Below are 57671 nucleotides of genomic sequence, written 5' to 3' on the forward strand. Positions count from 1 at the left end.
CACAAAATATTATAGAACCAAAATAAAATCACTTCACAAAGTTATTTACCATAACAGTGAGGCTTAATTTAAATTAATTCACGAAAGAGAAAAAATTGGTTGATTTTAAATGAATAAATAACGGTGGTTATCTACCTGTTTTGAATTTTCAGATAAAAAACAAGCCACTTTTTCTTTTATTAAATTTTCACAATTGACCATAACTTTAAAACAATTTAATAAATAAGAAAATGATTAAAAAAGGAGCAAGTTTTGATTTTACTTTTAAAAAAAACAGGTGTAACCTACAAACGACAAAATTTTTATCAATACTTTTTTAGGAGGAGTTCATCATGAGTGAACAAGGAAACGATTTGAATCTAAATGCCCTATTTATTGGGGACAAAGCTGAAAATGGCCAAATTTATAAAGCTTTGTTAAACGAATTAGTAGACGAGCATTTAGGCTGGCGTCAAAATTACATGCCACAAGACATGCCAATTATTACGCCAGAAGAAAAAAGCAGTGAAAGTTTTAAAAACACTGTCAACAAAATGGAAGATGTTTTATCAGAAATTTCTTCTCGCATGCGCAGTCATTCTGTGCCATGGCATACAGCAGGACGTTACTGGGGTCATATGAACTCAGAAACATTAATGCCTTCTTTACTAGCTTACAATTTTGCTATGCTTTGGAATGGTAATAATGTCGCTTATGAATCATCACCAGCAACAAGCCAAATGGAAGAAGAAGTAGGACATGAATTTGCCCACTTAATGAGCTACAAAAATGGTTGGGGTCATATCGTGGCTGACGGTTCACTAGCAAACTTAGAAGGTTTATGGTATGCCCGTAATATCAAATCATTACCACTTGCTATGAAAGAAGTAACACCAGAATTAGTTAGCGGTAAATCTGAATGGGAACTTTTAAATATGTCTACAAAAGAAATTATGGACTTATTAGAAAGTGTACCTGATAAAATTGACGATATTAAAGCTGCTTCTGCTCGTAGTGGTAAAAACTTAGCTAAATTAGGCAAATGGTTAGTGCCGCAAACAAAACACTATTCATGGTTAAAAGCTGCAGATATTATCGGGATTGGTTTAGATCAAGTTATTCCTGTACCTGTAGATCACAACTATCGCTTAGATGTAAATGAATTAGAAAAAATCGTGCGTCAATTAGCTGCAGAACAAACACCAATTTTAGGTGTCGTTGGTGTTGTTGGTTCAACTGAAGAAGGTGCTATTGACCCAATCGATAAAATGGCCGCTTTACGTGACGTTTTAGCAAAAGACGGCATTTACTTCTATTTACACGTTGATGCTGCTTATGGTGGTTACGGTCGTGCCATTTTCTTAGATGAAAACAATGACTTCATTCCTTTTGAAAACTTAAAAGATGTTCATTTTGAAAAAGGTGTTTTCACTGAAAATAAAAATTATATTTTAGAAGAAGTTTACAACGCTTATCGTGCGATTGAAGAAGCTGAATCTGTTACAATCGACCCACATAAAATGGGCTATGTTCCTTATTCAGCTGGTGGGATTGTTATTCAAGATATTCGTATGCGTGACGTTATCTCATACTTTGCAACTTATGTATTTGAAAAAGGTGCGGATATTCCAGCGCTACTTGGGGCTTATATTTTAGAAGGTTCTAAAGCTGGTGCTACAGCTGCTAGTGTTTGGGCTGCTCACCATGTCTTGCCATTAAACGTTGCTGGTTACGGTAAATTAATGGGTGCCTCAATTGAAGGCTCACATCGTTTCTTTAATTTCTTAAACAACTTATCCTTTAAAGTTGGCGACAAAGAAATTGAAGTACATCCACTAACTTATCCAGATTTCAACATGGTGGATTATGTCTTTAAAGAAAAAGGCAACGATGACTTAGAAGCGATGAACAAATTAAACCATGATGTTTACGACTATTCTTCATATGTCAAAGGTAGCATTTACGGCAATGAATTCTTAACTTCTCATACTGACTTTGCAATCCCAGATTATGGTGATAGCCCATTACAATTTGTGAACCAACTTGGTTTTTCAGATGCAGAATGGCGTCGGGTTGAAAAAATTACCGTTTTACGTGCTAGCGTTATGACACCATACATGAACAAAGCAGAAAACTTTGAAGAATATGCTGAAAAAATTAAAGTTGCGCTTCAAGAAAAATTGGAAAAAATCTATGCAGAAAAATTAGTACATTCAGCACACTAATCAGTTAGAAGACGGCAGGATCAGTTGCCGTCTGGCAACTGATCGACTGCGGTCCAATTTTAAGGAGCGTGTCAAAAGTGAGTAAGTCAGATATTAATAAAATTAGCTTGGGTACTTTTATCGGACTGACAATGGCATTGTGTGCCACAGTTCGTAGTATCCCAACTTTAGCAGCAGTTGGATGGACGTTAATTTTCTATTCCATTTTTGCGGTTGTCTTTTTTGCCGGCCCAATTTCAATGATTTCCGGTGAACTTTCTACCATGTTACCTGAAGAAGGTGGCCCCCAATTATGGGTAAAAACTGCTTTAGGTAGTAAATGGGGATTTGTTGTCGCTTGGCTATTGTGGGTGCAAATGTTCCCAGGAATGGTAATGGTTGCTTCGACATTAGGGCCTCTTTTAGGTAATACATTTGGTAATGTGGCGTTAGGCAATAATCACTGGTTTGTTTTAGCTTGTATTTTAATTATTTATTGGATTATTACCATTTTGAATTTAAAATTTGATATGGCCAAAGTTGGTGGGAACATCGGTGTTTGGCTAGGGGTTTATATTCCAGTTGTGGTCATGTTTGTTTTAGGTCTTTTTGCATTTTTCAAAGTCGGTTTAGTTTCAAACGGCTATTTGGGTGCTTTTTCTTGGTCTAAAATGTTACCAGATTTACAACACATTGAAACGTTAAAATATTTAGCAGGGATTAGCTTTATTTTCGTTGGGATTGAAATGAGTTCTGTTTATATGCCACGATTAAAAGATTCAACTAAGAACTATACAAAAGGTGTTTTCATTGCTTTAATTGGTTTGGTTTTATTAAATGTGATTAATGCGATGTTAGTTGCAAATGTAGTTCCTGCTGGAAAAATGGAATTAGCCAACATTACGCAACCAATCATTATTTACTGTGAAATTTTAGGTTTACCAAAAATTATTGGGAATATTTTCAGTTTCATGGTCTTTATTGGGGTATTATTACAACTTTCAGCTTGGGTAACAGGCCCTTCAAAAACAATTATTCAAGTTGCCAGAGAAGGTTTCTTACCACCAAAATTTGGTTTCCAAAAAGAAAACAAATACGGCGTTTCTAAAAATGTTGTCTTAACCCAATCTATTGTCATTTCATTGTTTGCCTTATTATATGGGGTAATGGATGACGTTAGCGCAGTTTTCTTAACTTTAACAAATGCGACAACCATTGTTTATTGTATCGTTTATGTCTTAATTGCGATTTCTGTTTTAGAATTGCGCAAACACCGTCCTGAAATGGCACGCCCATACCGGATTGGTAAAAAAGGTAACGCCTTTGTGTGGGTTGTTAGTTTGATGTTGCTATTTTCAATTGTAGTCGTTACGTATGCGACATTAAGAACTTCAACTTTAGCAAACGCATTACTTGTTGCGGCAATTGCAATTGTGATGTTTGTTATTCCTTTGGTCATTAATCACTTTAAGAAAAATGACTGGAAAGTTGCTGTTAGTGACAATTCTGCAGACCACTTGCATCATAGTCATTAACAACTTTTTAAGCGTCCTGTCGTAAGACCTTGCGGCAGGGCGTTTTTACTATGAAAAAACTTTTATCTTAATTTTAAAGACAAAGTGTAAAGAAGGTATTGTTGTGAAAAAAATTTCTACTAAAGAAAGTGCTGCGATTTTAGCGGCTATGTTAGCTATTTTAGGTATCTTAATTATTGGCTTTCAATTAAGTCCGCATATTCCTATTTTATTTGTTTTTATGTTGTTACTTTTATATGGACGTGTGAGGAAATTTTCGTGGGATGATATTCATGGAGGCATTATTAATGGGATAACACCTGGAATTATTCCTATTATTATCTTTTTACTCATTGGGGTATTGGTCGCTTCTTGGATTTTAGCCGGAACGATTCCTACTATCATGGTCTATGGCTTTAAAATTATTTCGGTTCGCTTTTTCTTACCGACAGTATTTGTTGTTTGTTCGATTGTAGGTTTAACAGTTGGTAGCTCATTTACCACTATTTCAACGATTGGGATTGCTTTTTTAGGAATTGGTCATATTTTAGGATTTCACGATGCTTACACAGCTGGCGCAGTTGTTTCAGGGGCATTTTTAGGCAATAATATTTCACCTTTATCAGATACGACGAATTTAGCCGCTGGTATTGGGGAAATTGATTTGTTTCAACACATCGCCAATATGCGTTTTACGGATTTACCCGCCTTTGCAATTAGTTTTTTACTTTATATTTTCTTAGGTCACACGAATAAAACCGCAAATTTAACCAGTGTCAATGAGATGATTACGAGTATGCAAAATAATTTCTGGATTTCACCGTGGACTTTAATTCCGTTGGTGGTGCTATTTGTGATGGCAATAAAAAAAATCCCCGCAATTGCGACCCTTTTAACTGGTGCAACAGTAGCAGTGGTTATTAGTTTTATTCACGATCAAAGTTTAACAGTTCAAAAAGTAGCCGATATTTTGATGAATGGATTTAAAGCGGAAACCGACAGTGAAAAGTTAAATACGCTTTTATCTCGGGGAGGTATCATGAGTATGCTCGGTTCGGCGAGCTTGATTATTTTAGCGTTAGCTTTAGGTGGTTTGTTGTTAAAATATAAGATTGTGGAAAATATTGTGGAAGCACTGAAAAATAAGATGGATCGTCCTTCTCGTTTAATTGGTCTGACTGCACTAAGCAGTATCGGCGTAAATATTATCGTGGGCGAACAATATTTATCGGTGATTTTACCCGGCGAAACCTTTAAAAAATCTTTTGAAACCGCGAAGTTAGACAATCGCTATTTAACTAGAACGCTAGCGGATGCCGGAGCGAGCGTTAATGCCTTAATTCCTTGGGGCGTTAGTGGTACCTTTATTGCAGGAACTTTGAAAGTAAGTGCACTAGCATATGTACCGTTTGCCTTTTTTCCGTTATTAGCACCTATAATTACAATTGTGGTCGGATTTATTTTGAATCAACGACACACACAGGCAGCGCATCCGGTAAGTTAATAAAGATAAAGAAAAGTTGTGACAAGACTCTTGTCACAACTTTTTTTGAAAATAAATGGTATGGCAGAAGCAGCTTCTTATTTAATAAGCTGAAATTTCGCAAAAATTTGAAAAGTCATTTTTTTGAAATTCCTTCTTAGTTTTTGAAGTAGGTTACTTCTGTCACAGACATTTTTGACTCTTAAATTTAATGACTGCGTATAATTTTTTTGCGAATTTCTTCAATCAAGATAAGTGGCAATGGGATACAAATTAAAAATAACCAGTCTTTAAGTTGAATGCCAGTCGTGCCAAATAATTTTTGTAAGAAGGGAAGATACATCAAACATGTGATTAAGATAATTTCAAAAATGATTCCCCCTAAAATGCGTTTATTTGAAAATAAGCCAATTTCAAATAAGGATTGCTTTTCAGTCCGACAGTTAAAAACAGCACCGATTTGACAGAAAACAATTGCCGCTAGTGTCATAGTGGTAGCCATGAGATAAACTTTCCCGTTTGCTGCCAATGCGACAGCTGGCCAACCGTTTAGGTGATTGACAAAAAAGTAAGCGCCAATGGAAATAAATGAAGCCATTAGGCCATAAAAACCAAAAGCTTTGATGATAATCTGTTTGGTTAACAAATGTTCAGATTGTTTGCGGGGTGGCTTTTTCATAGTGCCAGCTTCCGTTTGTTCAGTGGCTAGTCCTAAGGCAGGAAGCATGTCAGTACCAAGATCAATGGTCAAAATTTGCATAACCGTTAAAGGTAAAGGAATAGTACCTTTTGATAGTAAAAATAGTAGTGATGGAATTGCTTCAGGCATATTACTATTTAAAATATAAAGTAAAAATTTACGAATATTATTGTAAACAGTCCGTCCTTCTTCAATCGCATTGACAATTGAGGTGAAATTATCGTCAGTTAAAATCATATCTGCCGCTTCTTTTGCAACATCAGTGCCTGTAATACCCATCGCAACGCCAATATCCGCTTTTTTTAAAGCAGGGGCGTCATTTACACCGTCACCAGTGGAGGCAACTACTTCCCCTAAACTTTGCAAGGTGGAAACGACACGATATTTTTGCTCTGGCGCTACACGGGCAAAAATAACTTCATGACGTAAATTTTCTTTTAAGGTTGCTTCATCCATAGCAGCTAAATCATCCCCAGTAATAACCCGCACATCATCACTTTTAACAATACCGATTTTGCGAGCAATACTTTCAGCAGTTAGACCGTAATCGCCAGTGACCATAATAATACGGATCGACGCATCGTGACATTTTTGAATTGCCTCGATCACATTTTCCCGTGGTGGATCTTGGCTGGCGGTAATGCCGACAAAAATCAAATTTTGTTCGCAGTTCTCAATTGTTAATTCTTCATTGGGCTTTAGTGGACGATAGGCAAAAGCTAACGTGCGGAGCCCTTCTTTTGCGAAGTGATCGTTTTGAGTTAAAATTTGCTTTTTGAGAGTATCGTCTAAAGGCGCGACTTGGCCATTTTTTAAATAACTCTGACAACAGCTTAAAACTTCGGTAATGCCACCTTTGGTAAAAACGTATTGCTGATTATCATGGGTATGAATAGTGGACATGCGTTTACGTTTTGAGTCAAAAGGAAGTTCGCTTTTTCGAGGATAATTTTTTTGTTCATCGCTTAAATCATAATCGGCTTTACTAGCTAAAATTAAAATACTACCTTCATCAGGGCTACCGACGAGTTGATAGTGATCATTTTTTTCTTCAATGGCAGAATCATTACATAAACTGCCGATGCGCAATAGTTGTAGTAAATCTTTTTCTTGGGATAGATCAATTCGTGTGTCTCCCTTTTTAACAATACCATTTGGTTCATAACCTGTCCCAGAAACGGTGTAGCTTGACTCAGGTAGCCATACTTTTTCAATTGTCATTTCATTTTTGGTTAAAGTACCCGTCTTATCTGAACAAATTACTGTTGTTTCACCTAGTGTTTCTACACTGTTCAAATGTTTAACTAACGCATTCTTTTTTGCCATTTTTTGAACCGCCATCGCCAAAGATAGTGTAACTGTCGGCAGTAAACCTTCTGGAATAAAAGCTACCACCATGCCAAGGGCAAAAATAAATGCTTTCGGCCAAGGATAACCGACAAAAAAGACCGCAGCGATAAAAAATAAAATACCAATTCCAATGGCTATGATGGAAAGCTGACGAGTTAAAATATCTAATTCTTTTTGTAAGGGACTTTTCACGTCGGTTACAGAAGTCGTCAATGAAGCGATTTGTCCAAATTCTGTGTCCATCCCAGTCGCTAAAACGACAAATACCCCACTGCCGTTGACTACAGAAGTTCCTTCGTAAACTAAATTGGCTTCGGCATATTTACCAGCACTTTTTAATGCCTCATCTGTTTGAATCTCGATTTCTTTATTGACGGTAGTGGATTCACCTGTTAAAGACGATTGATTAACTTCTAAACTGTCAGCAGTTAACAGGCGACCGTCAGCGGGGATGTTATCACCACTATTTAAAGTAACAATATCACCAGGGACTAAATCAGCCGCTAAAATTTTATTTGCTTGCCCGTTACGGATGACTTTCACGTAACTAGGTAACATTTTTTGCAGTGCGCTTGTAGCTTGTTGGGCGCGATATTGTTGCCAGAAACTAAAAATACCATTAATAACATTTACGAGCCAAATTGCAATTCCTAATTCTGGTGTACCAGTTAAAAGGGCAATAAAGCCGGCAATCCATAGTAAAATAGCCATCATACTGGTGAAGTTGGTCAAAAATGTTTTAAGCATAGACTGCTTTTGGGTAGTTGCGATTACATTTTTACCGTATTTTTCCAATCTTTTTTGGACTTCTTGATCGGTAAGCCCATTTTTTGAACTATTTATCTTTGCGAGACTATCTTCACTGCTTAATTTAGCGTATTCTTGCAGCGTGTTTGTTTGTGTCATCTCACATCACCACCTTTGCCTATATTTTCCAAGACTCTTAAAAAAATTGCAAAAAATAACCCTTTTTTTCGAGAATACTTTCTAATTAGTCGAAAAACCGCTAAAATGAAAGTATCACAAAAAAGAAAGTAGGAATAACTGTGAGACCAAATCTTGGTTATTATGTCCAAAATATTAATGATATCGTACAAGATACTGAAAAAATTGGGGAAGAGATGAATCCTCATTATGAAATTATTCGGAAGGCAATTGATGAAGACAAATTAGCAGAATTAACACCTGAAAAAATTGCTGAAGTAGTTGATGTCTTTACTGCCGGTACTAAAAAATACAAAGCGATGTTAGCGCAAATTGAAAAATTACGTCCTCCTGCTAAAGTAATGGGAATTCATAAAAAATTTCAACGTTCTTATGAAAAATACGTCGCTGGTTGCGATGAGATGATTGCCAGTCTACAAACAGAACATGGAATTGATACGAAAGCCTTTGATGCTTCTGAAACAAAACAAGATGAAGCAACAGATGAAATTTCATTTTCAATTCAACGGATGACCAATTTATTACTTGGTAAGAAGTAAATTTGAAAGATAAAAGTGTTTAAAGAAGGTGTGACAAGACTTTTGTCACACCTTCTATTTTCGAATAAACGGTGCAATAGAAGCTGGTCGCTTCTGTTGCAACCTCTTTTTTTGTTGGTTTGACTAAAGAAATAATCATTTAAAAGTGAATTTTTTATCTTTTCTTTAGAAATAATCAATTTTATAAAACTACTTGGAAAACGTAATCGAGGTAGTGACAGTGAAATTAGCAAAACGAGAGTTATCTAATTTAACTATAACGTTATTTTTATGACAAAAAATAAGTTGTCGTTTATATTAAATACATAACCAACAACAACCTTTTTATTTTTCATTTTACTCCATTTGAGAGTAATTACTCCTTTTTCCATTGGGCCTAACCAACCCAATGGTTTTTTGTGCGCATAAACTAAAAAAAGATAGCTGTCGATTTGTATTTTTAGACAAACTGATAGGAAATTTTTTTTCGTAATAAAAACAAAAAAAAGAAATGAATAATCAAAATATTAATCAAAAATAAATTATTTGTTTTTTTATTTGGATCCAGATGCTTTTTTATGATACTTTCTTACTTTTGCTGTATCTAAATAGATTGTTAAATTTTTAAAACCATGCTATTCTTTTCTTATTAAAAACGAAATGAGGGATCTTGCATTGAAATTTTAACCAATTTGTTGAAGCTGCATTCAGACGAAAAACTTGGAACGACCAAGGGATTCGTGTGCAGATTTTCAGGATTGGTTAAATGACAGTGTAAGGTCTTTTTGTTTACCTTATTTATTGTCATATCTCTGGTAGAGAACCCTTCCTGAAAATAGGAAGGGTTCTTTTTGGGGCTATAAGTAGATTTAGGCTAAAAATAAGCTAGTGCGTAATTTAAATTAATCGCGCCAGCAGAATTTTTAAGCAAAAATCAGTTTTACGCCCTTTTATGAGGTGAGAATATGCCAGTGATAAAAATACATGATCTAACTTTTGGTTTTGATAATCAAGGGACATTACTGTTTGATCATAGTAATTTAATAATTGATACCAGTTGGAAATTAGGCTTAATTGGCCGTAATGGGCGAGGGAAAACAACTTTATTGAATTTATTGCAAAATAAATTTTCTTATGAAGGACAGATTACGCATCAAATGACTTTTACGTACTTTCCGCAAAAATTAGTCGATAAAAATCAAATCACATTTTATGCGTTAAATGAAGTAGCTGCTTTTGAACAATGGCAGTTAGAACGAGAATTAAATTTACTTGGGGTGGATCCACTTGTTTTGTGGCGGCCATTTGCTAGTCTCTCAGGTGGAGAGCAGACCAAAGTCTTATTGGCTTTGCTATTTGTCGATGAAGCGAATTTTCCTTTAATTGATGAACCGACTAATCATTTAGATGTCTTAGGTCGAAAGCAAGTAGCGCAATATTTGAAAAAGAAAAAGCAAGGTTTTATTGTGGTCAGTCATGACCGTCATTTTATCGATGAAGTGGTCGATCACATTTTGTCTCTTGAAAAAAGTCAGTTAGTGTTGTACCAAGGTAATTTTTCTATTTACGAAGAACAAAAACAATTACGCGATCAATATGAATTAGAGCAAAATACGAAAATAAAAAAAGAAATTGGCCGCTTACAACAAACTGCCGCAGAAAAAGCTGAGTGGGCTCGTTCTCGAGAAGGTGATAAAACTAAAAAGTCAAAAGGTTTCATCGATACCGAGTTACGACGGGTAAATAAAGGAGCAGTAGGAGCAGATGCTGCGCGAACGATGAAACGGGCAAAAGCGATTGTAAATCGCCTAGAAGAGCAAATGTCCCAAAAGGCAGAATTATTAAAAGATATTGAAACGGTTAATACTTTGAAATTAAATTTTGCGCCAAGCCACCACAAATTATTACTTCAAGTAGAAGACTTAACATTACAATATCCTGATAGTTCTGCATTATTCAAACCAATTACATTTGAATTGCATCAAGGAGACCGCTTAGCAATTATGGGAGCAAATGGTGCTGGTAAATCTTCTTTAATTCATTATTTACAAAATACCTTTGAAGGAAGCGTCAAAGGAAAAGTCAATCGTCCTCAAAAACTTACAATTAGCTATGTGCGTCAAAATTATGAGGATAATCGGGGAAGTTTAGTGGAATTTGCAGAAAGTCACCATTTGAATTATGAAGACTTGTTAAATAATTTACGCAAATTGGGTGTTGAGCGAGAAGTTTTTTTTAATAAAATTGAAGATATGAGCATGGGACAAAGAAAACGCGTTGAACTTGCCAAGTCACTTGCAACGCCTGCGGAATTATTTATTTGGGATGAGCCGTTAAACTATTTGGATGTCTTTAACCAGGAGCAGCTAGAAGAAGTCATTCAGTCTGTGCAACCAACAATGTTAATTGTGGAGCACGATGAAACTTTTTTGAAAAATGTCGCTACCAAATTTTTAGAACTTAAAAAATAGACGAATTGTAATTAGAAAATAAAAGGTGAGGTCGCAATAGAAGTGGTGGGCTTTATGAAATAAGAAATATTTTTAATAAAATTACTGTTCAAGTTTTTTGTGAAATTTCTTCTTATAAGTAGCAGTCACTTTTCTAGCACCGTTTATATGCTAAAAAGAGAGGTGTGACAATATTCTTGTCACACCTCTCTTTTCGGATAAACAGTGTGACAGAAGCTGGTCGCTTTTGTCACAACCTCTAATATTTTAATTTTCTACGTTGCGAACGTAGTCATCAAAATATTTAATTAAATCACGTTTCATTTTTTGATATTCTTCTTCGCTATATTCCTTTTCTTCAATTTTTCCATTGAAATAAGGTAGTTTTAATTCTTCTTTTAAACGGTCCAATGCTTCTTGTTGATTCATAATATATTCTCCTATAACAGATTAAAAGATTGCGTTAACGCTTCGTATTGACTTTGCATAGTACTAAGTCGCGCTTTTAAACTAGTAATGTCGTCATCGTCATGGAATAAAACTTGTTTAAGTTCAAAATAAAAATCGTCAAAAGCATTCACGAATGCTTCAACTTCTTTGGTTTGTAACTCCGTATTTTGATCGCAGCGAATATAAGCTTTTTCGGCAATTGCGTAACCTTCTGAGGTAGTTAAAATTGCTAAGTTTTCGTTATAGCGGCGCGTACTCACTAAATCACAAACGGACTGGCATTTATTTAATAAGTTTGAAAAATCTTTTAGTAATAATTCAATTGGTGTTTTGGTAAACATGGGGGTTCCTCCAATTCTTTTCTTTAGTCTTCAAATAAGACGCAGACACATTCTGGTGCATACACATCTTTTTGGACAGTGGTTAGGGTACCGTCAGTTTGATTGCGGGTATAAAGAGTTAAATTATCGCTGTTTTGATTAGCACAAACGACATATTTGCCACTTGGGTCAAGGGCAAAATCCCGTGGGAAATCACCTTCAGTGCTGATTGTTTGGACTTTTTCAATCGTCAATCCATCTGTTGAAAGGGCAAAAACAACAATTGAGTTATGTCCGCGATTAGATGCATAAATAAAGCGACCATCTGGACTAATGCGCACTGCTGCGCCACCATTTGCTCCAGTAAAATCTTTTGGTAACAAGGAATCTTGCATGATTTCAGTAAAGCTACCATCTTCAGGATTGTAACTTAAAACAGTCAGCGTACTATTTAATTCACCTAATAAGTAGGCGATATTTTTCGTAGGATGAAAAACTAAATGACGGGGACCAGCACCATCTTCGGTTTGATAAATGGCTACTTCGTCTAACTCTCCTGTTTCACTAACGTTATAAGTGTACACTCGGTCAGTTCCTAAATCACAAACGACAAGGCGTTTATCAGGAGTTAAATCGGTATAGTGAACATGGGGTTTATCTTGATTTTCATTACTGCCGGTAGGTTCATCGTGCTTAATTACCACACCAGGTTTAAGACTACCATCTGATTTTAAACCGTAGACACTAATTTCACCTAAATGATAATTAGCTCCATAAACTAATTGGCGCTCTTCATCAACTGCCACGTAGCACAGTGGAGCTCCTTCTTTTGTTACGGCATTTAAAAAGTTAAAGTCTTTATCATAAGCACCACAACCACCATTGCCGTCAACAGCTGTCACAGTATAAAGATTTTTAGCGTTACTTTGGGCTAAATAAGTTGGACTGTTTTCTTTAGTGGCCAAACTTAAATCTAGCAATTGTTCTTTTTCTGTATCGAGGGTAATACGGTAAATTCCTTCGCTTTCACGTCTTGTATAAGTTCCTAATAATAAGTGATGTAACATAAGTCATCCTCCTACCAATTATTGCCAAATTTTTCTTAAGAAAAATTTTTGCTTTAAATACTTCACTCTCTTTTCTATTCTACCACAAAGAATCCGCTTTAGAAGTTAGAGAAAAGATCAGGTATGTTATAATAAAAACTGTTAAAACTACAATAAAAAAATGAGTATAAAAGTAAAAAAGTCTCTTTTGATAAACAAAATTGAAACCAGTCTTTTTTTGTGTGAGTTGGATTTATGGACCAATCACGATATTTTAAAATGAATTTCAAACGAAATGTTATAAACATATAGGAGGTAACGATTAAATGATAACAGGAAAAATTACAGCAATCGGGAAAGAGGCAATTGATGCCGACGAAAAATTATTAATTTTCTTTGATGAAAGTGCCACAAAAGGTTTAAAGCCTTACGCAATTATCCAAGATGTACCAAAAGCTGATAAGATCACTTTAAAAAAAGGAGACGAAATTCGTTTTGGTGAAGCTAAATATACGGTGACTCATGTTGGCAATACCGCATTAAAAGGGCTTCATGAAATTCAACATGCTTCTTTTATATTTGATGAGGTGCCAGTAACTGACAGTATTGTCAATGGTGTCTATCTTACACCTTTTGAAGTGCCACAATTAGAAGTAGGGATGACGATTACGTATCCATAAAAGTGCAGTTGAACTTATTTTATATTTCTAAAGGCCTAAAGTGCCAAACGGAGGTTTTAAAATGGAGAAAGATAAAAAAAGGTTATCTTGGTTTTGGAAATGGTTTTTAAATAATCAGTTTGTGACCGCCTTATTGATTATTTTATTGATTTTATTGATTTTAAATGCTTTTACTAAAGTTTCATATTTATTTGAGCCTATCGCACAGTTTGTTGGTGTCGTCGGCTTACCGATTGTTTTAGCAGGCGTTTTTTATTATCTAATGAATCCAGCTGTTGATTATTTGGAGAAAAAAGGGTTAAAACGAATTTACAGCATTTTCTTATTGTTTTTACTTGTAATTGGTTTAATTACTTGGGGCGTGGTGGTTATTGTCCCGAAAATTCGGGAACAAACCGCAAGTTTTATCGATAATTTTCCCAATTATTTAGATGTTATTGACCAAAAAGCCAATGAAATTTTAAATGATCCGATTTTTGGTACATTTAAAGATCAATTTGATAGCTATGGCGATAAGATTACTACTTGGCTGACCGATTTTATTCGTAATATTTCCAGCTCAACTATCTCTAGTTTAGGAAAAATTGTCGGGGCGGTCGCCTCTACTTTAGTGGCTATTTTTACAATGCCTTTCATTTTATTTTATCTTTTAAAGGATGGCCGGAATTTAGCTCCATATTTTGTTAAATTTTTACCCAATAAAATGCGTAAACCAACACTAAAAGTTTTAAAAGAAATGAACGAGCAAGTTTCCTCTTATATTAGAGGGCAACTGACAGTTGCTTTTGCTGTGGCTATCATGTTTATTATCGGCTTTTCGATTATCGGGTTGGATTATTCTGTGACATTAGGTGTCGCAGCTGGCTTTTTGAATTTGATTCCTTATTTAGGGTCATTTTTAGCCATGGTTCCCGCTATCTTTTTAGCGATTGTGGCAGGGCCAGTAATGTTAGTGAAAGTACTAGTTGTGTTTGTCATTGAACAAACTATTGAAGGTCGTTTAATTTCACCATTAGTTTTAGGTAATGAACTTTCTGTTCACCCGGTGACTATTTTATTAGTATTATTGACTTCTGGTAAGTTATTTGGTGTGGTCGGGGTCATTTTGGGAATTCCTGTCTACGCAGCGGCAAAAGTCCTCATTACGCATCTTTTTGAATGGTATAAAGATGTTTCCCAATACTATCATGAAGAAACAGAAGATGAATAAAAAAGAACCGTGGCCATTTTGGTCACGGTTCTTTTTACAGAAAAATAGTGTGTTAGAAGCGAGGCTTGTCACACTTTCGTTTTTAAGCTGCTAATTGTTTAATATCACGCATACCGCCAATTACATGAATTGCCTTGTAACCGTGATTTTCTAAGAAATTCGCGATAATTTCTGAGCGACGTCCGGAGTAGCTGATTACGTAATAGGTCGCATTTTTATCTAATTTGTTTAATTCGTTAGGTAAGCTTGTTGCGGGTAAAGAAATGGCATGTGGTAAATGGCTCATTTCAAAATCCTGCGAGTCGCGAATATCTAAGATGTTCAGCGCTTCGTTTTGACGTAGCAAGTTAAAATCTTGTACGGAAATTGAAGTCATCTTTCATCCTTCTTTCTTTTTGTAAGATGTTAGTATCTTATTTTATTTCACCAAAAAATTCAACGTTTTTCTTTTTATCTGATAAAATAATGAAAAGAAAATGAATGTAAACGATTTTCATTCTGATATTAAAGGGTTATATATGAATAAAAAAATGCATAAAAGAAAAAAACAAGCGTTACTACGCTTGTTTTTAAACTCTTTGATGAGTTGTGTTGGCAATTAAACCGATCAGAAAAAGCATAAGGACAAGGTTTCTCTTCGTTTTAGGCGTAAACTGTGATTTTTTACTTAAATTTTATCAAAGTTTTGATAGAGATACTGTAGGTCTGCCATCTCACGACAAATTTTAGTACCGATATTAGTTGCTTTGACTTTGGTTCGATTGGGTACTTCTGCCACTAAACGCTTGACTGAAATAATATCAGTACCATTTATTACCGCATCCGTGACAGATGTAAATGGTTGGTGGGCGGCTAATTGCATCCCATAGCTATTTGACAATAAAGTATAGCCAGCGATGCCGGTAGTTTTTTGATAACTTTTGGCGTATCCGCCATCAATGACAATTAGTTTACTATTGGCTTTAATTGGATCTTCGCCCTTTTTTTCTTTGACTGGGGTGTGACCGTTAATAATATGACCGTAATCAGGCAAGTCAAATTCTGCTAATAACTCTTGACAAATGGTTTCGTCATTACGCAAAGTGTAATAGGCATTTTTCTTTTCGCGATGTGTTTTTTTGTCGGCGATATAGTAGCGTTCAAATGTCGTCATAGCTTCTTTACCAAATAAAGAAGAACGCTCGCCAGTCCATAAATACCACAACATATCTGTTGCTAAATCAAAATGACAATGAGGATTTTGATAACTTTTTCGTACTTGTTCTTCATAAAAATCTAATAGGCTCTTGCCGGCGTAGTTCTGACCATTAATACGGAGTGATTTTAAATCACCATTTTCATGTAGTGGAATACAGCCGTGAAATAATAAATTGCCGTTGTAACACAAATACATCGCACCCGCTTCTATTAAAAAGTCCATGTGGCGTTTTAATTTTTCAGATGCTTGGATTGAAGTCAAAAGCCGTGTAACTAAGTTTTCTTCTTCTAGTGTTAAAGCTAGCGGATTAAGTGGATCAATTGTTGGCGCTTGAAAATCAATGAGCGGGTATTTTTGCCCCTGCAATGTAATTGTTTGGTTAGTGTAGTCAATAAAGGTTAGCATATTACGCTGATCTAATAGAAATTCTGGTCGCCGTTCAATTAATTGCCCTTCTAGTTTAAATTGTAAAATTGCTGTTGCTTGTTGCATCTGATTTAATAAAATTTGCTCGCTTTTTGAAAACTCGTGAATGTTTTCAGCTTTAACATTAAACGCAGTTTTGGGCTGATAATATTTTTGGGCATAGTTTGCTAATGGTCGTAAATTGATGCCATAGCGTTCCTCTAAAATATCTAAATTGCCATAGCGAGAAGAAATACGGAGCAAATTCATCACCGCCACAGGAGAACCCGCCACAGCTGCTAGCCAAACAATATCATGATTGCCCCACTGAATATCGACAGAAGGTAAAGTGCACAGTCGTTCCATAATAAAATCAGGTTTTGGGCCACGATCGTAAATATCGCCTACGACATGCAGATGGTCTACCACTAGTCGCTGAATAGTTTTAGCTAGGGCAGTAATCAGTGCAGGAGCTTGATTTAAAGTAATAATACGCTGAATAATCGTCGCAAAATAATCAACTTTATCTTTTTTAGTATCAACCTCAGTTAATAATTCTTCAATGATATAAGCAAATTGAGGCGGGAGGGCTTTTCTCACTTTAGAACGGGTGTATTTACGCCCAGCGTAATTGGTAACTTGTAAAAGATAAGGAATATTTTCTTCATAATAAGCAATTAACTCTGTGTTTGTTAAGGTGGCTTTTTGTAAAGCCAGTTTTTCTTCGGGATAGTAAATGAGTGTACATAAATCGCGAATGGGAACATTCGGGTCAGCTTGAAAACACTCTTTGACTTTTTCTTTTACACTACCTGAACCATTGCGCAAGACATGATCAAAGGCATCAAATTCACCATGAAGATCACTAACAAAATGTTCTGTTCCTTTTGGTAGTTGTACAATTGCTTCTAAATTGATGAGCTCTGTTAAAACTTGTTCTTTTTGGGGAAATTTTTCTTTTAGTAGTTGATAGTACTTTTCTTCCAAATTAACACCTCCGTCATTATAATAATATAGCAAATCATTTTATTTATGTATAGGTGTAAAAGTCTTTTTACATTGGTGATGTAACATAAAATCTAGTTATTGGTATAGTTGATTTAAAAAGAGGTGAGATAAATAATGTTGGCTAAAAATAGAAAAGAACTCTGAAAGAACAAGGGAGGGATTCATTACAACTGTTTTTCCAGTATAATAAAAGAAAAATTATAAAAAGGAGACGGTAAATGAATCTATTAACGAAAAATACTTGGCAACAACATTTAGGTTATGCTGCAAAAATTGGAATTGGTAGCGCACTGGCGATTTTATTGGCAGAACTATTGGGTTTAAATTTTGCCGCTTCTGCGGGAATTATTACACTGTTGACAATCTCTACCACGAAAGTCCAAACATGGCGCTTATGTTTGCAACGCTTAGGGACTTTTTTAATCACTGTTTTTTTAGCATTTTTAATTCAACCGATCCAACATTTAGAATGGATTAGTTATGGTATTATTTTAGTTTTGCTGACATTTGGTTTAAGTGCGCGGAACTTATTACCGACACTGTCTGTTAATGCTGTTGTTTTGACCCATTTAATGGCCAAAAGCACACTGACCATCAATGCTATCACCAATGAACTTTGGCTATTAGTAATTGGGTTGTTAATTGCCATTGTCGTTAATCACTTCCAGCATTATGAAAGTCAAAAAAAGTATTTAAACTATTGTCGCCAGACGAGTGAAAAAAAATTCAAACTCGTTTTTGAAAAATTGGCTGCTTACTTAGCAGATAGCCAGTTACAAAACCATGTCTGGGATGATATTATCAGCTTAGAAAAAGAGCTGCATAACTACACCCAAGCGGCCTTTGCTTATCAGCAAAATCGCTTGCCAATAAGCGATGATTTTTATTTGGATTATTTTGAAATGCGGACGCAACAATGTAATGTATTGCATAATCTCCATTATGAAATAAAAAAATTGCGTTTAATTAAAAGTGATTCGGCAGTGATTGTCGCATTTTTGAATGAAATTGCGCTACATTTTGGCGAAATGAGCCAGCCGATTCATCAGTTACAGATGGTGGATCAGTTGGTGCAAAAAATTGAAGAGACCCCTTTACCTCAAACGAAAGAAGAGTTTTTACGTAAAGCGCGTCTGTATCATATTTTAATGGATTTAGAAGAATTTCTAATCTTCAAAAAACGCTTTTTACAAAAGCATCATCCGGAAAAAGTTGCTGCTTATGAAGCTGCTCAACTAGCCACAGAAGAATAATTAATGTAGACTTGGTAGCCAAATTTTTTTGTGTTTGCCAAGTCTATTTTATTTTTGACAGATCAGAGTGTTCATCGCATTTTGAATCGTTAAAAAACGACTAAAAAGTTTTTTTATTGACTGAAATATCAGAAAATTCAAATGTTTATATTGACGAACGCGTCGGAATCCTTTATGATAGCTACCAATAACACAAATGCGATGATAAGATAAGTACAGATGATGCGTTTTAAAGAGAGCTTCGGCTGGTGAAAAGAAGTAGACAAGGCATCTGGAAAATGGTCTTTGAGCAAGAAACTGTGAGTTTTTAAACGAGCAGTTAACGGGAGTGCCCGTTATAGCACGGTAGTATGAACACGTACTACGATGAGATCAGATGAAATATCTGATGAATAAAGGTGGTAACACGGAAGCTTGTGCTCTCGTCCTTATTTTGCTTAAGCAAAATAAGGACGAGAGTTTTTTTATTGCTGAAGAGTTTTTACACATAAGGGAAATTAAAAAAGGAGGAAAAAAGATGAAATTGAAAAAGATTGTAACAGGGGTTATTACTTTAGGAACACTTATCACTCTAGGGGCTTGTGGTAACGGAAATCAAAAAACAGGACAAACCGCTTCTAGTGATGGAATAAAAGAAGTGGTAGTGGGAGTAGCGCCAGGTCCTTATGGCGATATGGTGACTGAGGTTATTTCACCTTTGATTGAAAAAGATGGATTTAAATTAACTACTAAACTATTTAATGATTATGTACAGCCTAACAAAGCTCTTGCGGCGAAACAAATTGATGCGAATTTATTTCAACATACGGCTTACCTTGAAAAATTTTCAGCCGATAACAAATTAGATTTGTCCGCTATTGGTACAGTACCTACGTTAGGAATGGGGATTTATTCTAAAAAAATAACCAGTTTAGCAGATGTAAAAGCTGGGTCGACTGTAGCTATTGCAAATGATGCTTCTAACTTAGCGCGAACATTACAATTATTAGCGGCTAATAATTTGGTTACGATTAAAGACGATATTGATGAAACAAAGGCGACAGTAGATGATATCGCGGAAAATCCTAAAAATTTGGAATTTAAAACTTTAGATGCAGCTCAATTGGCGCGTGCACTTGATACAGTGGATTTAGCGTTAGTACCGGGAAATTTTGCATGGGCGGCAAAACTAGATCCGGCTGATGCATTGGCATTAGAAAAATTAAAAGAAGAATATAAAAATGTTTTTGTTGTGCGCACTGCTGATAAAGATAATAAGTTGGCAAAAGCAATAAAGACAGCTTTAACCAGTCAAGCATTTAAAGATGCCATTGCTAAATCAGATTTTAAAGACTTTGACAAACCAGCTGATTGGCAATAAAGGTCTTAAGAAAGGACAATTTTTAGTATGGATAAAATCATTTTAGAGCATGTCACAGTTAACTTTAGTCAGAAAAAAAAGCATTTTGCTGCGGTAGATGACGTTAGTCTTACTATTAAACAAGGCGAGATTTTTGGTGTAGTGGGACTTAGTGGGGCTGGTAAAAGTACTTTAATTCGTACTTTGAATTTACTACAACGACCAAGTGCTGGGAGCATAAAAATTGATGGTGTGGAAATTACACAACTACCAGCCGATAAAGTACGTAAATTGCGACAAAAAATTGGCATGATCTTTCAACATTTTAATTTAATCAATAATAAAACAGTCGGAGAAAATATTGCGTTTGCACTAAAAGCGGGAAATTACAAGCAAGCACTTCCTGAGCGTGTGAAGGAATTATTAGATTTAGTCGACTTAGGCGACAAAATTGACAGTTATCCTAATCAATTATCTGGTGGACAAAAGCAACGGATTGGCATTGCGCGGGCATTAGCAAATAACCCAGAAATTTTACTCTGTGATGAAGCTACTAGTGCTTTGGATGTTGAGACAACCGAAGAAATATTACGAATTTTAGCAGATATTAATCAAAAATTGGGAATTACGATTGTTTTTATTACCCACGAATTAGAAGTTGCCAAAAAATTGTTTCATCGGATGGCTGTAATGGAAAATGGTAAGGTGGTAGAAGCGGATTCTACCTATAATATCTTTGCTAATCCCAAGGCGGCTATCACAAAAAAATTAGTTGGACGTTATTTAAATCTACAATTACCAAATGAACTTTTACCAGATTTATCTAAAGGACGACTGGTTGAATTGCGTTATCAAGGTAAGAGTACATTAACGCCATTAATTACTGACGTTTCAAAAGAATTTGATGTGGCAATCTCAATTATTCATGGGAAAATTGAATATATTCAAAATGATGTAATTGGTATTTTATTAGTATATTTAACCGGTGATAAAAATGCTGTAGAACAATCTTTTTTACGATTATCTCAAAAAGTATTTGCTGCAAAAGAAATTAAGGAGGCAATTTAATGGCAGAAACAATCGAAATTTTACAAAATCATTTGCCTAAAGCATTGGCAGACACTTTTTATATGGTGGCTGTTGCAACTATCATTGGTGTTATTGTAGGAGGATTAATTGGGTTACTGCTATTTTTGGCGAGTAATAGTTTATTTCATCAAAATATTATCCTACATAAAACAGTTGGTTTTTTAGTCAATGCTATTCGTTCATTACCATTTTTGATTTTACTTGTCACTTTAATTCCTTTTTTAGCTGCAATTTTAGGAGATCCTTATACACCAACTGGAGCTGCTATTTCACTGTCGATTGCTGCTATCCCTTTTTTTGCCCGCGTTGCCGAAGGAGCTTTTACTGAAGTAGATGCAGGTACCTTGGAGGCAAGTGTTGCACAAGGCGCTACGACTAAGCAAATTGTAGTAGGAGTTATTATTCCTGAAAGTCTACCTGGGTTAATTCGCGGTGTTGTTTTAACTATTATTAGTTTATTAGGATATTCTGCAATGGTAGGTACAATTGGGGCAGGAGGTATTGGAGACTTAGCAATTCAATACGGTTATTATCGCTATGAAACATTTGTTTTAATTATTATTATTTTGCTACTAGTGGTCGTCGTTCAACTCATTCAATGGGGTGGGGATCGCTTAGCACAATATTTTACCCGTTAAGTTTTAAACTTCAAATAAGGAAGTGAAAGAAGTGGATAAGAACGTACCAGCAGTATATTTACAAAATAAAATAACTGGAGAAATTGGTAATGCAGCGGGAATTTTTTATCCTACTAACACAGCTGAAGTTGTTGAATGTGTTAAAACAGTAAATGAAAAAAAACAAAAATTAATTACGATTGGCGGTTTTACTGGTTTAACCGGTGCCACTTTTGCCAGCCAAGGTGAAGTCTTGGTTTGTTTAAAGCAAATGCGACAAATTATTGAACTGGATCAAAAAACATTAACATTAACCGTTCAAGCGGGAGTAACGTTAGCAGAAATTCAGACTTATCTAGAACAAACACCATACTTCTATGCACCAGATCCTGGTTCAAAAGAGGCAACTATTGGTGGAACGGCGGCTACAAATGCTGGTGGAATGCGGGCGATAAAATATGGAGTTACTCGTGATAACATCAGGGGAATGGAAGTCGTATTAGCGGATGGAACACTTATTTTAGTCGGTGGTTTAAATAATAAAGCCAGTTCTGGTTATGACTTAAAGGACTTGTTTATTGGCTCAGAAGGAACGCTTGGGATTATTACCAAGTTGCAACTGAAATTACGGCCAAGACCTGTTACAACACAAAGCGTATTAATTGGATTTAACGACTTAAATGAGTTGGCACCAGCTGTTTATCAAATTTTAGCTTCTAGTGTGACGCCGACTGCTTTAGAATTTTTTGAAAAAAGTGGCTTAGCCTTTGCTAGTAACTTGTTGGAAATTCCTTTACCCAATGTAGCTGGGGATGCTTTTTTGTTATTAACGGTTGATGGAAGTGCTAAGGAGTGCCAAGAACAAATTGAAAATTTAAAAAAAATACTAAAAGACGCAACAATTAGGGCATTTAACGTTTTAAACGAAAAAGAAGCAAAAGAAATTTGGCAACTACGAGGAGCGATTGTTTCTGGCGTCGAAGCAATCAGTATCCAAGAGCCACTAGATATTGTGGTGCCAATTAATCAAATTACCACGACTATTTTATATATGAAAAAACTAGCGCAACAATTAGAATTAGCAGGTGTATTCTTCGGTCATGCTGGTGATGGTAATATTCATGCGTGTATTATGAGACAAAACTTAAGTGACTCCCTTTGGCAAAAACGTTTGGAAAGCTTTTTAAATCAGTTATACCGTGAAATTGCAGCAAGAGGTGGCTTGCCTTCTGCCGAACATGGAATTGGTTTATTAAAGAAAAAATATTTCATGGAAAATCTTTCACCAGCTAAATTGAAACTCATGCAACAAATTAAGGCAACTTTTGATCCGTTAGGAGTGTTAAATCCTGGCAAAATATTTGATTAACTTTGATTGTGTCTCCACTTGTGAGACACTTTTTTGTGGTTAATTTCCAGCTAACTAACAAAAAATGTCATTTTAAGAGATAATTTTATTTTTTTTTACCGAAAAAGTGATAAAATGCATGTTGATAGTTTGTTTTACGATAATTGGTTTAATTAAGACGTTTGTTATTTGAAAGCAAAAAGGGATATCATTTGCGACCAGACTAATTTCTAAGTACAATAGGCTTGTCGGAAGGGGAGTAAAGAAAATGGCTGAATTTGCACTATCGGCGGCGGGGCTTGAAACCGTGGCGTTACGCGTGAAAAATCGGAACCTAATGATTGAATTTTACCGAGATATTATTGGTTTTAATTTGAAAAGAGAAGAAAATGAGTTGGCAATCTTTGGCACAGCTAAAGATAAGAATGATTTGTTATGGTTGGAAGAAAGTCCTTATGCACAAGACCACACTGGTGAAATAAAAAAACTTAAACGTTTGTGTTTGGTGATTCCTTCTGAAAAAGAGATGGCAGATTTAGCACAACGGCTCTTACAAGCCAACTATCCTATTGAAGATGCTTTAACTGCAAACGAAGCATCTGGGATTTTAGTGGAGGATCCAGAAGGTAATCAGTTAGAAATTTATTTTGGCTCTAAAAATACCCATCAAAATCCGGTGGCGTTAAATCTAGTTGCATTGGCGCAAAAGGCGACTGGGGAATTTCCTCGCTTATCAGGTGGCGTTCACTTTGACAAAATTCATTTAAATACTAGTCGACTAAACGAACAACAAGACTTTTTGGAAAATGTCATTGGCTTGAAGGTTCAAGATGAAACCAGTGGTATTTTAGCGCTTAATGGTGGTAATTTCCACGTGGGATTATCAACAGGGCAAGGCGGTACATTAGATCTTGCCACAGATGATGTGTTGGGTTTAGACTTCTTGCAATTTCGCGTTCCACAAGCAGATATCTTCGCTTTAGCGGACCATTTAGAAAAGCTGAGGGTTGAATTCTTTATTGATCACAAAAAGCAAATTATTACCGTTTATGATCCTACTGGTATTGAATGGTGGTTTGTGAGCGAGGAAAAGAAACGACATTAAGCAATTTTTAAATCTGGACAGATGTCCAGATTTTTTTGTTCTTATGGTTATCCCTGCTATTTTTTAGGATTTTATGGAAGGTTTAAATGTTATAGAAAATAATGATACAATCAAACAAAAAGATAAAGGGTGAAAAAATGTATTCTAAAACGAAGGCTTTGATTAAAAAACAGCTAAATGAAGGCGTTTTTCCCGGAGTTGCCTTTGCCTTTATTGAAAAAGAAAAAACAGAAGAAATCGTTTTGGGAAAAAAGATGCTGGTTCCTCAGCCAGAAGAATTGCAAAAGAATAGTCTTTTTGACGTTGCATCTTTGACGAAAGTTGTGTGTACTACGAGTGTTATTTTACGGTTAGTCGAACAAGGACGTCTTGATTTAGATGCACCTTTAAAAAAATACTTATCCGCTTTTGAAAATCAGCAGATTACATTGCGGCATTTGTTAACCCATACTTCAGATATTCAGACCTGGATTGAAAATCGCAATCAACTGCGTAAAGAGGAATTGAAAAAAGCTTATTTAAAGCTACAACCGGGAAAAAATTTAGGTGAAGTAGTGCAATATACCGATGCTGGGACGATTTTATTAGGCTTTATGTTAGAAGAAATCTACCAAAAAACGGCGGTAGAAATTTTTTATACTGAAGTTTTAGCTCCTTTAGGGATGAAAAATAGTCTATTTTTGCCCGCAGAAAAAATAAAAAGCAAAATTGTACCAACCGAAGTCTTAGCTGATGGGACAGTCTTACAAGGGATAACTCATGATCCTAAAGCGCGGATTTTAAAAGAAGAAGCTGGCAATGCTGGTTTATTTACCAATTTAGCCGATTTGGAAATTTTTGCTCAGATGTATTTGGCTGATGGTAAAGACTATCTAAAAAAAGAAACGATTGCGCTACTTTTAACCGATCAAACACCCCAACACGACGGAAAGAGATCTTTAGGCTGGGATTTAAAGTATACACAAGATGAACAGAAACGACCTTTGTTATTTCATACTGGCTATACAGGGACTTTTCTTTTGCTAGATCCCAATGAAAACAGTGGGTTTATCTTTTTAAGTAATCGTGTTCATCCGCATGACAATCGCAGTCTTTATTTAGCCAAAAGAGATGAAATACTGGCTTTATATTTAAAAGAAAAGGCTCACAAATTTAGAAAAGTGGTATAATATTGCAAGACAAGTTGTTAGAAAGTTAAGTTTAATTTTTAACACGAGATGAATTCATAACTAGGAGGAAATTAAGCGTGGAACCATTATTTATGAAACCTGTTTTTCAAGAGAAAATCTGGGGTGGCAATCGCCTTCACACTGTTTTTGGCTTTGATTTACCCAGTGATAAAATTGGGGAAGATTGGGCAATCAGTGCCCATCCCCATGGTGTAAGTGTTGTAACCAATGGCGAATTTGCCGGACAAAAATTAGATGAGTTATGGCAAAACCATAAAGAATTATTTGGCAATCCGACCGAACCGGTTTTTCCTTTATTAATTAAAATTTTGGATGCTGAAGATGAACTATCTGTCCAAGTGCATCCTGATGATGCGTATGGTATGAAACATGAAGGGGAACTAGGTAAAACGGAGTGTTGGTATATTATTGATGCCAATCCTGGTGCTGAAATTATTTACGGACATCATGCTAAAACACGAGAAGAATTAGCCGAAATGATTCACGATGAACGTTGGGATGATTTATTGACGCGGGTACCAGTTCAAAAAGGTGATTTTTACTATGTTCCAAGTGGTACAATTCACGCGATTGGTAAAGGTATCATGATTTTAGAAACCCAACAAAGCTCTGATACTACTTATCGTGTATATGATTACGATCGCAAAGATGATCAAGGTAAGACGCGTGAATTACACATTCAACAATCTATTGATGTCACAACAGTTCCTGCCCGTAAACCAGAATTAAACGTAACAGAAGTGAAAAAAGGCGAGTCCAGTATCATCACTTATTTAAAAACGGACTTCTTTAATGTGTACGAATGGCAAGTAAATGGAAAACTTGAGCTACAAGCTCATGCGCCTTATACATTAATGACGGTTATTGATGGCTTTGGTGAATTAAAAGTAAATGGTAAATCTTATGAAATGCCAATGGGCACCAGTTGCATTATGCCAAATGGTATTTCCAATTGGACCATTGAAGGCAAATGTAGCATTATCGCTTCAGAACCTGGTAAAAAAGAATAATCTTAAACAGAGAAAAAATTCAGGTTAACGGATTTTTTCTCTGTTTTTTAGCAGATAAAGGAGGAGAGGCTTTTGTTTTATGCACCATTACTTCTAACTGTAATTGCAAATCTGTTGTATCATTTTGCTTCAAAAAGTGTAAACGAAAAGAGTAATTTATTTTTTTCACTCTTAGTTGTGTATGGAATTGCTTGGGTCATTTGTCTATTTTCATTTTTATTTCGAAGTGACAAAACGCCACTTAGTCAAGAAGTGCATTACTTAAATGGTGGCACTGTTTTATTAGGGATTGCAATCGTCTTTGTCGAAGTTGGCTATCTGTGGTTATATCGGGTAGGCTGGCCGATGAGTATGGCGGCTATTTTGGTGACAAGTTTATTGACGCTACTTCTAATTCCAATCGGTATTTTTATCTTTAAAGAACCGTTCTCCCTAAAAGAAGCAGCCGGTGTTTTATTTTGTTTACTAGGTGTCTATTTATTACGCTAGTAAAGGTAAAAGCAGCTTGCAAAAAGAGGTGTCACTGCTCCTTTTGCAAGCTGCTTTTGATGAATTAATTCACTTTGTTAAATCTAAAACCGTTTCTCTTTGAATAAGTTTGTGGGGTACGATTACTTTAATACCATCGGTGAGTTGTTGGTTAATTTGTTCCATTAATTTTTGTGTAGCCATTTTCCCTAAGCGTGAAACGTCGACATCTAGACTTGTGATGTAAGGATGAACCAAAGTAGAAAAAATGGAATTATTAAAGCTAATCAAAGAGATATCATCAGGAATTTTTTTGCCATACATTTGGACCAACTGCATAATCCGCATCGCAAATAAATCATCAATTACGACAAGCGCGGTGGCCTTTGTTTCTTCCAAAATATTTTCAAATAAAATATAATCTTCCGGCGCTTCAAATTTTACTGCCGCATGCGTGGTCAAATTCGCAATCATTAGCGCTTTTTGATAGCCAAAGTAGCGCTCAAAATAGAGGTTTTCGCGAGTTGTATTGGTGACAAATAAAATATTTTTATGACCGCGGGTAATTAAGTATTCAGTAGCTTGTTTACCTAATAATTGGTTGTCGTTATCGACAAAAATAATTTCACTTTCTTTTTGATAAGGCTGACCGATTAGTGTAAAAGGAATTTTGTTATCCGCCAAATAAGCAATGACCGGATCGTGATTATCCGAATACGTTAAAATAAAACCGTCCACTTGCTTTTGCAAATGCATGCGTTTGACATTTTCCAGTAAGGTTTCAAAATTATTAGCAGAAGCGACAGCCACAGACATGTGGTATGTGCTGGCTTCTTCATTAACAGCTTCAATCGTTTCTAAATAAAAAGGGTTGCCCAAGCGTTCTTTTGAATCTAAAGGAGGTAAGATGATGCCAATCGCACTAGCGATTTGTTTGCCCAGATTCCGCGCAGTAACGTTTGGTACATAGCCTAAATCTTTCATAACTTTTCGCACTTTTTTCTTGGTTTCTTCTGAAATACTTGGGTGATCGTTGATGACGCGTGAAACCGTTGAAGTTGCGACACCGGCTTTTTTAGCGACATCTTTTACAGTGATACTCATAGCTTTGCCTCCAAATTTAATTGAAATGGATTCTTTTGCTATCATAGCAATTTTAGCGCCAGAAAACTAGCCAAATTAATGGATTAATAACGGTTAATTTTTTATTTTGTTTTACCAACTACTGCTTGGCTTGTAAAGTAAGTTTTTTAGCTAGAAAATTAGAAAAGCTAAAGGGATGCAGTTTTTCTTACGTCATATTTTATATACATATACCAGAAAACGCCCGCAGACTGCGGGCGCAAGAACTAGTCTTTCATAGCGACTGTGATTTCGTCTGCTAACTCATAGTTTTCATCATATAATGTTACATTGATGGTATCGCCGGCAACAAGTTTTAAAGTAACTGTTTCTTTTTCAACGGTTACAGCTAACAAGCGGCCACGATAGTTGATATGAAATGCATAACTATCCCATTTGCTTGGTAAAAACGGCGCAAACGAAAGTGTCTCATGGGCCGTTTTCATTTGGGCAAAACCTTGGACAATGGCTAACCAGCTACCTGTCATAGAAGTGATATGCAAGCCGTCTTCGGTATCATTGTTGTAATTATCCAAATCAAGGCGAGCGGTCCGTTCATACATTTCTAAAGCTTTTTCCTCCATCCCTAGTTCCGCTGCTAAAATAGCATGAATACTAGCAGAAAGTGAAGATTCATGGACAGTCATTGGTTCGTAGAAATTGAAGTTCTTTTGTTTTTCTTCCAAAGTAAACTCATCAGAAAAATAATAAATTCCTTGCAAGACATCAGCTTGTTTAATAAAGCAAGAGCGTAAAATTTTATCCCATGACCAATGTTGGTTCAATGGTAAATCGGCTGGATTTAAGTCTGTAACAGGCATAAGATCTTTGTCTAAGAAAGTATCGTGTTGCACAAAAATCCCCAATTCTTCATCAACTGGTAAATACATATTACGGTAGATATCTTCCCACTGCTCTTGTTCACTTTGAGGAATTGAAACAGTTGCTACATCTTCAAAACGACGATAATTTTCTAAGGTATATTTTAATACCCAGGCAGCTAGCATATTGGTATACCAGTTATTATTAATATTATTTTCGTATTCATTAGGTCCTGTTACCCCATGAATCATATATTTTTGCTGCCGTTTTGAAAAGTGAACGCGATCTGCCCAAAAACGCGCAATTTCAGTTAAAACTTCCAAACCTTCTTTTTGTAAATAAGTTTCGTCTCCAGTGTAATTTGTGTAGTTATAAATTGCATAGGCAATAGAACCATTACGGTGGATTTCTTCAAAGGTAATTTCCCATTCATTATGACATTCAATTCCTGTAAAGGTCACCATTGGGTATAAAGCTCCTGCTAATCCTTGTTTTTGAGCGTTAATGTGAGCTTCTGGTAATTGATTGTGACGATATTTTAAAAGGTTTTTGGTAACTTTTGGTTCTGCTAACGCAAGGTAAAGTGGAACAGCGTAAGCCTCAGTATCCCAATAAGTAGCCCCGCCATATTTTTCACCGGTAAAGCCTTTTGGTCCAATATTTAGACGTTCATCGTCACCGTAATAAGTGGAGAATAATTGGAACAAATTAAACCGAATCCCTTGTTGCGCGGCTGGGTCACCATTAATCGCCACATCGGCTAATTCCCATCGTTTTTTCCACGCTGCAACTTGCTCATCTTTTAAAACGTCAAAACTTTCACTATAAGTAGACATTAATTCACTAGCTTTTTTGACTTGTGTTTCTTCTGGTACATCACGGCTAGTTAAAACGATAATTCTTTTTTCAAAATCGATTGTTTCACCGGCTTTTGCTTCATAACTAAAAGATTCTGAAATTGCTAATGGTGCCGGTGTAGTTTCAAGCGCTTGCTGATTATGCTGCATTAGTGCTGTCACGCTAAAACGTTCGATGCCAAAATTGTTTGGGATGGTTTGAACGGTTAAGTAAGTGCCATTATCTTGTGTGCCACTATCTTTTTCTTCCCAAAATAATTCATCGTAATTGCTATCTTCATTGCGAACATTACTATCTAAAGAAGAATCAATGGTAATTTCAGCTGCCCCTGTAATTACTTCTGCAGTCACTTTTAAAACTGCTAGTTCTTTTTTGACAATTGATAAGAAGCGTTCAAAATTAAAACGGACAGTCGCATCTGTTAATTTAATTGTAAAGCGACGTGTTAAAATTCCGGTTTGCATATCTAGTTCTAAGTGAAAATCTTCATGGGGAATTGTAGCTAAATCAATCGTTGTCCCATTGACGGTAATATTTAATTTTAGAAAGTTGATTGCGTTAATAACTTTGCCAAAGTAATCAGGGTAACCATTTTTCCACCAACCAACGCGGGTTTTATCCGGATACCAAACCCCAGCTAAATATGTTCCTAAATGATGATCACCAGAATATTGTTCTTCAAAATTTCCCCGCATCCCCATATAACCATTACCTGTGCTTGTTAATGATTCTTGTAAGCGACGATTTTGCTTGTCTAAGGTTTTGGTCGTAATTTTCCAAGGGTCAATGTCAAATAGGCGCTGAATCTGATTCATTTTATAATCCTCCTTGTGTTGTCTTCGTTAACTAAATAATAAACGCAATCGATTGCGTTAGTCAAGCGTTAACTTGCAAAAAGATTGCGACGGTCTTATTTTAGCTTGAAATAAGGACACACTCACGCTTACGCAGCCTTATTTTTATTTGGTTTGTAATTCATCCTCGAAATATGGTGAAAAATAAAAATATAATTTTACCTTTACAGTAAAATCGAACTCCGCTATAATAATTTGCAACGAAACCGATTGCGTTATTTTCGGAATTGGTAAATTGGAATTATTTAATAGAACAATGGGAAATTATTAAAGGAGTGAAGGTTTGTGAAAGAAAATCTGAAAAAATTAATTAGTTTTGAGTTTTGGCAAAAATTTGGGAAAGCCTTAATGGTGGTCATTGCAGTTATGCCAGCTGCCGGTTTAATGATTAGTATTGGAAAAACAATTCCAATGATGAATCCTGATCTAGCAGCTTTAGTGACAACAGGTGGTGTAATTGAAAACATTGGTTGGGCTATTATTGGCAACCTTCATCTTTTATTCGCTTTAGCAATTGGGGGAAGTTGGGCTAAAGAAAGAGCCGGTGGTGCCTTTGCGGCTGGATTGTCATTTATTTTAATCAATCGCATTACTGGTGCTATTTTTGGCGTAACTAGTGAAATGTTAGCGGATCCAGAGGCGCTTACTGAAACATTGTTTGGCACTAAAATTATGGTAAATGGTTTTTTCACTAGTGTTTTAGAAGCCCCAGCTTTAAATATGGGCGTTTTTGTGGGGATTATCGCCGGGTTTGTAGGTGCGACAGCTTATAACAAATATTATAACTTCCGTAAATTACCGGATGCTTTAGCATTTTTCAACGGAAAACGTTTTGTTCCTTTTGTAGTTATTTTTCGTTCAATCTTAGTTTCTTTAGTTTTAGCCATCGTCTGGCCGGTAATTCAATCGGGAATCAATAACTTTGGTTTGTGGATCGCCCAATCGCAAGAAACAGCCCCAGTTTTGGCACCGTTTTTATATGGGACATTGGAACGTTTACTTCTACCATTTGGTTTACATCACATGTTGACCATTCCAATTAACTATACGGAATTAGGTGGAGCGTATACGATTATGTCTGGCGCACAAGCAGGACAACAAGTATTTGGTCAAGATCCATTGTGGTTAGCTTGGGCGACTGATTTAGTAAACTTAAAAGGCCAAGGCGATATGTCACAATATGAGTATGTCTTAAATCACTTTACTCCGGCTCGTTTTAAAGTAGGGCAAATGATCGGAGCTTCTGGTATTTTAATGGGTCTAGCTTTTGCAATGTACCGTAATGTGGATAAAGACAAACGCAATGCTTATAAATCGATGTATCTTTCAGCAGCATTGGCTGTCTTTTTAACTGGGGTAACAGAACCACTAGAATTTATGTTTATGTTTGCAGCTGTGCCGTTATATGTTGTCTATGCAGTAGTTCAAGGTGCGGCTTTTGCAATGGCAGACATTGTACATTTGCGCGTTCACTCATTTGGTAATATTGAACTATTAACAAGAACACCAATGGCCATTAAAGCAGGTCTGGGCGGTGATTTATTTAACTTTATTTGGGTCACGTTAGTCTTTGGTGTCGTGATGTTTTTTGTAGCTAATTTCTTAATTAAAAAATTCAATTTTGCCACACCAGGACGTAATGGAAATTATGAAAACGATAATAAGGATGCCGATACAACAACCGTTACAGCAGATGGAAAATTAGATCCAAACTCTCAAATCGTAAAGGTAATTAATCTTTTAGGCGGGAAAGAAAATATCATGGATGTCGATGCATGCATGACGCGTTTACGTGTTTCTGTCAAAGATCCTGCCAAAGTTGGCGGCGAAATGGATTGGAAAAATGCTGGCGCAATGGGATTATTGGTAAAAGATAAAGGGGTTCAAGCAGTCTATGGACCAAAAGCGGATATTTTAAAATCTGATATTCAAGATGCTATTGATTCTGGCATGGAAATTCCCCAAACAGAAGTAATTGCTGAAATCGGTGAAGAAAAAGCACCTAAAGAATTTAAAGGAATCAATGAAACAATTTTAAATGTAGCAGACGGCAATGTTAAGCCGATTTCGGCAGTGAACGATCCAGTTTTCTCTCAAAAAATGATGGGAGATGGTTTTGGGGTAGAACCTCAAAATGGGACTGTTTATGCCCCTGTTTCTGGCACGGTCACAAGTGTCTTTCCAACTAAACATGCATTGGGCTTACTGACAGACAATGGACTAGAAGTTTTAGTGCATATGGGCATTGATACGGTTGATTTAAAAGGTGCGCCATTTACAGTGAAGGTTAAAGATGGCGATAAAGTTTCAGCAGGAGATGTGATTGCCCAAATGGATTTAAATGGAATCAAAGCCGCTAATAAACAGACAACAATTATTGTTGCCTTTACCAATGCAGAAGAAATTCAAACTGTGACGTTAACCAAGACAGGTGAACTTGCTGGTAAAATAGAAGTAGCCAAAGTGGCACTGTAAATATAAAAGGGCTGTGCTAAAGACATTGTGTCTTAAGGGTACAGTCCTTTTTCTTCGTGAGTAAAGTGTGCTATTCTTAAACGATGTAAAGAGATAGGAGTAAGAAGATGAAATTTTTAACCTTAAATTGCCATAGTTGGTTGGAAGAAAATCAAACAGAAAAATTAGACCAACTAGTAAAAAATATTGCGGCAAATGATTATGATGTGATTTGTTTACAAGAAGTTAATCAGCTTGTAAAAAGTGAAGTGGCGGTTTTAGATGATTGGTTTATTCCCAGTAGTACTGATGTGGTAATTCACGAAGATAATTTTGCGCTGCGTTTGCAAGAACAATTGCAATGTGTAGAAAAGGATTATTACTGGAGCTGGTGTTACAACCACATTGGTTATGATCGTTTCCATGAAGGTGTAGCAATTTTAGCCAAAACTCCTTTTATTGCAAAAGACCACCTAGTTTCAAAAACTACTGATGTAGCAGATTATCACACCAGAAGAATCTTAACGGCATTAACAGAAGTAGACGGTCAGCTTCTTCAAGTCGTAAGCGGCCATTTTTCTTGGTGGACAAAAGGATTTTCTGCTGAGTGGGAAAAAACACAAGCTTTTTTAGCGACTAATTCGTATCCGCTTGTTTTAATGGGAGATTTCAATAACCCAGCCCATACGCCAGGCTATGATTTAATCTTAGCTAGTGATTGGCAATTGCAAGATAGTTTTTATGCAGCCAAAAAAAGCGTTGGTAACTATACGACGCTAGCTAAAATTGCTGGTTGGGAAGAAAGTAATGGTGAACGGATTGATTACATTTTTATGACTCCTGAATTTAAAGTAGTCACCTATGAAGTTATTTTTGATGGGGGCAAAACCCCGGTTGTAAGTGATCATTTTGGTGTGAGTGTTACAGCGCAGTGGCAATAAGAGCATAAAGAAACAGCCATCTAAGAAAAAGTGAAGTGGCCCCAAAAGTTAAATTTTTTAGTCTAACTTTTGTAGGTCACTTCATCTTTTTTCAAGATGGCCTTTTTTTAACTAAAATGGGTGAGTAATTCAGTTAGCGCTGAATCGGTAAAATCTTCAATTACAAGTGAAACACCGGGTAATGAAGCTAAAGTAGCTTTTTTGGCAGAAGTCGCCACGGCAACTATTTTAGCTGGATTAGCGTTATATGCACTCGCAAGACCGGCGGGGACATCTTCAAAAATGACACATTCTTTGGCAGGAAGACTTAAGCGGGCCGCACCTTTTAAATAAGGATCGGGGTCTGGTTTACTAATCATCGTTCCATCGTCATAGACAACCTGATTTAAATCAAACCATTGTTCTAATCCAAGTGTTTCAAAATAAAAATCTAAATTAGTTTTCCCTGAAGCTGTAGCGATAGTAAAAGGAATTTGTTGTTTTTGTAATTGAGTTAGAAATTCGGGTACGCCTTTTAATAAACCGTAGTGGGGATCTTCTAAACAAATTTGGCGATAAATTGCTTCTTTTTCTTCGGCGTAATCCTCAATTTCTTTTTGCGTTAAGGAACGTTTAAAAACGTGTTCCAAAGTATGTTTGGCATTTTTACCATGAAAATATTTGGCAAAATCAGCATCGGAAACTGGCGAGCCGGTGCTTTTGGTAATAAACGTTTGCCAAGCATCTTCGTGTTTTTTTGTATCGTTAATCAGCGTACCATTGAAATCAAATAAAATTCCTTTCATATTAAACGTCAACCTCCTCAGATTTAAAAATAGTGAAAAAATTAGTGGAAAAATATTTTGATGAAAATATTAGTTTTCTAAACTTTTAGCATAAGCTGGATTAGCAGTACGAACTTTATTTGGAAATAATTTTGCAACACGATAAAAAGCCGCTAGTACGTCTTGAGGGATAAACACAGGAGCGATAAAATTTTTACCAGCAGGACCATAACCACTGGGCGTATTTTGTAGTCGGCTAATTTCACCCAGTAGCAATGTTATGTATTGATCCATCTCCCACATTCCTAAAAGTTTACGGTCAAAGTGCAACTGATTATCTTTTTCCATGACTTTCACTTTATAGCTGGCATAATTTATGATTGTCGTATTAGGGGCAAATTTACTGCATGTCGCAGCCATCCGTCGCTGCATTGTCGCATCTTGGCACAAAATAAGACTGTCTTTTTTTAATTCGTGCGTTTCAAGTAATTGTAAAAGATTTGTGATATTGTTGCCGCTATTGGTCGACTTTTCTTCTAAGTAGTCAGCTGTTTTGCCGGTTTTTAATTGCAAAATAGCATTAAACATTTGTGCTTCACTAGCATTTTTTGTAGGAATCTGGGGATAAAACTGATTTATTTTTAAACGCAGTGCATCAGTAGTATGGCCTTGACCACCTACGATTAAGTAATTTGTCGCCACTTGGTTATTCATCGCTGTTATCATGACATCTATTCCTGATAAAATGCTCCCACCAAATAAAACGAAAGCATCCGCCTTTTTTAGCTGGTATTTTTGATAAAGAGCATTTTGTGATAAATCGGTAAGATCTCGTACGCCGCAAAAAGCGCTTAAAAGGTTTAAATCATCAGCGAGTGTTTCCTTCATTTTCTATCTTCCTTTTGTTTTTTGGTTAGTAACTATCCAAACTTCTTTTATTTCTTGTTAAGTTCATTATACGCAAAAAAGATGGCAATGAGGTGACGTTTTCATATTTATCAAGCTAAAAAATTACGCACAATAAAAAGCACTACGACAAAATATGGTATCTATCGCAGTGCAATTTTTTAGGCAGTGAGTGCGGTTAATTCTTTTTTATTTAAAATAAGATAGCCACCACGGCTTTTTTGTAAAATACCTTGTTCCTTAAAGTTTGTCATCGTTCGTAAAAGATGACGATAACTCACATTTAAAATAGCTGCGCAGTTATTTAGTTGAAAAGAAAAAAGCCCTTCTTTTTCATGTTCTAAAATAAACCGAGCCAGCCGTGTTTCCACCGGCTCACTTAATGAATTAGCTAAATTAATACCTGTATTTAAGCGATAGCTAAGGAGTTGACAGGTGTGTTTTAAAAAACGTAAGTCATTTTGTAAAAGGGTGCGGTATTGTTTTAAATTTACACAAACACAAGTACAAGGTGTCATGGCTTTAACGCTACTGCTAGGTGTTGTTTGCCATAAAGATGAGGCTTCGCCGATAATCGTTGCCTCATAGCAATAATTGATACAAATATTCTGGGTGTCATAAGTATAAGAATATACCATGGCAGTACCTTCGACTAAAAAATAGAGGTACTTAGAAGGTGTACCGGCTTGAATGAGATCTTCATCTTTTTCAAAAGTACATAGTGTCGCGATCGAAAATAAATCGGTATCTAAATAGTCTTGGAGGTTATGACTGGTAATAGCTTCTTTTAACTGGCTTTTATCAAATAATTGTTTCATAAAAGCTTCCTTTCTCATCTGCAAGTTTGTTATTGATTATAACGGCAATCGCGCAAAAAAGCATCCCTTTTTACTACTTTATTAAGATAATGTTCGGATTTTACCTAAACTTTACAAAAAAATTACCTTCAAAGTGACACAGGTCATTTTTGTTTGGGAAAATTCTTGCTATTATGTGGGAGCAATATAAATCAATTTCCAATAGGGGGAGAAAACATGCGTTTCAAAATGTTGGCAACAGGTCTTTTAACGCTAGGAATTTTAGTTGGTCTTGCAGGATGTGGCAGTGAACAAAAAGCACAAGGGGACTCAAAAGAAAAATTGGTAGTTCAATTTGTTCCTACTAATAATGACGGTTCCATGGAAGCTAAAACAAAACCATTTGCAGAGTATTTATCTGAAAAACTAGATAAGGATGTAACGGTAACATTAGCAACAGACTATTCTACTATTGTTGAAGCGATGGCTTCTGGCCAAGTCGATGTGGGGATTATGCCACCGGCGGCTTATGTGCAAGCCAAAGATATGGATGCCGCAGAAGCATTGTTAACCTCTCAATTGGGTGCGTATGACCGAAAAACTGGTCTACCAACCGACGAATTAACTAATACTTTTAAAGGTGAAATTTTAGTTAAAGCTGATAGTGATTTGAAAAACTTGTCCGATTTAAAAGGGAAAAAGATTGCCACACTATCACCAAACTCAGCTAGTGGCTATATTTATCCAGTGGCAGAACTAAAAGATGCCGGCATTGATCCTACAAAAGATGCCACACTGACAACTGTTAATGATATTCCAAGTGAAATGACTGCTGTTTTAAATGGCCAAATGGATGCGGCCTTTGTTTTTGAGGGCGCGCGAAATGTCTTTGCTTCAAAATTTAGTGACCAAGATATTATGAAAGAATTACGCGTTTTATCTTTAACCAAAGGGGATATTCCCAATGACGCAATTGCGGTGCAACCTAAAATGGATGCTAAGCTGAAAGAAGAAATTAAAGATGTCTTTTTAGCAATGCCAAAAGATGAAGCCGGTCAAGAAGCGATGGCGTTATGGGGGCATAAAGGTTATCAAGAGGCTGCAGATAGCGCTTATGACACAATTCGCGAATATACTAAAAAAGCTTCCGAGTAACAAATGTGCCAGTTCGTATGAGCTGGCTTTTTATAACTTAATCTTTACTAAAATATAGGAGCAAAATACATGATTGAATTTAAAAATGTCGCCAAAGTATATCCTAATGGTGTCAAAGGACTGCAAAATATTAATTTAACGATTCAAGATGGTGAATTTGTTGCAATCATCGGGTTGAGTGGAGCGGGGAAAAGCACATTGTTACGCTCTATTAATCGCTTGGTTACTACAACTGAGGGCGAAATTATGATTAATGGTGACTCCATTACTAAAGCCAATAAGAAAAAACTACGCCAAATTCGCCGCAATATCGGGTTGATTTCCCAAAGTTTTAATCTGGTTAAACGCAGTACCGTTCAAAAAAATGTTTTGTCTGGTCGACTAGGCTATTACTCTACTTGGAAAAGTATTTTTGGCCTGTTTACTAAAGAAGACTATGAAAAAACCACAACTGCCTTAGCACAGGTTGGGTTATCAGATAAATTGCATACGCGCAGTGACGAATTAAGTGGGGGCCAACAGCAACGGGTTTTAATCGCTAGAGCATTAGTTCAACAAGCAGGAATTATTTTAGCCGATGAACCAGTAGCCTCTTTAGACCCTGTAACGGCTGAGAAAGTAATGGGGGATTTAAAAGAAATCAACCAAAGCTTAAACAAAACAATTATCGTCAACATCCATTCTGTCCCACTGGCAAAAGCTTATGCAACACGAATTATTGCGCTAAAAAGTGGAGAAATTGTGTTTGATGGTGCAGCAGAAACCTTAACGGCGCAACGCCTGAAGGAAATATACGGTGAGGCCTATGAAAAGGATGTGGCACCTGATGCAAATTAAAGATACGGTGCATTTTAATTGGTATAAACACTTATTTATTGTCGTTATTTTACTAGCTTGTTTACAAGGGAGTATTCTTTTAACTGGCGCGGATTTCCAAGCAGTTTTTCAAAATTCTGATCAGATGGGGATCTTTTTAGCACGTTTTCTAAAACCGGATTTTGGCTATTTGCCAAATCTTTTAACCCCGCTTTTAAAGACATTACAAATGTCTGTGTTTGGGACTTTTTTAGGTGTTTTATTTGCGGTACCAGTTAGCTTTTTAGCGACTCAAGTTGTAACCAAACAACGCGTATTATCGTATATTATTCGTTTTTTCTTAGGTGTCATTCGGACAATTCCTAATTTATTATTGGCAGCTTTATTTGTTGCAGTCTTTGGGATTGGCGAGGCAACAGGGGTTTTAACTATCGCTGTATTTACATTTGGCATGGTATCCCAATTAGTTTTTCAAGCCATTGAGACGATTGACTTTGGCCCGATTGAAGCCAATGAAGCAGTAGGAGCTAATAAAATGCAAGTTGCTATTTGGTCTGTTGCACCACAAGTGATTAATCAAATTATTAGTTATACTTTTTATGCTTTTGAAGTAAACGTGCGAGCTTCAACGGTTTTAGGTTATGTCGGAGCAGGGGGGATTGGTGTGATTTTAAATTCCTCTTTGGCACTCATGCGCTACGACCGGGTGGCAATTATTATTTTGACGATATTTGTAGTAGTGGCGATTGTGGATGGTTTGAGTGAAGCAGTTAGGAGGAGATTGGGATGATAATAAGCCAAATTAGTAAAAAAACATATTTTTTCCTGCTGTTACTTGTGGTACTGGTCATTTATTCTGCAGTGGGGATTGATTATAGTAGTTTAGAAACTTTTTCTCTAGCGATGGGAAAAGAAGTTTTACAAGGGTTGGCTCATCCGGATTGGCACTACCTTTATGACGGCAGCGGCGAAGATTTAATTAGCCTCTTACTTTTAACGCTAGGGATTGCTTTTTTGGGTACTTTTATTGCAACTATTTTAGCGTTACCGCTAACTTTAATTAGCGCCAGTAACTTGTGGCAAAATCATCCTTGGATTGCTAAAATTGGCAAATTTATTTGTAACGTTTTACGAGCATTTCCGGAATTAGTATATGCGATTATTTTTGTCAAAGTTGTTGGACCAGGACCATTTGCCGGCGTGATGGCAATTGGAGTTCATCAAATTGGGATGTTAGGAAAATTATTCACAGAAGAAGCAGAAGGCATGAACGAAGCGTTAGTAGAAGACGCAACAGCAATTGGTGCTAATTTTTGGCAGATTATCTTTTCCGTGCGGGTACCTTATTTATTACCAATTTATAGTTCATTATCTTTAAATCATTTTGAAATAGCGGTTCGTAGTGCGGCAACTTTAGGTTTAGTTGGTGCTGGCGGGATTGGTGCACCACTGATATTTGCCATTCAAACTAGAAGTTGGGATCGTGTAAGTATTATTTTATTAGGAGTCGTTGTAACAGTCTTTTCTTTAGACTTATTTACCGGCTGGATTCGTAGGAAGTTACGCTAATGAAGATTTTACAATTATCTGATTTACATTATCGCAGCCAGTATCTACCCGCAGAAAATGGCTACCAAGAAATGCTGATGAAAATGGAAAAGCCTCTTCATTATCTCGATCTTGCAATAAAAAAGGCCAAAGCGCAAACAGCGATTGATTTAGTGCTGATTACCGGTGATTTGACTGAAGATGGTGAAGTAGCGGATTATGCGTTTTTAAAAGATTACTTTGACAAAGCATTTCCAGATACACCGGTTTTAGTCACACTAGGTAATCACGATATTAAAGAGAATTTTTACCAAGGCTGGTTAAAAAACGTTCCAACAAGCAATTACTATAATTTTGTTCACACTTTTGAAGATTTTTATTTATTATCTTTTGATAGTTCGGTGTATGGTCAAGCAGATGGGCAGATCGATCGGGGGCAATTAAATTGGTTGGAAGATATGCTTTCAACGCATCAAGACAAACCTGTTTTGGTTATGACACATCATCATTTGCTTGAAAAGCAATACGCCACACCGCAACTCCCGCAAGCTCAACAAGTTTGGCAAATTTTAAAACGTTACGATATTTTAGCGGTTATAAATGGCCACACTCATAGTCATTACCAGACTACAGTAGCGGGAATTGCCTATTATACTGCTGATGGACTTTCTTTTTTAGGTCAAGATGAAGGCGCTGGAATGGTGCGTTTCATTCAACATGCAGGTTTCAGTCTTTATGAATTAAAAGATGGGCAACTAGCAGAAATTAACGCAGAAGTAGTCACAAGTGGTCGCTTTTTACAAAAAGTAGACATGCGGTTGTGTTAATCTAGGCAAAAAGCGCCTCATAAAGTAAGTCAATCGACTAGCTTTATGAGGCGCTTTTTGATTTTGTAGCGAGTTGAGCCCGTTTGTTTAGCTTTTCTTTGACTAGCTCCATGAACTAGCTTTCTACGGCAATAAGGTAAAATCTTGCGAAATTTGAGAAACAATTTAACAAGATTTTACCTTATTGCTTGAAAGCTGGACGAGTTCATTTAGCTTTTCTGTGATCTAGCTTCACAAACGAACTCNTACCTTATTGCTTGAAAGCTGGACGAGTTCATTTAGCTTTTCTGTGATCTAGCTTCACAAACGAACTCTCTATGGTAATAAGCTGAAATTTAAAGAAATTTGGAAAACAATTTATTAAAATTCCATCTTATTACTTGAGAGTTGACCACGTTTATTCTGCTTTTCTTGTTTTAAGCAATTTCGGCTAATGTGGGGATGTTTACTGTACCGTATTTTTTTTCAAGGGCTGTTTTTAACAAGCGATAGGCTAATTTTTCATTACGAGCTAAAATTGGGCCGTGAAAATAAGAACCATAAACGTTACGGTAAATGACACCTTCTGTTTGATCTTCTCCGTTATTGCCTTTTCCTTCGACGATTTTACCCAAAGGACGTTCGCCTTCACCTAAGAAAGTACGACCGTTGTGATTTTCAAAGCCGTAATAAGTTTCGTCAAATTCTTCATTGTGAATGACAATATCGCCAATAAAGCGATTGTTTTCCTGGCTTAAAGTATAATGATCTAATGCGCCAATACCTTTAATTTTTTCGCCATTAGCGCCCATATAATAATGGCCTAACAGTTGATAACCGCCACAAATAGCTAACATAATACCGTCGTTTTCAATATAGTCGGTTAAGTCTGCTTTTTTTTGTTGAATATCTTCTGAAACAATCAATTGTTCAAAATCTTGACCGCCACCAAAAAAGACTAAATCATATTTTTTAGCGTCAAATTTTTCATGGATACTAACGATCTCAGTATCCAATTGAATTCCCATTTTTTTGGCCAAGTATTGTAAAACCAATAAGTTACCGTTATCCCCATAAGTGTTTAATAGGTTGCCGTATAGATGGGCTAATGTTAGTTCGTAATCAGCCACGATCCATTCCTCCTTTAATGTAACCTTGTTCCGCTAATTTTTTTCGTAATTGTAACACAGCAGTATAAGTTGCCAAAATATAAACATTTTCAGTTGGCAATTTCTTAATATCTGCAATAACTTCGTCTAAATCTTTTGTTTCCGTTAATTTATCTTCTGCAATGCCAGCAACTTTTAAACGCAATGCCATGTCTTTATGACGCTCACCACCGGCAATGACTGCTGGAATATTCATTTGCGCAAAGGCTTCGTGATTTCCATCCCAAATCCAGCTGACGTCAATTCCGTCTGCATAGTTGGCATTTAATAAAGCCACTAGTGAAAAAGGATAAGGAGAAAGGCCAATCATGTCGATGACTTGATTTAAACCTACCGGATTTTTAACTAAGACTAAGGTACATTTCTTGCCGTCAATGTCGATAATTTCTTGTCGACCAAAAACTTTTTCGTCATAACCAAGACCGGCTTTAATTTTTTCTGCCGGCACATCGTAATACTCTGCCACAGCCGTTGCAGCTAAGGCATTGTAGACGTTATACATGCCACCTACTTCAATGCCATATTCGTGTCCATCTATTACAAAATCCGCAGAAGTATTGTCCATGGCTACCATGTTGGTCAGTTTGTAATCTAATTCAGGACGATGAAAGCCACAGTTAGGACAATAGTATTTGCCAAGATTGGCGTAAGTAATCATTTTGTAGTGCAAAATATGATGACATTGCGGACATAAAACGCCGTCGGTATTATAGTGGGCCATTTGTTCTTTATCAGGTAAGTGATCAAAACCATAATATTTTCGTGGATTGACCGTATCCAAGGAATTGAAAATCGGTGAATCACCATTACATAAAATTGGTGCGTGAGGTGATTTTGCGGCACCTTCGACAATTAAACGATAAGTTGTATAAATCTCACCATAACGGTCCATTTGGTCACGAAAAATATTGGTAAAGACAAATAATTCAGGTTTGATATATTCGGTCACTTTGCTTAGGCTGGCTTCGTCAATTTCTAAGACTGCAAAGTTTTTTTGATTTTTCTTAGGCTTTGCTGATAGAAAAGTTGAAACAATCCCTTGAACCATATTAGCTCCGGTTGGATTGGTCAACACTTCGTCAAATTGTTGTTGTAATATATTGACAGTTAAAGCAGTTGTAAGTGTTTTACCGTTGGTGCCCGTTACAACCACAACTTCATAAAGGTCAGAATAGTGATCCAAAACATTGGGATCAATTTTTAAGGCGAGTTGGCCAGGATAACTGGAACCACCTTTAAAAAATGTTTTCAAAATCCATTGGGCACTTTTGCCGGCAAAAATTGCCAAGTGACTACGTAAGCTCATAAATTCTGCTACTCCTTTTGGTTAAACTAACGTTACATTGTTTCCTAAATCCAACTTATCATACCATAGTCTGAAGACATTACGGTAACACCTTTGCTTTTTCTTAAATTTTACTTGGGGTGAGTAAAAGTGGTTAAAAAAGAAGCTACCACTAAAGAGTGCGTAGCTTCTTATAAAAAGTCGTCTATCTGTAAAAAGTGGTGTTGCACGTGTTATTACGCATATTGAAATTAGCCAATAATAATTTGTTCTGTTGGATATTCATATCCTTGGTCACGAGTTTCTTTTGGAATGAATAGTAATAATGTATATAACATGCCAATGCGCCCGATAAACATTAATAAGGCAATAACGATTTTACCAACTACAGATAAATCAGCGGTGATTCCAAGGGATAATCCGGTTGTTCCAAAAGCTGAGGTAACCTCGACAATAATTGCAATTAGCGATTGGTCTTCTGTTGCACTTAGCAATAGGACGCTAAAAAAACACATTGCCAGTGACAACATAAAGACGACCACAGACTTACGAACATCGGCGTCACTAATTCTACGCCCAAAAATGTTAATGTTATCTTCGCTTTTTAAAAATGAGGTCATATAAAGTCCAATAATCGCAATTGTTGTAGTTCGTACACCACCACCGACAGAACTTGGACTACAACCAATAAACATTAGGAGTGAAAAAATGATTAATGTTGTGACTTGAAAATCCCCTAAATCATGAATTTGTAAACCGGCATTACGAGTAGTCATGGAATAAAACATACTATTCACCCAGCGGCCAAAAGGATCAATGCCTAAAAAGAGGTGATCTCTTTCCAGTAAGTAGATTAAAAGCGTACCACCGATAAATAAAATAATAAACGCTAAGACAGCGATTTTAGTAAAGAGTGAAAAACGAAAAGGAAGTCGGCGTTGGACTTTTTTACGCCGGTATAAAAACCATTCATAAAAGTCCATTAAGACCGGAAACCCAATTCCCCCAATAAAAATTAAAAACATAATTGCCAATAAAAAAAGGTAATCATGGGCAAATGGAATAATGGAATCACCGGTAACATCAAATCCTGAGTTTGTAACGGCTGAAATGGCTTGATAAAATCCATAAAATAGCGCATCGCCAATTTTTTGGTAATAACCATGCCATAAAAAGTAACCCGCAAATAATAGACCAAAACTAACTTGAAAGACTAAAATCATAGTAAACGTAATCCGAATTAAGCGAACAATGCCACTTAAACGAGGCTGGTTCATATCTGTCATAATCAATTGTCGCTGTTTTAAAGAAATTTTGCGACGAGAAATGATAAAAAAGAAAGTGGAGATCATCATAATCCCCAATCCGCCAATTTGAAAGAGCACTTCTAGTAAAATGACGCCATTTTCGTTGAAGATGTGATCAATATTAAAGGTAGTTAGACCCGTAACACTTACGGTACTAATCGCCATAAATACCATATCTAAAAATGGAACATGGACATTTGGTTGGCGAAAAAAAGGTAAATAAAAAAGCAGTAATGAAACTACCGTCATAATTAAATAGTAACTGACAATTACTTGAATAGAAGAAACATTACTGGCGATAAAAAAACGTGCACGACGTGATTTTTGTCGGAGCACCCGCATAATATGCATAAAAAACTCCTTTATACTCTCAATTATTTTTCTTTAGTATAGCAGACAAGCAGAAAAAATGTGGCAAATTCCTGTTTCATTTCTACATAAAGGAAGTGTCAAGAAGTATAGATTTAAAAAAATAAAGGAGCTGTTAGAAAAAAAGTACGGTTTTGCCAAACTCTTGTCATAAATTGTTCACATTTTCTGGCTACTATATATACATACCAACAAACAACCCAAACCCAACAAACTTTTCTTTTCATTTTCTTACTCCCTAAAAAAGCCATCGTCTGATTTTGACGGTGGCTTTTTTGTTTTTCCAGTGAACTTTCAGCTATTTCTAAAAAGAAATTCCTACTGTAAAAAGCTGACTATTTCCGCTATAATAGCAAAGAGTGAAGCGGAGGAATTGGTAATGGCACAATTATTTTTTAAATATGGCGCAATGAATAGTGGTAAAACAATTGAAATCTTAAAAGTTGCCCACAACTATGAAGAACAAGACAAGCCTGTCGTTATTATGACAAGTGGATTAGATACACGTTCAGGAGTTGGAAAAGTTTCGAGCCGTATTGGCTTACAAAGAGAAGCACTTCCAATTTTTGCTGAGACCAATGTCTTTGATACGATTAATAATTTAACGTTTAAGCCTTACTGTGTGTTAATTGACGAGGCACAATTTTTGCAAAAACAACATGTTTTAGACTTTACTAGAATTGTTGATGAATTGAATATTCCTGTGATGGCATTTGGTTTAAAGAATGATTTTCGTAATGAATTATTTGAGGGGTCAAAATATTTATTGCTTTATGCAGATAAAATCGAAGAGATGAAAACAATTTGTTGGTTTTGTCATAAAAAAGCAACTATGAATCTCCACTATATTGACGGCAAGCCCGTTTATGAAGGCGATCAAGTTCAAATTGGCGGAAACGAAGCCTATTACCCTGTTTGTCGCAACCATTATTTTCATCCAGAAATATAAAAAATTATCTTTAGTAGAAAATACACTCTACTAAATTATCTATCTCATAATAAAGGAGCAAAACAATATGTATGATCAGCTGCAAGCGATTGAAGATCGTTATGAAGAATTAGGCGAGCTATTAAGTGATCCAGACGTAATTAGTGATACGCAGCGCTTTATGGAGCTTTCAAAAGAAGAAGCCAATACCAGAGAAACTGTAGAAGTTTATCGTCGTTATAAACAAGTTGTTGATGGCATTAAAGATGCTGAAGAATTATTAGGTGAAAACTTAGATGATGAAATGGCAGAAATGGCCAAAGAAGAATTAAGTGACTTGAAAAAAGAAAAAGAAGTATTAGAAGATCGTATTAAAATTTTGTTATTGCCAAAAGATCCAAATGATGACAAAAATATCATTATGGAAATCAGAGGCGCTGCCGGCGGCGATGAAGCGGCACTTTTTGCTGGTGACTTATTTAATATGTATCAAAAATACGCTGAAGCCCAAGGGTGGAAAGTCGAAGTTATGGATGCCAATATTACTGGTATTGGTGGGTACAAAGAAGTAATTATGATGATTACTGGAGATAACGTCTACTCCAAACTAAAATATGAAAGTGGCGCTCACCGCGTTCAACGTGTACCATCGACAGAATCCCAAGGACGAATTCATACTTCAACTGCGACAGTGGTCGTTATGCCAGAAGCAGAAGAAGTGGAAATTGAAATTGCAGATAAAGATATTCGAACTGATATTTATCACGCTTCAGGTGCGGGTGGTCAGCACGTCAATAAAACTGCTTCTGCGGTACGTTTGACTCACATTCCCACCGGCATTGTCGTAGCGATGCAAGATGAACGTTCACAGTTGAAAAACCGCGAAAAAGCGATGAAAGTTTTGCGGGCACGGGTTTATGATCAAATTTCTCATGAAGCTCAAAGTGAATACGATGCAACCCGTAAATCAGCTGTAGGTACTGGGGATCGTTCTGAACGGATTCGTACGTATAATTTCCCACAAAACCGAGTAACCGATCACCGAATTGGCTTAACGATTCAAAAATTGGATCAAATTTTAGCTGGAAAATTAGACGAAATTATCGATGCCTTAATCATGTACGATCAAACATCGAAATTAGAAGAGATGCAAAATGGTTAAGACTTATCGAGAAGCTCTGTTAAGAGCTTCTTCTTTTTTAGAAGCAGCGGGAAAAGAAGGACATAGTATTGAGTTTGTCTTTTTAGCCCGCAAAGGTTGGGATAAGACCAAGTGGTTATTAAATATGAATCAACCAATTTCAGCCAGCGATGTACAGCAAATAAAGGCAGATTTAGAGGCGTTATTAGCCAATGTTCCCCCCCAATATCTGTTAGGCTATGAATATTTTTATGGGCATAAATTTAAAGTAAACGAAGCCACTTTAATTCCTCGACCTGAAACAGAAGAATTGGTTGAGTGGTGTTTAAAAGAAAATGCTAAAAATACAACCAAAAAAGTAGTGGATGTCGGGACAGGAACAGGTGCGATTGCTATTTCGTTAAAATTAGCGCGCCCGAATTGGCAAGTAACAGCTGTGGATATTGTCCCAGAAACATTAGCTGTAGCCAAAGAAAATGCCGAAATGTTAGGGGCTAAATTAGATTTTGTCTTAGGCGATACGTTAACGTGGGCCAAAGAAGAGTATGATTTAATTATTAGTAATCCGCCTTACATCAGTGCCAGTGAGTGGGAACTAATGGATGAAAGTGTGCGGGAATTTGAGCCGAAAAGCGCATTGTTTGCTACAGAAAATGGTTTAGCAATTTATCGTAAATTAGCCCAACAAGCCCAACAAGTTTTAGCAAAAGATGGTCAAATCTTCCTTGAAATTGGCTTTAGACAAGGTGAGGCGGTCAGTGAAATTTTTCAACAGGCCTTTCCGGATAAAAAAATTCAAGTAAAAAAAGACTTAAGCGGAAATGAACGAATGGTCTATGTGCATTAATTATTACGCAAACTTGTGGAAAAAAATTTTTTAAAATTGTTTCACGTAAAAAAAACATAGCTAGCAGAATGGTTTCACAATAAAAAAGTTATTAACAAACTTTTGCACACTTGACAAATCGTTTATCCACAAAAAGTGGATAACTTTAATGAAATTGTTGAAAACTCGCTTATTTTGTAAAAAAAGGATGTGGATAAAAATTGGAAACAAAGGTATACCAAACTGACCAACTACAAGAAGCTGCCGACAAATTAAAAGCAGGCGAACTGATTGCATTTCCAACTGAAACAGTCTACGGATTGGGAGCTAATGCGCTTTTACCAGATGCAGTCAAAAAAGTTTTTGCTGTGAAAGGCCGCCCTAGTGATAACCCATTAATTGTAACAGTCGCCAATTTTGAAATGGTAAAAGATTATGTGGATAACTTTCATCCTTTAACTGAAAAAATTGTGAAAACATATTGGCCAGGACCATTAACTTTGATTTTTACTATTAAAAAAGATAGTTTGCCGTCGGTTGTCACTGGTGGTTTATCCACAGCTGCTTTTCGCATGCCAGCCAATAAAAAAACACGTGATTTAATTACTTTGGCAAATGTTCCTTTAGTAGGGCCCAGTGCTAATACTTCTGGTAAACCAAGTCCGACTACAAGTGAGCACGTTTATCATGATCTACAAGGCAAAATTGCGGGGATTGTGGATGACGGTGCGGCTCAAATTGGTTTAGAGTCAACAGTCTTAGATTTAAGTGACCCAACCAGTGCACCGGTAATTTTACGTCCCGGTGCAATTACTCAAGAAGAATTAAGTCAAACATTAGGTGTAGCGGTGGTGTTGGATAAACATCTTGTCGGTGAATCAGAAGCGCCCAAAGCACCAGGAATGAAATACAAACATTATGCTCCTGATACAAAAGTTTTGCTGGTAAAAGATGGCGATTGGCAAAAAGCCAAAGAATGGGTAAAAGTGAATCATTTGCGGGCTGGCGTTTTGGCGGGGCCAAAAATTTCAGAAGAAATGCGCTATGATACCGCTTGCGTCTTTATGTACAGTCAAGATACTGCCAGTGCGGCGGCTAAGGGGCTTTTTGCTGGTTTGCGGGCATTAGATGATAAAGCACTAGCTTTAGATGTGATTTTGGCAGAAGTTTACCCAGAAACAGGAATTGGGGCAGCCTATATGAATCGTCTAAAAAAATCGGCCAACCAACAATATTTTGTAGCTGAAGATTAATCGAAAAAATAAGGGGCGAAAGATTTCTTTTGCGCCTTATTTTTGTGATACAATTTCAATACTAAGTGGCTTTTAGACTTAGCTTAAAAGTTCTAAGAAAACGAGTGTTAATTAAAGGAGTGGCTAAAATGGATTATCGTGAATTTGACCCAGAATTATGGGAAGCTGTGGATAATGAGTTCAATCGTCAGCAAAATAACTTGGAGTTAATAGCTTCAGAAAATATTGTTTCACCGGGTGTTTTAGCAGCTCAAGGTAGTGTATTGACGAATAAATACGCAGAAGGTTATCCGGGCCGACGCTATTACGGTGGTTGTGAATTTGTTGATATCGCAGAAAACTTAGCGATTAATCGGGCTAAAGAATTATTTGGGGCCCAATTTGCAAACGTTCAACCCCATTCTGGTTCACAAGCTAATACAGCAGCATATTTGGCTTTGGTTCAACCTGGCGATACAATTTTAGGAATGGATCTTGCAGCTGGCGGGCACTTAACTCATGGTTCAAAAGTAAACTTCAGTGGTAAAACCTATCACTTTGTTAGTTACGGTGTGGATCCCACTACTGAAGTTATCGATTATAACGTTGTACGTATTTTAGCGCGTAAACATCAACCAAAATTAATTGTTGCCGGTGCTAGTGCTTACTCTCGGACAATTGATTTTGCCAAGTTTAGAGAAATTGCCGATGAAGTTGGTGCCAAGTTAATGGTCGATATGGCGCATATTGCTGGCCTTGTTGCCGCAGGCTTACACCCATCGCCAATTCCTTATGCGGATATTACCACTACTACGACGCATAAAACATTACGTGGACCTCGTGGTGGAATGATTTTAACCAATGACGCCGATTTGGCTAAAAAAATTAATAGTGCAGTTTTCCCTGGCATCCAAGGCGGGCCACTAGAACACGTAATTGCGGCTAAAGCTGTTGCGTTTAAAGAAGCACTAGACCCAAGCTTTAAAGAATATAGTCAACAAGTTATCAACAACGCGCAAGCGATGGCTAAAGTCTTTAATCAAACACCAGAAACACGGCTGGTATCTGGAGCAACAGATAATCATTTATTGTTAGTTGATGTTAGAGGACTAGATATCACTGGTAAAATAGCGGAAAATATTTTAGAAACAGTTAATATTACGCTAAATAAAAATTCTATTCCTTTTGAATCACTTAGCCCAACAGAAACAAGCGGTATTAGAGTAGGAACACCGGCTTTAACAAGTCGTGGCTTTAAAGAAGAAGAAAGTACTCAAGTTGCGCAATTAGTAGTGAGTGCACTAAAAAATCGTGAGGATAAAGCGGAATTAGCTAAAATTAAGGCGAGCGTTAAACGATTGACGGATCGTTTTCCAATTTATCAAGATCTAGAGAAATAAATTTTATGAGCAGGCGATGGCAATTTTTTGTGCCATCGCCTCTTTTTTTATTTAACTTTTTTATGAAAAATAATATTTTTCCAATAGTTTTAGGAAATTTTCTATCTTAATTATGCTTATTGTAACTAGCTTAAAATTTATAATCTTCGTACTAAATTTTCTATAAGAAATAATCCATTTTTATTCGTGAAAATAAAATACACATTTTTATCCCTGTCAGATTGTAGTATGATACTTAATAATACGGGGATTTACTTTACGTAAAAAATTAAAACCACTAGTTTAAAGGTGTTTTAATAGGGAGTGAACAAAATGATTACATTACAAGAGTTAGGAAAAGATTATGGGACAAAAACAGCATTACAAAATTTAAGCTTGACGATTAAAGAAGGCGAAATTTTTGGCTTTTTGGGACATAATGGGGCCGGAAAATCAACTACCATCAAAAGTTTGGTCAGTATTATTGAACCAACTCGTGGTCAAATTTTAGTCGATGGCAAAGAACTTTCAGCTAATCGCATGGAAATCAAAAAAAGAATCGGTTATGTTCCGGATACACCTGATATTTTCTTGCAATTATCTGCTGGAGAGTACTGGGATTTAATTGCGGCAGCCTATGAGTTAGAAAATAAAGAAAATCGACTAAAAGAATTAGTTGAATTATTCAGTATGGAAAATCATGTGAATGAAACATTGGCGAGCTTTTCTCATGGGATGCGTCAAAAAACGATTATTATTGGGGCGCTATTGCCAGATCCGGATATTTGGATTTTAGATGAACCAATGCAAGGTTTAGATCCGCAAGCATCTTTTGATTTAAAAGAATTAATGAAACAACATGCCGCAAAAGGTAAGACCGTTATTTTTTCAACCCATGTGTTAGACACAGCACAACAGTTATGTGATGAATTAGCTATCTTAAAACAAGGCGAACTAATTTATAACGGTTCAGTCACTGATTTATTAGCCGAAAACCCAGAAGAATCTTTAGAGGCAATTTATTTAAAAATGGCAGGTAGAAAAAATAGCGAAGAAATTGTCAAAGAACTAGCAGGTGAGAGCGATGAGTAAGCAGTTAAAAGCTTTAATTGCTGTCAGTTTACGTTATTCCAATCCACAAGTAACGGATCGTTTGCGTAAAAAAGGACGCAAAAATTTATCGGTGGCAATTATAAATCAGTATTTATTATCAGGCCTTATCTTTTTAGCAGTTTATGGTTCTATGCTTTTTATGACTAATTTTGCGAAAATGCCAGGAACATTTACGTATTTTGCCACGCTATTTTCTTTATTAGGCTTATCCCAAGGGGTAAGTGTTATTTACAATATTTTCTTTGAGAGTAAAGATTTAGGTAGTTATTTACCTTTACCTTTTAAGCAAAGTCAAATTTTTATTGCAAAAAACATTGTGGTGGCGTTGTCAGTCGTTCCGTTTATTATTCCACTTCTTGTTTTGTTTTTACTAACGAGTTTAAAAAGTGGGGTAAATATTTTTCTAGCAATTTTTCTGAGTGTTGTCTTGTTTGTGGTCGTACTATTAATTTTATTTGCAGTATGCAGTTTAATTGTTTTTGGTCTGACCCGAACAAAAGTTTTTCAAAAACACAAAAAACTGATGACGACCTTGCTTTTATGGGTCACGATGGGTTTAGTTATTATTGGTATTATGCTGATGAACCGTGATTCAGCAGATGACTATTTAGCCGATCGTAATATTATTTTGCCACTGTTGCCATTATTTCATATTGTTCATGCTCCTTTTTCTAGTAGTGGCTTATTGAGTTTAGCAGGAGTGATTGGCTTTTTACTCATTTTAGCTTTCTTAGTGAAATGGCAAATTTTACCCCAACTTTATGAACAAGTAACGACTATTTCTAGTACCGATCAGGTTGTCCGCCGTGTGCATAAGAAAAATCAAAATCTAGCGCAAGTGTTACGACGATATAATTTTGAACTGGTAAAAAATCCAACGTTAATCACTCAAGTTCTCTCGTCATCGTTGATTTTTCCAGTTGTCTTTATTGCTACTTTTGCTTTTAATGGGGATTTTAATTTGAGTCATTTGCCTTTAAAATTTGCAGGTGTCGCTTTTTTAAGTGGGATTATTTTAGCGTTCATAACGATTAATCAAACCTCATTTGTGGGGAACTTAATTTCTTTAGATGGTGAAAACTATTCTTATATGCAAACTTTGCCAATTAGCCGCAAAGATTATCTAGTCGAAAAATTTAAAGCTGGTCTATTAATTCAAGGTGGAATTTCGCTAATTTTAGCTTTCGCGACTGGACTTGTTTTAAAAGCTTCTTTATTGTTCCTGCTATTCTTTGTAGTTGGGGCGATTTTAGGAACAATCCTCTTATCGCAATTTTATTTTGTCCGCGATTATCGTTTACTTTTGGTGGATTGGACGAATTTTAGTCAACTTTTCTTACGGGGAAGTGGCCGTGTGGGGCTAATTTTTATGATGTGGGGGAGTATGATTATCGGAGCTTTATTGATTGGAGGCTACATTTTACTCTTAAATATCATGGCTGCGACTCTTGTTAACAGTATTGTGGCCGTAGTGATAGTTACAATCAGTATTGGACTAGTTTATTACTATCGCCATAATTTCTGGCAAAAATTAGATCAAGTTTCTTGGCAGCGCAAAATTGAATTGGCACGCCAGAAAAAAATGAAGGGATGAGTTGTTAAACTAGCGCATTTGCTTTAAAATAAAATAAAAACTAAAGGAGTTTTTACAATGGGCAAATTTCAAGTAATCGATCATCCATTGATCCAACACAAATTAACAATTATTCGTGACAAAAATACTGGTACAAAAGTATTTCGCGAGGTTGTTAACGAAATCGCAATGTTGATGGCTTATGAAGTATCTCGTGATATGCCATTAGAAGATATTGATATTGAAACACCAGTAGCGCAATCAACGCAAAAAACACTAACAGGTAAAAAAGTTGCGATTGTGCCAATTTTACGGGCTGGTTTAGGCATGGTAGATGGTATCTTGGAATTAATTCCAGCAGCTAAAGTCGGACATGTCGGTTTATACCGTGACGAAGAAACGCTACAAGCTCACGAATATTTCTTCAAAATGCCAGAAGATATCGACAATCGTCAAATCTTTGTGGTCGATCCAATGTTAGCAACTGGTGGCTCTGCTATTATGGCAATTGATTCATTGAAAAAACGTGGTGCGTCTAACATCAAATTTGTTTGTTTAGTGGCAGCTCCAGAAGGTGTGCGGGCATTACAAGAAGCACATCCTGATATTGATATCTTTACAGCGGCTTTAGATGACCATTTGAATAAGCATGGTTACATCGTTCCTGGTTTAGGGGATGCCGGTGACCGCTTGTTTGGTACAAAATAATAGCTAAAAAATTACTGACGCCAAAAGTTAGACTAAAAAGCTAGCTTTTGGTGTCAGTATTTTTTTTGTTTTTAGCTTAAATAGATAATTTATAAAAAAACTTCTTCTCTAAAGCTATTGCTTTGGCGGTATAATTTGTAAAGTAAGTGTCCACTCTAAGTTTAATCGCATTTTCAATTTCTTTAGTAGTATTTAGTGTCCAAACGTTAAATTCCTTGTTGTGCTTGTGAACGAGTTCAACATTGTCCGTGGTCATAAGTTTTTTCTCAGCAGAAATAATGTCAACATTTTTTTCTTTAACACCTGACTCTAATTTATCTTGTGTATTAACAAGTAAAAGCTTTTTCATATCAGGAAAGACTGCTTCAAGATTATTGAGTGCTTTAACATTTGAAGCTTGCACGATAATATTGTTCTCGAGGTTATTGTCTTTTATAATTTTTTTAAATAGAGAGGTTTGTAAATCATTTTCTTTCAATTCAATTACATAATGTACTTTATCTTTGTATTTATTGAATACATCTTGTAGTTTAAGAATCCTGTCCCCATTAGCAGTTTTTAAATTATTTATTTCACTATCAGTCATGTCGGAAAAATTCTTATTTACGCCCGTAATTCTTTTAGCTGAGAGATCGTGAGAAATATATAAGGTACCATCTTTAGAAGTTACTAAATCTTGTTCTATAAATTTTGATCCATATAAAATAGCTAAATCGTATGCTGAAAATGTATGCTCAATTTCTTCACCAGAAGCACCTCGATGAGAATAAATTTTTGCAGTGGCATTTTTATTGGATAGAAATATGAATAAATTAAAAATTAAAATTACTAATATTACTAAAAGAAAAGCAACAGATATAGGTCTAATTGTATTATTTTTTTGTGACGCATATTGGTCCCACCTTCATTTTTATCATCTAGATTGTATCATAGTAATAGAAGAAGAAAAGCACCTATTAATACTTACAAACTATAAATTGTCACTTACTTCAGCTTTAGGAGCATTTAAAAATCTCTGCCCCAAGATGAAATTTAGGTAAAATATACAAAAAAAGAAGCCTTGATTAACAAGGCTTCTAGCTATGCCAGCTGCAGGGATCGAACCTGTGACCTACGCGTTACGAGTGCGTTGCTCTACCTACTGAGCTAAGCTGGCGAGTACGTTAGAAATTATAGCAAAAATAAATTATTTGTAAAGACAAAACCCTTCTATGAAACAATGACTTAGAAAATTTTCACAAAGTGTGGTATACTAGTATTAATTAAAGGGAGGTTTTCTATAGTGGCAAGTTTTGGTAAGTTTGAAACAACAATTATTCCATCGGATGCAGGCAAAGGTTTTCAGGTCGATACCCATGTGAAATTTTCAATTTACGGAAAACCGCAGACCGGTACCGTTACGAAACAGTTAAAAAATTCTGCCGTCGTTGAAATCGATGAAACTGGCGATAATCAACAACTTATGACTCAAAGTAATGGTGTCATGATTATTAATTACAAACAATTGGAAAAGTTAAAATAGTCTTTTTGACTTAAGTTGACATCTCAGTCAGCTTGAGTCCTATTTTTTTGGTTGAATTTTTATAGCTAAAGTATTTTTGACAAAAAATGAAAAATGCGGACAGTAGAAATTTTTAAATTTTTCCTAGGGTATTATTCCCTTCTTTTCTTTCCCTTCATTAACCTCTATAATGAGGAAGTGCACTTTTTTACTGATTAAAATTTAGATTATAAAACGTAGGAGAAACACTGTAATTAGTTTTTTTACAGTGTTTGGCTGAACGAACGCGAGGACTTCATTATTTTGTTAGAGTTTAAAAATCAAAGCAATAATTAAGATCTTAAATGCGTTTTGTAAAGCTTTTTTGGAAAGAAGAGGAATCATGGAAAACAGACGATCAAGAAATGATAATCGGATTGATTATGGTGTAATTTTACCAGTCTTTTTGTTGTGCTTAATCGGGCTAGCGGCATTGTACGTTGCCTTGACGCATGACCGCAATAATCCTAATGTTCTAGCAGGAGTAGCAAAACAAGCGGTTTGGTATGGCGTTGGCACAGTAGCAATTGTTGTTATTATGCATATGAAGTCCAAATGGATTTGGAAATTAACACCTTACATTTATGGTGCGGGTCTTATAATTATGACTTTATTATTGAAATTTTATGACCGCAATTTAGAAAGTGTAACAGGTTCAAAAAACTGGTTTACTTTTGGGCCAGTGAATTTTCAACCCGCTGAATTGATGAAAGTAGCTTTAATCTTGATGCTAGCACTCGTTGTAACGACCCATAATGTGAAGTATCGCAACCGTAATTTACCGACAGACGGCTTACTTATTTTAAAAATTCTCGCTGTTTCGTTACCGGTTTTAATTTTAGTTATGTTGCAAAAAGACTTCGGGACGATGTTGGTGTTTGTCGCCATTATTGGCGGTGTCTTTTTAATGTCAGGGATATCTTGGCGGATTTTAATTCCTCTAATCGCAATTTTTGCAATTGTAGGAGGAGGAACTATTTTTCTAGTGACAACAGAGGTTGGTCGTGACCTTTTATATCACGTGGGCTTTAAATCTTATCAATTTGCCCGGATTGATTCTTGGTTGAATCCTTTCCACGATATGCAAGGCAACTCTTATCAATTGGCGTATGGCTTGTTGGCAATTGGTTCTGGAGGCATGCTGGGTAAAGGGTTTAATGTAAGTGATGTCTATGTGCCGGTTAGAGAATCAGATATGATTTTTACTGTTATTGGAGAAAATTTTGGTTTTATCGGTAGTGCTTTTGTGATCCTCTTGTATTTTATCTTAATTTATCATATGATTCGCGTATGCTTTGATACAAATAATGAATTTTATGCTTATATCGCAACGGGAATTATTATGATGATTTTATTCCACGTGTTTGAAAATATTGGAGCAAATATTGGACTTTTACCATTAACTGGTATTCCACTACCTTTTATTAGTCAAGGTGGTTCAGCTATTTTGAGTAATATGATTGGTATTGGATTGATTTTGTCGATGCGTTATCAAGCGGAAACAAAAAAAGAAGAAAAAGATGCTACTTTTGCTTAAACGTGGTAAAGTGAATGCGGAAATAAAAGTAAAGGAGCAAGGCTATGCTGACTTTATATTGGTATCCAAAATGTAGTACTTGTAAAAAAGCGAAAGCGTGGTTAGATTCCCAAGATATCGCTGTTCAAACCATTGATATGGTGCAAAATCCGCCAACTGCTGCAACTTTAATGCATTGGATGGAAGAAAGTGATTTGCCGATTCGTCGCTTTTTTAATACGAGTGGGATGAAGTATCGTGAAATGGGGCTAAAAGAACAAGTGCCCAATTTGTCACTTCAAGAAGCTAGTGAATTATTGGCAAGTGATGGGATGTTAATAAAACGTCCAATTTTAGTGCGTAACGACAAGCTTTTGTCGATTGGTTTTAAAGAAACTGAATATGAAGGGATCGCGAAATAAGATGCAACAAAAATGTTTGAAAACAAAAGATAATTTGTGGGTATTGTACAATGGAAATGAGTATGTCGTTGGTTTAACGGAAGCTGCGCAATCTGATTTAGGTAAAGTAACATTTGCCTCATTGCCAAAAGCCGGTCAAACGTTTAAACAAGGCACACCACTAGTTGAAGTAGAAGCAGAAAAAGCAGTTCAAGAATTTCCAGCACCATTAAGTGGCACGATTTCTTCTGTCAATGAAAAAGCGTTGGAAAATAGCGATGTCTTAAACGACGAAGATGAAATGAATGCTTGGCTAGTTGCATTTAAAGATGTTGACGCCACAGAATTCCATGAACTGTAAAATTTTTCTGAAAATATTTGACAGTTGATTTTTACCTTGTTATAATTTCACCAATAACTTGAAAGCTTTGAAAAGAAGAGTACATGTCACCGACATTTCAC

The 57671-nt window shown here is 36.1% G+C and carries 50 protein-coding genes, 1 tRNA gene and 2 other annotated features (1 of these 53 running past the window's edge); of the genes, 35 read left to right on the forward strand and 16 right to left on the reverse strand.

Going from position 1 to position 57671, the window contains the following annotated elements; genetic code table 11:
* Nucleotides 1-332: 332 nt before the first annotated feature.
* The 3 genes from tdc (at nucleotide 333) to nhaC (ending at nucleotide 5201) form a co-directional block, all read left to right on the forward strand.
* On the forward strand, nucleotides 333-2204 hold the full coding sequence (tdc, locus tag RU96_RS06730; RefSeq protein ID WP_071864777.1) for a tyrosine decarboxylase: 1872 nt from the start codon (nucleotides 333-335) through the stop codon (nucleotides 2202-2204).
* Nucleotides 2205-2281: 77 nt separating this feature from the next.
* A complete protein-coding gene (tyrP, locus tag RU96_RS06735; protein ID WP_071864778.1) occupies nucleotides 2282-3718 on the forward strand; it encodes a tyrosine-tyramine antiporter in 1437 nt (478 codons plus the stop codon).
* 103 nt (nucleotides 3719-3821) lie between these two features.
* On the forward strand, nucleotides 3822-5201 hold the full coding sequence (nhaC, locus tag RU96_RS06740; protein ID WP_071864779.1) for a Na+/H+ antiporter NhaC: 1380 nt from the start codon (nucleotides 3822-3824) through the stop codon (nucleotides 5199-5201).
* 187 nt (nucleotides 5202-5388) lie between these two features.
* Here the strand turns inward: nhaC and RU96_RS06745 are convergent, their stop codons facing one another.
* Nucleotides 5389-8136 (reverse strand): cation-translocating P-type ATPase, encoded by a 2748-nt coding sequence (locus RU96_RS06745; RefSeq protein ID WP_071864780.1) that lies wholly within the window; start codon nucleotides 8134-8136, stop codon nucleotides 5389-5391.
* Nucleotides 8137-8276: 140 nt separating this feature from the next.
* On the opposite strand from RU96_RS06745, the gene RU96_RS06750 reads away from it, so the two are divergent.
* Entirely contained in the window at nucleotides 8277-8714 is a 438-nt protein-coding gene (locus RU96_RS06750) for a hypothetical protein (RefSeq protein ID WP_071864781.1), read from the forward strand.
* 944 nt (nucleotides 8715-9658) lie between these two features.
* A complete protein-coding gene (gene abc-f / locus RU96_RS06755; RefSeq protein WP_071864782.1) occupies nucleotides 9659-11164 on the forward strand; it encodes a ribosomal protection-like ABC-F family protein in 1506 nt (501 codons plus the stop codon).
* A 246-nt stretch (nucleotides 11165-11410) separates the two neighbouring features.
* Here the strand turns inward: abc-f and RU96_RS13045 are convergent, their stop codons facing one another.
* Genes RU96_RS13045 through RU96_RS06765 form a run of 3 tightly spaced genes read right to left on the reverse strand, consistent with a single transcriptional unit; the run spans nucleotide 11411 to nucleotide 12980 of the window.
* Nucleotides 11411-11572 (reverse strand): hypothetical protein, encoded by a 162-nt coding sequence (locus RU96_RS13045; protein ID WP_095005913.1) that lies wholly within the window; start codon nucleotides 11570-11572, stop codon nucleotides 11411-11413.
* Nucleotides 11573-11583: 11 nt separating this feature from the next.
* Entirely contained in the window at nucleotides 11584-11934 is a 351-nt protein-coding gene (locus RU96_RS06760) for a hypothetical protein (RefSeq protein WP_071864783.1), read from the reverse strand.
* Between the two features lie 23 nt (nucleotides 11935-11957).
* Nucleotides 11958-12980 (reverse strand): lactonase family protein, encoded by a 1023-nt coding sequence (locus RU96_RS06765; protein ID WP_071864784.1) that lies wholly within the window; start codon nucleotides 12978-12980, stop codon nucleotides 11958-11960.
* A gap of 305 nt (nucleotides 12981-13285) precedes the next feature.
* On the opposite strand from RU96_RS06765, the gene RU96_RS06770 reads away from it, so the two are divergent.
* Entirely contained in the window at nucleotides 13286-13639 is a 354-nt protein-coding gene (locus tag RU96_RS06770) for a PTS glucitol/sorbitol transporter subunit IIA (protein WP_071864785.1), read from the forward strand.
* Nucleotides 13640-13700: 61 nt separating this feature from the next.
* Nucleotides 13701-14849 carry an AI-2E family transporter gene (locus tag RU96_RS06775; protein WP_071864786.1) on the forward strand — a complete coding sequence of 383 codons (1149 nt, stop codon included), beginning with the start codon at nucleotides 13701-13703 and terminating at the stop codon, nucleotides 14847-14849.
* An 82-nt stretch (nucleotides 14850-14931) separates the two neighbouring features.
* Here RU96_RS06775 and RU96_RS06780 read toward each other — a convergent pair whose 3' ends face one another.
* Together RU96_RS06780 and RU96_RS06785 are read right to left on the reverse strand one after the other, a co-directional pair.
* Complete coding sequence (locus tag RU96_RS06780) at nucleotides 14932-15225, reverse strand: rhodanese-like domain-containing protein (protein ID WP_071864787.1); 294 nt, start codon at nucleotides 15223-15225, stop codon at nucleotides 14932-14934.
* A gap of 291 nt (nucleotides 15226-15516) precedes the next feature.
* Nucleotides 15517-17439 carry a fructose-1,6-bisphosphatase gene (locus tag RU96_RS06785; RefSeq protein ID WP_071864788.1) on the reverse strand — a complete coding sequence of 641 codons (1923 nt, stop codon included), beginning with the start codon at nucleotides 17437-17439 and terminating at the stop codon, nucleotides 15517-15519.
* Nucleotides 17440-17678: 239 nt separating this feature from the next.
* On the opposite strand from RU96_RS06785, the gene RU96_RS06790 reads away from it, so the two are divergent.
* From RU96_RS06790 to RU96_RS13185, 9 genes are all read left to right on the forward strand, one after another.
* Nucleotides 17679-18713, forward strand: a complete 1035-nt coding sequence (locus tag RU96_RS06790; protein WP_071864789.1) for an aromatic acid exporter family protein — start codon at nucleotides 17679-17681, stop codon at nucleotides 18711-18713.
* A 192-nt stretch (nucleotides 18714-18905) separates the two neighbouring features.
* Nucleotides 18906-19146 (forward strand) — a binding site (T-box leader).
* Nucleotides 19147-19230: 84 nt separating this feature from the next.
* On the forward strand, nucleotides 19231-20073 hold the full coding sequence (locus RU96_RS06795; RefSeq protein ID WP_071864790.1) for a MetQ/NlpA family ABC transporter substrate-binding protein: 843 nt from the start codon (nucleotides 19231-19233) through the stop codon (nucleotides 20071-20073).
* Nucleotides 20074-20100: 27 nt separating this feature from the next.
* Entirely contained in the window at nucleotides 20101-21120 is a 1020-nt protein-coding gene (locus RU96_RS06800; RefSeq protein ID WP_071864791.1) for a methionine ABC transporter ATP-binding protein, read from the forward strand.
* Nucleotides 21120-21779 (forward strand): methionine ABC transporter permease, encoded by a 660-nt coding sequence (locus RU96_RS06805; protein WP_071864792.1) that lies wholly within the window; start codon nucleotides 21120-21122, stop codon nucleotides 21777-21779. Before RU96_RS06800 ends, RU96_RS06805 begins: the two co-directional genes overlap by 1 nt.
* Nucleotides 21780-21810: 31 nt before the next feature.
* Entirely contained in the window at nucleotides 21811-23127 is a 1317-nt protein-coding gene (locus RU96_RS06810; protein WP_071864793.1) for an FAD-binding oxidoreductase, read from the forward strand.
* A gap of 247 nt (nucleotides 23128-23374) precedes the next feature.
* Nucleotides 23375-24211, forward strand: coding sequence for a VOC family protein (locus tag RU96_RS06815; protein WP_071864794.1), 837 nt, complete (start codon nucleotides 23375-23377; stop codon nucleotides 24209-24211).
* 137 nt (nucleotides 24212-24348) lie between these two features.
* Entirely contained in the window at nucleotides 24349-25380 is a 1032-nt protein-coding gene (locus RU96_RS06820) for a serine hydrolase domain-containing protein (protein WP_071864795.1), read from the forward strand.
* Nucleotides 25381-25472: 92 nt separating this feature from the next.
* Nucleotides 25473-26411, forward strand: a complete 939-nt coding sequence (manA, locus tag RU96_RS06825) for a mannose-6-phosphate isomerase, class I (protein WP_211269901.1) — start codon at nucleotides 25473-25475, stop codon at nucleotides 26409-26411.
* Between the two features lie 72 nt (nucleotides 26412-26483).
* On the forward strand, nucleotides 26484-26900 hold the full coding sequence (locus RU96_RS13185) for a hypothetical protein (RefSeq protein ID WP_071864797.1): 417 nt from the start codon (nucleotides 26484-26486) through the stop codon (nucleotides 26898-26900).
* Nucleotides 26901-26969: 69 nt separating this feature from the next.
* Here RU96_RS13185 and RU96_RS06835 read toward each other — a convergent pair whose 3' ends face one another.
* Both RU96_RS06835 and RU96_RS06840 read right to left on the reverse strand, forming a co-directional pair.
* Nucleotides 26970-27983, reverse strand: a complete 1014-nt coding sequence (locus RU96_RS06835) for a LacI family DNA-binding transcriptional regulator (protein WP_071864798.1) — start codon at nucleotides 27981-27983, stop codon at nucleotides 26970-26972.
* 245 nt (nucleotides 27984-28228) lie between these two features.
* Nucleotides 28229-30496, reverse strand: a complete 2268-nt coding sequence (locus tag RU96_RS06840) for a glycoside hydrolase family 65 protein (protein ID WP_071864799.1) — start codon at nucleotides 30494-30496, stop codon at nucleotides 28229-28231.
* A gap of 336 nt (nucleotides 30497-30832) precedes the next feature.
* Between RU96_RS06840 and RU96_RS06845 the strand changes: the two genes are divergently transcribed.
* Together RU96_RS06845 and RU96_RS06850 are read left to right on the forward strand one after the other, a co-directional pair.
* The gene (locus RU96_RS06845; protein ID WP_071864847.1) at nucleotides 30833-33010 is read left to right on the forward strand and encodes a PTS transporter subunit IIBC; all 2178 of its coding nucleotides are present in this window, start codon (nucleotides 30833-30835) and stop codon (nucleotides 33008-33010) included.
* Between the two features lie 107 nt (nucleotides 33011-33117).
* A complete protein-coding gene (locus RU96_RS06850; RefSeq protein WP_071864800.1) occupies nucleotides 33118-33930 on the forward strand; it encodes an endonuclease/exonuclease/phosphatase family protein in 813 nt (270 codons plus the stop codon).
* Nucleotides 33931-34037: 107 nt separating this feature from the next.
* Here RU96_RS06850 and RU96_RS06855 read toward each other — a convergent pair whose 3' ends face one another.
* The 3 genes from RU96_RS06855 to RU96_RS06865 all read right to left on the reverse strand — a co-directional run bounded on the left by RU96_RS06855 (nucleotide 34038) and on the right by RU96_RS06865 (nucleotide 36418).
* Entirely contained in the window at nucleotides 34038-34715 is a 678-nt protein-coding gene (locus RU96_RS06855; protein WP_071864801.1) for an HAD family hydrolase, read from the reverse strand.
* Between the two features lie 69 nt (nucleotides 34716-34784).
* The gene (locus RU96_RS06860) at nucleotides 34785-35582 is read right to left on the reverse strand and encodes an ElyC/SanA/YdcF family protein (RefSeq protein ID WP_071864802.1); all 798 of its coding nucleotides are present in this window, start codon (nucleotides 35580-35582) and stop codon (nucleotides 34785-34787) included.
* A gap of 179 nt (nucleotides 35583-35761) precedes the next feature.
* Entirely contained in the window at nucleotides 35762-36418 is a 657-nt protein-coding gene (locus tag RU96_RS06865; protein WP_071864803.1) for a cyclic nucleotide-binding domain-containing protein, read from the reverse strand.
* 216 nt (nucleotides 36419-36634) lie between these two features.
* On the opposite strand from RU96_RS06865, the gene RU96_RS06870 reads away from it, so the two are divergent.
* The 5 genes from RU96_RS06870 to RU96_RS06890 all read left to right on the forward strand — a co-directional run bounded on the left by RU96_RS06870 (nucleotide 36635) and on the right by RU96_RS06890 (nucleotide 40743).
* Complete coding sequence (locus tag RU96_RS06870) at nucleotides 36635-37552, forward strand: phosphate/phosphite/phosphonate ABC transporter substrate-binding protein (protein ID WP_071864804.1); 918 nt, start codon at nucleotides 36635-36637, stop codon at nucleotides 37550-37552.
* A gap of 69 nt (nucleotides 37553-37621) precedes the next feature.
* Nucleotides 37622-38389 carry a phosphonate ABC transporter ATP-binding protein gene (phnC, locus tag RU96_RS06875; RefSeq protein WP_071864805.1) on the forward strand — a complete coding sequence of 256 codons (768 nt, stop codon included), beginning with the start codon at nucleotides 37622-37624 and terminating at the stop codon, nucleotides 38387-38389.
* Complete coding sequence (gene phnE, locus RU96_RS06880) at nucleotides 38379-39158, forward strand: phosphonate ABC transporter, permease protein PhnE (RefSeq protein WP_071864806.1); 780 nt, start codon at nucleotides 38379-38381, stop codon at nucleotides 39156-39158. Before phnC ends, phnE (RU96_RS06880) begins: the two co-directional genes overlap by 11 nt.
* Nucleotides 39155-39937 (forward strand): phosphonate ABC transporter, permease protein PhnE, encoded by a 783-nt coding sequence (gene phnE, locus RU96_RS06885; protein ID WP_071864807.1) that lies wholly within the window; start codon nucleotides 39155-39157, stop codon nucleotides 39935-39937. The genes phnE (RU96_RS06880) and phnE (RU96_RS06885) overlap by 4 nt, the downstream gene beginning before the upstream one ends.
* Nucleotides 39937-40743, forward strand: coding sequence for a metallophosphoesterase family protein (locus tag RU96_RS06890; RefSeq protein WP_071864808.1), 807 nt, complete (start codon nucleotides 39937-39939; stop codon nucleotides 40741-40743). Before phnE (RU96_RS06885) ends, RU96_RS06890 begins: the two co-directional genes overlap by 1 nt.
* Before the next feature lie 416 nt (nucleotides 40744-41159).
* Here the strand turns inward: RU96_RS06890 and RU96_RS06895 are convergent, their stop codons facing one another.
* From RU96_RS06895 to RU96_RS06905, 3 genes are all read right to left on the reverse strand, one after another.
* Nucleotides 41160-41852, reverse strand: a complete 693-nt coding sequence (locus RU96_RS06895) for a type 1 glutamine amidotransferase (protein ID WP_071864809.1) — start codon at nucleotides 41850-41852, stop codon at nucleotides 41160-41162.
* A complete protein-coding gene (locus tag RU96_RS06900; protein ID WP_071864810.1) occupies nucleotides 41845-43197 on the reverse strand; it encodes a Mur ligase family protein in 1353 nt (450 codons plus the stop codon). The genes RU96_RS06895 and RU96_RS06900 overlap by 8 nt, the downstream gene beginning before the upstream one ends.
* Before the next feature lie 230 nt (nucleotides 43198-43427).
* Nucleotides 43428-44834, reverse strand: coding sequence for a TrkH family potassium uptake protein (locus tag RU96_RS06905; protein WP_071864811.1), 1407 nt, complete (start codon nucleotides 44832-44834; stop codon nucleotides 43428-43430).
* Between the two features lie 397 nt (nucleotides 44835-45231).
* Between RU96_RS06905 and RU96_RS06910 the strand changes: the two genes are divergently transcribed.
* The 8 genes from RU96_RS06910 (at nucleotide 45232) to upp (ending at nucleotide 53752) form a co-directional block, all read left to right on the forward strand.
* A complete protein-coding gene (locus RU96_RS06910) occupies nucleotides 45232-45801 on the forward strand; it encodes a thymidine kinase (RefSeq protein WP_071864812.1) in 570 nt (189 codons plus the stop codon).
* A gap of 67 nt (nucleotides 45802-45868) precedes the next feature.
* Nucleotides 45869-46942 carry a peptide chain release factor 1 gene (gene prfA, locus RU96_RS06915; RefSeq protein WP_071864813.1) on the forward strand — a complete coding sequence of 358 codons (1074 nt, stop codon included), beginning with the start codon at nucleotides 45869-45871 and terminating at the stop codon, nucleotides 46940-46942.
* On the forward strand, nucleotides 46935-47768 hold the full coding sequence (prmC, locus tag RU96_RS06920) for a peptide chain release factor N(5)-glutamine methyltransferase (protein ID WP_071864814.1): 834 nt from the start codon (nucleotides 46935-46937) through the stop codon (nucleotides 47766-47768). The genes prfA and prmC overlap by 8 nt, the downstream gene beginning before the upstream one ends.
* Nucleotides 47769-47968: 200 nt before the next feature.
* Nucleotides 47969-49000: an L-threonylcarbamoyladenylate synthase gene (locus RU96_RS06925; protein WP_071864815.1), complete on the forward strand. Its 1032-nt coding sequence runs from the start codon at nucleotides 47969-47971 to the stop codon at nucleotides 48998-49000.
* Between the two features lie 128 nt (nucleotides 49001-49128).
* Entirely contained in the window at nucleotides 49129-50379 is a 1251-nt protein-coding gene (gene glyA, locus RU96_RS06930) for a serine hydroxymethyltransferase (RefSeq protein ID WP_071864816.1), read from the forward strand.
* Nucleotides 50380-50691: 312 nt separating this feature from the next.
* Nucleotides 50692-51450, forward strand: coding sequence for an ABC transporter ATP-binding protein (locus RU96_RS06935; RefSeq protein WP_071864817.1), 759 nt, complete (start codon nucleotides 50692-50694; stop codon nucleotides 51448-51450).
* Nucleotides 51443-53065, forward strand: coding sequence for an ABC transporter (locus RU96_RS06940; protein WP_071864818.1), 1623 nt, complete (start codon nucleotides 51443-51445; stop codon nucleotides 53063-53065). Before RU96_RS06935 ends, RU96_RS06940 begins: the two co-directional genes overlap by 8 nt.
* Before the next feature lie 57 nt (nucleotides 53066-53122).
* On the forward strand, nucleotides 53123-53752 hold the full coding sequence (gene upp / locus RU96_RS06945; RefSeq protein WP_016172861.1) for a uracil phosphoribosyltransferase: 630 nt from the start codon (nucleotides 53123-53125) through the stop codon (nucleotides 53750-53752).
* 76 nt (nucleotides 53753-53828) lie between these two features.
* On the opposite strand, the gene RU96_RS06950 is transcribed toward upp, so the two are convergent.
* Nucleotides 53829-54620: a glycerophosphodiester phosphodiesterase family protein gene (locus RU96_RS06950; RefSeq protein ID WP_071864819.1), complete on the reverse strand. Its 792-nt coding sequence runs from the start codon at nucleotides 54618-54620 to the stop codon at nucleotides 53829-53831.
* Nucleotides 54621-54835: 215 nt separating this feature from the next.
* A tRNA-Thr gene (locus RU96_RS06960) sits at nucleotides 54836-54908 on the reverse strand.
* 126 nt (nucleotides 54909-55034) lie between these two features.
* Here RU96_RS06960 and RU96_RS06965 point away from each other — a divergent pair.
* The 4 genes from RU96_RS06965 to RU96_RS06980 all read left to right on the forward strand — a co-directional run bounded on the left by RU96_RS06965 (nucleotide 55035) and on the right by RU96_RS06980 (nucleotide 57570).
* Nucleotides 55035-55274, forward strand: coding sequence for a hypothetical protein (locus RU96_RS06965; RefSeq protein WP_071864821.1), 240 nt, complete (start codon nucleotides 55035-55037; stop codon nucleotides 55272-55274).
* Nucleotides 55275-55635: 361 nt separating this feature from the next.
* Nucleotides 55636-56829 (forward strand): FtsW/RodA/SpoVE family cell cycle protein, encoded by a 1194-nt coding sequence (locus RU96_RS06970; RefSeq protein WP_071864822.1) that lies wholly within the window; start codon nucleotides 55636-55638, stop codon nucleotides 56827-56829.
* Between the two features lie 44 nt (nucleotides 56830-56873).
* Entirely contained in the window at nucleotides 56874-57230 is a 357-nt protein-coding gene (locus RU96_RS06975; RefSeq protein WP_071864823.1) for an arsenate reductase family protein, read from the forward strand.
* A gap of 1 nt (nucleotide 57231) precedes the next feature.
* Nucleotides 57232-57570 carry a glycine cleavage system H family protein gene (locus RU96_RS06980; RefSeq protein ID WP_071864824.1) on the forward strand — a complete coding sequence of 113 codons (339 nt, stop codon included), beginning with the start codon at nucleotides 57232-57234 and terminating at the stop codon, nucleotides 57568-57570.
* Between the two features lie 58 nt (nucleotides 57571-57628).
* Nucleotides 57629-57671: a binding site (T-box leader), on the forward strand; it runs 214 nt beyond the window's last position.

Source organism: Enterococcus canintestini, assembly GCF_001885735.1.
GTDB lineage: Bacteria > Bacillota > Bacilli > Lactobacillales > Enterococcaceae > Enterococcus_C > Enterococcus_C canintestini.

Bases quoted from the DNA above. Each gene is read 5' to 3' on its own strand.
- tdc (WP_071864777.1), top strand. From the start codon at position 333: ATGAGTGAACAAGGAAACGATTTGAATCTAAATGCCCTATTTATTGGG.
- RU96_RS06745 (WP_071864780.1), bottom strand. From the start codon at position 8,136: ATGACACAAACAAACACGCTGCAAGAATACGCTAAATTAAGCAGTGAA.
- abc-f (WP_071864782.1), top strand. From the start codon at position 9,659: ATGCCAGTGATAAAAATACATGATCTAACTTTTGGTTTTGATAATCAA.
- RU96_RS13045 (WP_095005913.1), bottom strand. From the start codon at position 11,572: ATGAATCAACAAGAAGCATTGGACCGTTTAAAAGAAGAATTAAAACTA.
- RU96_RS06760 (WP_071864783.1), bottom strand. From the start codon at position 11,934: ATGTTTACCAAAACACCAATTGAATTATTACTAAAAGATTTTTCAAAC.
- RU96_RS06765 (WP_071864784.1), bottom strand. From the start codon at position 12,980: ATGTTACATCACTTATTATTAGGAACTTATACAAGACGTGAAAGCGAA.
- RU96_RS06770 (WP_071864785.1), top strand. From the start codon at position 13,286: ATGATAACAGGAAAAATTACAGCAATCGGGAAAGAGGCAATTGATGCC.
- RU96_RS06775 (WP_071864786.1), top strand. From the start codon at position 13,701: ATGGAGAAAGATAAAAAAAGGTTATCTTGGTTTTGGAAATGGTTTTTA.
- RU96_RS06780 (WP_071864787.1), bottom strand. From the start codon at position 15,225: ATGACTTCAATTTCCGTACAAGATTTTAACTTGCTACGTCAAAACGAA.
- RU96_RS06790 (WP_071864789.1), top strand. From the start codon at position 17,679: ATGAATCTATTAACGAAAAATACTTGGCAACAACATTTAGGTTATGCT.
- RU96_RS06795 (WP_071864790.1), top strand. From the start codon at position 19,231: ATGAAATTGAAAAAGATTGTAACAGGGGTTATTACTTTAGGAACACTT.
- RU96_RS06800 (WP_071864791.1), top strand. From the start codon at position 20,101: ATGGATAAAATCATTTTAGAGCATGTCACAGTTAACTTTAGTCAGAAA.
- RU96_RS06805 (WP_071864792.1), top strand. From the start codon at position 21,120: ATGGCAGAAACAATCGAAATTTTACAAAATCATTTGCCTAAAGCATTG.
- RU96_RS06815 (WP_071864794.1), top strand. From the start codon at position 23,375: ATGGCTGAATTTGCACTATCGGCGGCGGGGCTTGAAACCGTGGCGTTA.
- RU96_RS06820 (WP_071864795.1), top strand. From the start codon at position 24,349: ATGTATTCTAAAACGAAGGCTTTGATTAAAAAACAGCTAAATGAAGGC.
- manA (WP_211269901.1), top strand. From the start codon at position 25,473: ATGAAACCTGTTTTTCAAGAGAAAATCTGGGGTGGCAATCGCCTTCAC.
- RU96_RS06835 (WP_071864798.1), bottom strand. From the start codon at position 27,983: ATGAGTATCACTGTAAAAGATGTCGCTAAAAAAGCCGGTGTCGCAACT.
- RU96_RS06840 (WP_071864799.1), bottom strand. From the start codon at position 30,496: ATGAATCAGATTCAGCGCCTATTTGACATTGACCCTTGGAAAATTACG.
- RU96_RS06850 (WP_071864800.1), top strand. From the start codon at position 33,118: ATGAAATTTTTAACCTTAAATTGCCATAGTTGGTTGGAAGAAAATCAA.
- RU96_RS06855 (WP_071864801.1), bottom strand. From the start codon at position 34,715: ATGAAAGGAATTTTATTTGATTTCAATGGTACGCTGATTAACGATACA.
- RU96_RS06860 (WP_071864802.1), bottom strand. From the start codon at position 35,582: ATGAAGGAAACACTCGCTGATGATTTAAACCTTTTAAGCGCTTTTTGC.
- RU96_RS06865 (WP_071864803.1), bottom strand. From the start codon at position 36,418: ATGAAACAATTATTTGATAAAAGCCAGTTAAAAGAAGCTATTACCAGT.
- RU96_RS06870 (WP_071864804.1), top strand. From the start codon at position 36,635: ATGCGTTTCAAAATGTTGGCAACAGGTCTTTTAACGCTAGGAATTTTA.
- phnC (WP_071864805.1), top strand. From the start codon at position 37,622: ATGATTGAATTTAAAAATGTCGCCAAAGTATATCCTAATGGTGTCAAA.
- phnE (WP_071864806.1), top strand. From the start codon at position 38,379: ATGCAAATTAAAGATACGGTGCATTTTAATTGGTATAAACACTTATTT.
- phnE (WP_071864807.1), top strand. From the start codon at position 39,155: ATGATAATAAGCCAAATTAGTAAAAAAACATATTTTTTCCTGCTGTTA.
- RU96_RS06890 (WP_071864808.1), top strand. From the start codon at position 39,937: ATGAAGATTTTACAATTATCTGATTTACATTATCGCAGCCAGTATCTA.
- RU96_RS06900 (WP_071864810.1), bottom strand. From the start codon at position 43,197: ATGAGCTTACGTAGTCACTTGGCAATTTTTGCCGGCAAAAGTGCCCAA.
- RU96_RS06905 (WP_071864811.1), bottom strand. From the start codon at position 44,834: ATGCATATTATGCGGGTGCTCCGACAAAAATCACGTCGTGCACGTTTT.
- RU96_RS06910 (WP_071864812.1), top strand. From the start codon at position 45,232: ATGGCACAATTATTTTTTAAATATGGCGCAATGAATAGTGGTAAAACA.
- prfA (WP_071864813.1), top strand. From the start codon at position 45,869: ATGTATGATCAGCTGCAAGCGATTGAAGATCGTTATGAAGAATTAGGC.
- prmC (WP_071864814.1), top strand. From the start codon at position 46,935: ATGGTTAAGACTTATCGAGAAGCTCTGTTAAGAGCTTCTTCTTTTTTA.
- glyA (WP_071864816.1), top strand. From the start codon at position 49,129: ATGGATTATCGTGAATTTGACCCAGAATTATGGGAAGCTGTGGATAAT.
- RU96_RS06935 (WP_071864817.1), top strand. From the start codon at position 50,692: ATGATTACATTACAAGAGTTAGGAAAAGATTATGGGACAAAAACAGCA.
- RU96_RS06940 (WP_071864818.1), top strand. From the start codon at position 51,443: ATGAGTAAGCAGTTAAAAGCTTTAATTGCTGTCAGTTTACGTTATTCC.
- upp (WP_016172861.1), top strand. From the start codon at position 53,123: ATGGGCAAATTTCAAGTAATCGATCATCCATTGATCCAACACAAATTA.
- RU96_RS06970 (WP_071864822.1), top strand. From the start codon at position 55,636: ATGGAAAACAGACGATCAAGAAATGATAATCGGATTGATTATGGTGTA.
- RU96_RS06975 (WP_071864823.1), top strand. From the start codon at position 56,874: ATGCTGACTTTATATTGGTATCCAAAATGTAGTACTTGTAAAAAAGCG.
- RU96_RS06980 (WP_071864824.1), top strand. From the start codon at position 57,232: ATGCAACAAAAATGTTTGAAAACAAAAGATAATTTGTGGGTATTGTAC.